Source organism: Clostridium sartagoforme, assembly GCF_004794105.1.
GTDB classification, from domain to species: Bacteria; Bacillota; Clostridia; order Clostridiales; family Clostridiaceae; genus Clostridium; species Clostridium sartagoforme_B.
This window is the reverse complement of record NZ_SRYR01000007.1, coordinates 1-57,671: the sequence shown is the minus strand read 5'-3', so window position 1 is coordinate 57,671 and position 57,671 is coordinate 1. Positions and strand designations below refer to the sequence as shown.

Below are 57,671 nucleotides of genomic sequence, written 5' to 3'. Positions count from 1 at the left end.
TTAAAGTAGTAAGTCCTTGAAGATTTTCTAAAAAACTTCCACCTAAGTCTGAATAACTTTTCCAATAATCCTTTAAAATTCTCTTTGCAATCTTCATTATTGCAATAATAGAAACAGGAATTAGAGGTACTGAAAGTATAAATACTAGAGCAGCTTTAAATGAAACAAAGCTCATAAAAACAAATAATGTAACTGGTACTAATAAAGAATAAAAGAATTGAGGTAAATACTTTCCAAAGTATATTTCTAATTGTTCTACTCCCTCTACCATAACTTGAACTATTGAAGATGTGCTTTCCACACTACTATAGCCTGTACCAAGTCTAAGCAATTTTTTATATACAAGTTCTCTTAGCGTCGATCTAGCCTCTGCTGAAGCTAAATTAGAAAACTTAGCATATAGAATATTTGAAATAAATCTGATAGTTAAAAGAATAACTATAATAATTCCTGGTTTTAAAATTGACTCCATATTTATGGAAGTTAATCCACCCATGTAAACTTTATTAATAAACTGTCCAACAAGAAAAATTATTATTATATTGCAAATGATTGCAAGCCAGTTTACTAGTATAGTTAGACCGATGTACTTTTTTGATTGGCTACATAAATTTATTAGCCTTTTATTAATCATCATAATATCTTCTCCTAACATAATTGATATTGATACTCATTTATATATGATAAACACAGTTGATAGTATACCTTAAATGATATGCATTTTCAATAGCAAATTAAAACTTTAACATAATTTTTCGATTACCTTAAATAATTCACTAATAAACACCTAATATTCCACATAAAAAATAGGCTGTCGCACAAACAGCCCAAATCAAGAATTAATTTTTCATTCTTAATTCTTTATTCTCCAACAACCCCCTTCCTATCCTTCCATATTTGAATTCTTCTTAATGTAGATTTTTAAAGCTTTTATTACTAGTATTAATGCATAAATCTATAACCCAACTAAAACTATTTGTATTAATATTTATCCATAATTAAATAGAAGAAATATATTAGCAATACTACTAATAACCCTTCCCCCTCTAAACCTCTATAAATGATAATTTAATAAAAATATTAGTTTCATTTTCATCTAATATCATATCCATATTAACTGAATCTATTTGAACTCCTAATACATTGCTTTGATTAGAATCACCACTAACTGCACGATAAATATAAATTTCACTTCCTAATGGAAGATCTATATCATCTCCAAACTAAAGCTGAGAACCTTTCCTTAAATCCTCTTTTATTTCATATTCAAAAGTTGCATAGGCTCCAACGCCTCCTATAATCCCTCTAAATTTATCTTCTTGATAGTTAAATCCTATAGTTTCTTCATTTTGAGCATCCTCTAGAGAATCCTGCCAAATCCCTGTAATTATTTCTTCCTTAACTTTTTCTTTCCCTTCATAAACTTCATAAGTAAATAAAATCTGATATGTCTTGTCCTTAGGTAAGTTCTTAAGCTTATATTTAAAAACCTTATTACCTGAAATACTCAATAAATAATCTTCTGTATCTGAAAGTTTCTCTGTTGTAAGTTTAGTTTCTTTACCTTGGATACTTCCAAAGCTAATTAAAACTATAGCAACTAATATAGTCCAAAGTAATAAAGATAATTTCTTCATTGCTTATCACCTTTCAATTATTATTCTCTATTCTCTTATTTTTTAGCTTTTCATAAATTAAACCTATAATCAAAGATGTACTCACTAATAGAATAAGTCCAACAAAACTAAAAGTAATACCATTTTCCCTAAATGTAATAAAGTTTAGTATATCTAAATCTAATAGGTAGCTTAATATATAATATCCAAATACCGTACTAAAAATAATAATATATACAACTCTTTTATCTTTCTTTGTTATATTATTTTTAAGTTCTTCATTTTTTCTTATATTATCTGACTTCTTATCTCTAACTATCATAAATAATCCAAATACTATAATTAATAACCAAGTTACATGAAATATTATATTAAACATAAATTAAACCACCTCGCTAAAGTAAATATTTCCCATTTGATTATATACTACTATACCTTTATTTACTATAAATTGTTATTAAGATACTTCTATTTAAGAAAATAACTTTATTATGTAAACTATGTTATAATTGCAATATAATGTATTTACGAGGTGTGAAATGGATACTATAATAATTTTAACTTTATTAATATTATCTATAATATATATAGCACGACTATATAAAATGAAATTTAAAGATGAAAAAAGAAAAGAAATTAAGATTTTGCAATTAGCTATTTTTAATATATCTGTAATTGCTGTAATAACTGGATTATGGGATTTATTTATAATAGTATTTATACTTATTTTAGCCTTGATTTTCTTACCTAAAAAATTTCGAGAATAAAAAAACTAAGAGAACCATCCCCCTATCAATGATACAGGATATAGTCCTCTTAGTTTTCTTCATAATTCTTTCATTACTTAATACTATAGTATTTTAATTGGATCAAAGTTTAAGTAATCACAAGAAGTAATTATATATTCAGTTCCTTCAAAATCTCCAGAAAAAGCTGTATTTAAAGATGGTCCGTGTAAATGTCCATAAATAACTTTTTCTACTCCATACTCCTTAAATAATTCAGTAAAAGCTGATGGCTCTCCCTTATCATTTAATGGTGGATAATGAATCATTACTATGAACTTTTCATATCCAGCTTCTTTTGCTTTATCTAAAGATAATCTTAATCTTATTAATTCTCTATCAAATATCTTCTTATCTTTTTCAGTAAATCTATCTGTTCCTTCAAGTATCCATCCTCTTGAGCCACAAATAGCATAATCTTCATATGTATAGAAGTTATTTTGTATAAACTTCATATCTTCATACATACTATTAAGCTTTGATATTCCACCCCACCAATAGTCATGGTTACCTTTTGATATAATTTTTTTGCCAGGTAATGAATTGATCCAATCTAAATCTGCCTTACTATCGCTTGATCTCATTGACCAAGATATATCTCCTGCAATTAATACCATATCATTTTCTGTAATTTTATTAGTCCAATTTTCCTTTATCTTTTCATCATGCTTAAGCCATTTTTCTCCAAAGATATCCATAGGCTTATCTGCTGCATTAGCAAGATGAAGATCTGAAATAGCGTATAAAGCCATTAATTCAACTCACCTTTCTAAAATTTAAAATTAAAAATGAAGAATTATTAATGTAACTCTTACTGAATTACTAAAATTAATTACTTTTCAAAACTCCTCCAGGAGTTTTTTCGTTAATTTTTAATTATTCATTCTTCATTGAGCTTTAGCTCTATTTTAAACTATCTAAATCTGTTATATATGCAATTATATGTGCTACTGCTTCATAAAGGTCTGCTGGTATATATTCTCCAACATCTACATTGCAAAGTAAATCTGTCAATTCCTTATTATACACTATAGGAACATCATTTTCTTCTGCTTTTTCAATAATTTTATCTGCAATATGTCCCATACCACTTGCAGTAACTATTGGAGCCACTATATTTTCTTCATATTTTAAGGCTGCTGCTTTTTTACTCCACTTCATTATTTCCCCCTATTTTATTCCATCGCTACCATTGCTAATACTCCCATCTTCTCAAAACGGGAGCTAAGCAATGCTACGCACCTGGATTAGTTCTTCCCTAGAATTAATCTTCAAAAATTAAACCATTCTATCTAGAGAAATGCCAGAATCAGGATTAAAGAAATCTCTACAAGTAGTTAATGAAACTTCTTCTTCCTTTTTACTTACTCTTACATCTACTAAAAATCCCATATTTTCTATATTGGATATTAACTTATTTTTAGTTATATCTATTATTTTAACAAATTTATCTTCACATTTTAAATCAATATCTATTTTTTTATCTAAAACCTTCATATATCCATCTACTATGCCTAAATTTTTAGTATCTATAGTTATAACCATTTTTATATTTGTGCTATCTATTTTCTTACTATCTTTTCTTTTATCCTTAACTATAAGCTTACATGGATATTCATTTTCTCTAATTTTAACTGGAATATCTGCATAATAGTATTCTGAACTTAACTTATTAAATAGTTTTATTTCATTTATATTATTTTTTATAACTTCAATAAGTTTCTCTGATATTATATTTTCACCTTTTAGAGAATTTAAAATATCTTTTATTATTTCCTTACTAGTTTCTCCTGCATTTTGAATAGATGCCTTCACTATATCTTTACTTAAAAGCTTTGAATTTAAATCATTAACTTCTGATTTTACATTGCTTAAATTCTTTATTGCTTCTTCAGTATTTTCACTTCCTATTGTCTTTATATCTTTAGCATCTATATTTGAATTATTTAATTGATTTTTTAGAGATTCTTCACTTTCAGCTATTTCTTGATACTTTAAGTTTATCCCATCTTGAAGCTTAGTAAACTCCTCTTCTGTTAGGGTTATTCCTTTTCCCATAAGATTAGATAATACAGCTTCTGCTTCCCCTTTAGTAAATTCTAAAGAATTACTAATTCCTAAAGCTTCATTATTAGATTTATTAATATAACTATTAAAATCATCTATTAAGTTATTTTCTCCAATAGAATTATATTCAGCAATAACTGACTTAAGGCTATTTATAAACTCCTCTGGGTCTAAGTTATTAATTAAATTTGATAATCTATCAAACTCAGCACTTGTAAAGGAAGATCTTCTATTTAATAATATATCCCTTAAGCTTAAGTTTAAATAATCCTCTGTTTGTCCAGAAATCGATTTTAAAATAGATAACAAACTTACCTTTGAATTTTGTGTTTCTGACTTTTGATATAAAGTATTTAAGGCTTTATTGATTATTGAACCATCACTTGAATTTTCCTTGCTGGCCTTATTTACTAATTCACTAACTTCAGCCATATCTTTTACACTATTATCTAATGTACTTACTTTTTCAATATTTTCTGTATTTTTTCCTATTGAATTATTATCCTTTCCTAATTGTGTCCCTTCATAATCTCCTTGTAAATCAGAAGATGATTGTGATAATAATTCATTAACTTCTTCCATGTTTAGACCCATATTATTCATTAAAGCTTCCTTTAAAGATGCAACGTCTCCTTGGATATTACTTAAAATCTTAAGGATACTCTTATCACCTTTAAAAAGATTATTATAGGCTGTTATGTTTTCCTTTGTGATATCTATATTATTTTCAAAGATTAATAATAAATCTTCTTTGCTTAAAGTCTTAAAAGCATTTAAAAACTCCTTAAGCTCATTAATAACCTTATTTCCTTCTGCACTTTCAGGGGATATACCCTTTGTCTCTAGGTATTTAGAAATAAACTCATCTATTTCACCCTCATTAAGATTAATTTTATCTAGAAACTTACCTAAAGCTTGAATTTCTTTAATATTTTCCTTAGTTAAAGGTATATTAAACTTAACCATAGCTCTTAATAAATCTATATTTTCCTTACTAAGCCCTTCTTTTGTAATTATATTTTCAAAATCTCCAGGACTTAAATCTTCTACATCAATATTTTTAGCAACTATTTTAAGTTTAAGCTTTCCTCCTTCAAAGCCATCAACTTCAAATCTATGAAAGCCCTTACTTAAAGAGTCAATGTCCCCCTCTATCTCTGCTTGAAATTCCCAACCATCAACTAACTTTATAACTGCTTCTTTTCCTTCTTTCTTTACTACTTTTCCAGAAAATTTCTCTCCAGTATCAAAAGTCATCTTACTAGTTATTCTTTTATTATTTATATTATAGGCATTACCAACATTAAAAATCCCTGGCATAATTCCACCTCTTATCATCCTAATATATAAGTTTCAATTAATAATCTACATCTATAATCTTATAACAGTATAGATTTAAACCTTCTTTAGTAAAATAACAAAATTGAAAGCATCGATCTTTTAATTTTTATATAAGTTGTTAAAATAACTTCATGTCCTAAATATTTTTAATACGACACATAACATAATAAATATTAGACTCTTTCTGCAACTTATATATTACTTATATTATCGAGTAATTAATAAAAAATCTTAACTTTGAATTTGGAAACATCTTGGAAATATTATTATTATCTTTAGAAAATATTGCCTTATATAATAAAATCAAAGATACAATAAAAGGAGGTTATATTGTGAAAAGAAAAAAATTAATAAAGCTTTTAATATCAACTGTTATTCTAGTTCCTCTACTATTTATCTCTTGTAATAATTCTAGTAAAAAAATAACTATATCGGATGATACACAAAGTGAAGTTGCTTTGGAAGAAAGCGAGGTCCTAGCTGCAATAACTGATGGTGAAAAACTTATAGATGAAGGTAAATTTGAGGAAGCAAAAGAAGAATTCATTAAAGCAATTACTTTAGATAAGACTAATAAAGAAATGTACCTAAGAATAAAAGATAAATACTTATCTGTAGATAAAACAGATGAAGCATATTACTTTATTAAAACTGCTGTTACAAATAATGTAGATGTTGATAATATGAAATCTGTATTAAAAGATATATCTAATAAATTTGAAAAAATAAATATTCAAACTTCAGTATATCAAAATGGCAATTACTCATTGCCTCAGCAAGTTACCACTATGATTTCAGGTGAACAAGTTAATATTCCAGTATCTTGGGAAAACCAAGTAGTAGATACAGCAAATGTAGGAACTTCTACTTTCCAAGGATATAACGAGGAGTATGGTAGGAGTATAACTGTAGAACTTACTGTTTTAGAAAATGTTTATGATAAGCAAATAGGCTCTATAAATAAAATATATACTTCTAATGGAAAAACTTATATAGATGTGGATTTGGTTGAATTTTATACAGGTACGGAGGCAGTAACAAAAGCCTTAGAAGACAATGCTCCTTTAGATTATACCGAAGATAATATAGCTTATCTAGCGCCTGGATATTATATACGAAATAAATTTAGTACTATAACTACTTATGAGGTTTCTAATAGTAGTAGCTTCAAATTATTAAAACATGATCTTCAAAGGCTTGGATATGATATAGATACTTCTGGAAATTCTGCTATAACAATAGATTCTTCATTAGATGACTTTAAATCATATATAGAACTTGCTAATAAAGACTATGAAATTTCCTTCACAGACTTTGGCACTCCATATCCTCATAAGGAGACTTTATGCTGGATTGAACTTAAAAACAATTCTGCATACTCTATTTATAGAAAATTCACACCTTAACAAAATAATATTTAATAAATAGAAAGGAGAATTAATATGTTTAAGAAAGTAAAAAAATACGGAATAATTTTTATCATTTTATCTTTATCAATTTTTCTATACTCTTGTACAGATAGTACAAAAAAAGTTACACTTTCTGAAAACACTGGAGAAGATATATTAGTTGAAGAAGATGAAGTAGCTGAATCTATGAATACTGCAAAAAAACTTCTTTCTGATAATCAATTTAGTGAAGCTAATGATTTATATAATAAAGCACTTTCCTTAGATAATACAAATAAGGACTTATATATAGAAGTTAAAGATACTCTCCTTAATTCAAATAGATACGAGGATGCTTATACTGTAATTAAAAAAGCCATTGATAATAATGTAGATGTAGATAATATGAAGAATATTGCTAAGGATATTGCTTCAAATTTTCAAACTATACAAATTAACTATTCAACTTATGAAGGATCAAGCTTTATCTTACCATCTATTATTACTACTACATTAGATAATAAGGAAGTTACTCTAAAGGTAGCTTGGGATAATTCAAATGTAAATACAAAAAAGATTGGTGAATATTCTTATAAAGGATTTAGTGAAGAGCATTTTAGAAATATTGAAGCTAAAGTTACTATTTTAAATAGAAAGGAAACTGTTATTGGTTCCATAAAGAAAATATATACTTCTAATGGAAAAACTTATGTTGATGTAGATTTAGTTGAGTTTTACTTTGGTAAAGAAATTGCTTTAAAAGAAGCTATGAAGGATAATGAAAAGATTGCTTACGATGAAGAAAAAGGTCCATATGTTCCAGATGGTTATTATATAAGAAATAACTATACAACTATAACTACCTACCAGGTTTCAGATAATTGTAGTTATAAATTATTAGAACATGATTTAGAAGAAAGATTAGGTTATGAAATTGATAATAAAGGAACATCCGATATTAATTTTGATTGTTCAGCTAAAGATTTTAAGGAAGTTATTAAATTATATAATGAATTTGAAAAAGAAGAATTTGATGATAAGGGCAGGCCAATTACTAATAGAGCAACATTATGCTGGATTGAATTAGATGGTGGAATAGCTCAATCTATATATAGACAGTACACACCTTAGGTGCTATCGCACAGTGAATTATGAAAAAATGAAGGAATGAAAAATTAATGATAAAACTTCTAGATAATTTTTTAATAAAAATGTATTTTCAGTAATTCCTAAGGAATTACCTAAATAAATTAGTTCCCCCAAATACCTATAGTAGTTTTTCGTTCTATAATTTTTAGGGACTGTCTTTATGGCAGCCCCGATTATTTTTCCTTTTTCAACCCCCTCTTATTTCTGCAAAGTATTTATTAATCTGTAAAAATTGTTATAATTTACTTATAACAATCTATAAAGGAGGCTAATATGAATAATGAAATACTCATTGTTGAAGATGATAAATCTATAAATGATATATTATTTCACACTTTAAAATCAGAAGGCTATGCACCTTATAGTGCCTTTTCTTTAAAAGATGCTAGAAATTATATAAATATTAATTTGCCTGACTTAATTTTATTAGATTTAAACTTACCTGATGGAGATGGATTTCAGTTATGCAAAGAAATAAACTTAAATAATTCTATTCCGATTATAATACTTACTGCTAAAAGTGATATTGTGGACAAGGTCTTAGGTCTTGAACTTGGTGCAGATGACTATATTACTAAACCCTTTCATATTAAAGAAGTAATAAGCAGAATCAGAGCTATTTTTCGAAGAATCGAGAAAACTACTAATGGTTCAAATTCAAATTTCACCAATATAAATGACAGCATAAAAATTAACTTTAAAAATAGAACAGTATTAAAAAATAATGATCTTATACAACTTAAGCCAAAAGAATATGAACTTTTAGAATTCTTTGTTCAAAATAGAAATAAAGTATTTTCTAGAGAACAGCTTATTGATAATGTTTGGGAGTTTTCTTATGATGGTGATTTAAGAACAGTAGATATTCATATTAGAAGGCTTAGAAGTAAATTAGATACTAAGGGCACCCCATCTATAATTGAAACAGTATTTTCCGTTGGATATATTATGAGGTAGATTATGAAAATTAAATATAAATTCACCTTAATTATTACAAGTATCCTTATTGTTTTAGGGTTATCCCTAAATATTTCTGTAAGAAAAATACTTAAAGATAATATGGAAAGTTCAATTACTTCTTCAATGAAAGAGGTTATGAAAAGCACTAGAGAATCTATAAAATATACCTTATCTCAAAGAAACTACTTATATAAAGATAAAGCTTTAAAAGAAGAAGCAAATTATTTATTAGATTACATATCACAAAATTTTGATAGTACACTACAAATTTGTGATATTAGTGGTAATGTATTAGCTTCAAATCTATCTTTTAAGCCAATAGAAATAAGTCAAAACCTTAGTGAAGTTAAGGAAGGTAAAACTATAGTTAATATTAAATATCAAAATAATGAATTAATTGGGGTATTATCTTATCCAATTATAATAAATGAAAGTTATATTGGAATTATAAATTTAAATAAGGACTATACACCACTATATGAGGAATATTATAAAGCCACAAATATTTTAACCTTAATTGAAATAATATTAATAGTCTTTATATTTCTATTATCAACTAGGCTAACTAATAAAATAGCAAAGCCTATTACTAATCTAACTATAGCGGCAAAAAGCCTTGGAGAAGGTAATTATGATGTATTGTTAAACACTGAAGGTACTGATGAAATATCAATTTTATCTAGAGAATTTCTTAATATGAAAAATAAAATTAAAGAGCAAATATTAGATATAGAAAATGAAAAAGAAAAGGTAGAAAAATTAGCACTAAGTAGAAAAATATTTTTCGATACAGTAACTCATGAACTTAAAACTCCACTTACTTCAATAATTGGATATTCAGAAATGATATTGGAAAATGTAGTAGATGATGAAGATTTTAAAAAAAGAGCTGTAAGTAGAATATATTCAGAAAGCCAAAGGTTAAATACCCTTGTATTGGAAATTATAAAAATATCTAAAGGACTTTCTTCAATAAAAGAAGAATATATAGAATTTAATATAAAAGAATTACTTGAACAAGTGATTGCTGATATGTCTATAAAAGCTGAAAAATATAATTTAAACATAATCTATAATTTAGAAGATAGCATATTAAAGATTAAAGCTAATAAAATAAAAGAAGTTTTTATTAACTTAATAGATAACGCTATTAAATACTCTATTAATACTAATGATAATAATATTAAAATCAATGGATATATAGAGGACAACTTATACAAAGTTGCAATTATAAACGAAGCTAATCCAATTCCCGAAGAAATATATAACCATGTTTTTGAACCCTTTATAAAAATAAATTCAGATGAGGACAACTATAGTTCTGGCCTAGGACTATATCTTTGTAGTGAAATAATAAAAGATCATAATGGAAGCATTACTTTATCAAATGGAAATAAAGTCGAAGCAACTGTATCCCTCCCCTTTTAAATTGCAAATATAACTGCAAATATAAATATAATATGCTCCATAAGACAAATGGCTACAAAAAGAAGTTCTAAGGTTCGTAAAAACTACTAAGCCAAGAGTTTTGGTAGAACTCGCATGCGCTCAAACAAACCAACAACTCTAAGGCCTAGCAGCTTTTACTTCACCAAGAGCTTCTAATTTTTCACCATATTCTTATTTCACATATTATATTTATATTTGCTAGTAATTCGAGATTTAAGATGAAAGAATGAAATAATTAAGTATGTTTTGCATTAAAAAACTTAAAATTTAATTTGTGCAAAGCACTTTTTAAAAACTCTGTAGGAGTTTCCTCCCTAATTGTTAATTGAAAAAAGGGTTGCCTCAGCAACCCATTTTTATTCCACTACTATTTTGTTGTAGTTTTTCTTACCTCTTTTTAATAAAGCAGTTCCATCTTCAAGGTCTGACTCTTCAAGAGTTCTAGTAACTTCAGTTACTTTTTCACCATTTAAAGAAAGTCCTCCTTGCTGAATTAATCTTCTTCCTTCAGCCTTTGATGGTACTATTTTATTTTCAGCCATTATATCTAAGATTGTTGATCCAAGCTTTTCTTTAGATATAGTAACTGTTGGAACGTTACTCATATCTACTCCACCTGAGAATAAAGCTTCAGCAGCAGTCTTAGCTTTAAGAGCTTCCTCTTCTCCGTGAACTAACTTAGTTACTTCAAAAGCAAGTCTCTTCTTAGCTTCATTAATTGCTGCACCTTCAACTGCACAAATACTTCTTACTTCATCCATAGGTACGAAAGTTAATAATGCTAAACATTTTTCTACATCTGCATCATCAACATTTCTCCAATATTGATAGAAATCAAATGGAGATACTTTATTAGGATCAAGCCATAAAGCTCCTCCTACAGTTTTACCCATCTTTTGTCCTTGGCTGTTAGTTAAAAGTGTACAAGTCATAGCCATTGATTGACCTTGAGCTTTTCTTCTAACTAATTCAACACCTGCAATCATGTTTGACCATTGGTCGTCTCCACCTAATTGCATCTTACATCCATATTTTTGGTTTAATACATAGAAATCATATCCTTGCATTAACATATAATTAAACTCTAAGAAAGAAAGTCCCTTTTCTAATCTTTGCTTAAAACATTCAGCTGTAAGCATTCTATTTACTGAGAAATGAACTCCTACTTCTCTTAGGAAATCTACATAATTTAAATTTAATAACCAATCAGCGTTATTAACTAATATAGCCTTATCATCAGAAAAGTCTATAAACTTTTCCATTTGCTTTTTAATAGAATCAACATTATGTTGAATTTGTTCCTTAGTTAACATTGATCTCATATCAGTTTTTCCTGATGGATCTCCAACCATAGCTGTTCCACCACCAACAAGAGCTATTGGTCTGTGACCAGCCCTTTGCATATGAGCCATAAACATTAACGCAATAAAATGTCCAACATGTAAACTATCAGCAGTTGGATCAAATCCTATATAAAAAGTTATCTTTTCCTTTTCTAAAAGTTCTCTAGTTTCATCTTCATGAGTAAATTGCTTTATGTATCCACGATCTAATAATTCATCTAAAACATTAGCCATTCCACGTAACCTCCTATTTATTACTTATTATAGTATATCTTTTTATAGACATAATATCAATGTTGAATTAATAGAAATTCTACCTACTTTTTATTCAGTCATAACTTCAATTCTCCTAAATAAATATCATTAATATTTAATTAAATAAGAGTAAAAGCTTAAATTCAAGAAAGCTAAATTTCTAATTTTATTTCCCTTCAATAACTTTATTATTTAATTTACTACTAACATTATTTAAATTTATTCATTCTTAAACTCTACTTTATCTATAAGTAGTATTTATATCATTATAAAAATTCAAACAATCTAAATTCATTTTCATTTATTGCTTCAATCTTTTTATCTTTCAATTATACTAAGTAAAAAAATATTGAAATATATTTGTTTTCTATAGTAAAATAATTGCAACTCTAATATTAAAGGAAATTGAAAAACTTATAAATTTACATAAGATAATTTAAATTGTACCATATAATTCCTATATGTCTAATATTATCTAATCAACTAAGTTTTCTATAAAAAATTTATATAATATTTCTCTATCTTTTAATATATTTTCTAAAACAACAAAAAATATATATAAATCTCAAGATGAAATTATCAATATTATATTAAGTGCATTTATTATAATAAGGAGGCACAATACTATGCTAAATAATATTTTTATGAACAAAAGTAAATTAAATAAAATAATACATATTATTCTATTTATTATTACAGGCTTATATCTATTAGAATCTATATTTCTTGCTGGACTATTTACTAATCCTATATTAGCTTGTATTAATATTATATTAAGTATTATTTCTCTTATAATAGCAATCATAAAGAAAGAAAATAAATTAGCTATTATTGATTTATCTATTCTTTTAGGAACTTTAGCAATATTTATATATCTAATTAATTTATAAAAATTATTTTTTAAGTTACGAATATAAAGTGATTCTAATCCAGGCGCGTAGCAGTGCTTAGCTCCCACTTGTAGAAGAAGAAGTTTTAGCAATGGTAGCGATCGGATAAAATTAAATGTAGATAAATGCTGATACCGTACTATTCAATAATGAATATACGGTATTTTTTTATTTGAAGTTGCATACTTTTTCTAATATAAAATTCTTACAAGTAATTAAAAATTATAGCATTCATAAACCCTCTAATATACTTCTTGGTAAAATATGTTATAATTAAGGATAACATTATTTAGTTTTCATAAAATATTTAAATAAAGTTATATGTAAGGAGAGAAATATATGAGTCAAATAACTACTGCTAAAAAATTGGGGATAGGAAGTCTTTCTTTATTTCTTTCTATAATTGGAGCAATGTTTTCATTTACTTTCTGGAATTGAAAAGAGTTAGGAAAACACTTTTTAAACTCAATTGGAGTATCATTCCCTGCTCTGATAATTTCTCTAATTTTATTATTTATATCTCTATTTATAGGATACAAATATAAGAATGATTACCTTGCAAAATCAGGAAAAGCAATATCTATAGTATTTATTTCAATAATATTTGTTTTAACAATAACAAATACATTATTATAAATTACTGCTAGTAAATGAGATTTGAAAATCCAATACTATGGAATCAGATAAATATTGTATTTTTGAATTATATTTATTTTAAATTTCTATAGATAGATTAGAATTTATAGGAGGATTCTGTATGAAAAAAGTATTGACTGCTTTATTATCCCTGTTAATAGTAATAGTGCTTTGTGGTTGTACAAGTAAAGTTATGAAAGATAATAAAGGATATGAAATGTATATTAAAGTTGCACAGTTAACTGAGGAAGAACAAAGTATTGCTGATTTGTTGGGAGCAAATACTGAACAACACATTTTTGATTTTGTTTTAGATGATACTGTGCAGAGTATGCAGATTAACACTTATGAGTTAGTAGATGGTGATTGGAAACTTGTAAGAGGTGAAGGGGGGCAAGTATCTACAGATATAGAGGGGCGAATCGCACTTGCTTTTGTCAAAATTACAGATGAGTTAAGAGTTGCTATTCAAAGTGACCATACTGTTTCTGCTACTTCGTACAAGGAAGAATTTGATTATGAGTTTCCTGATATGGGATATGCAACTTCAACGCTATCTGATAAAACAGAAATTACTTATGAAGAAGAAATTCCTTTAGTTATTCAAATAATTACTTCAAAAAACGAAATTTCTACATATAATGTAGAATATTTTGAGAATCCAGAGGAATATGAAAAACTTGGTTATGAGCATGTGTATGCTATAACTGTGCGATTTAGCCAGAATCAACTTTCATAAACTTTATGACAATTTCCAATTTATTTAGTAAATAGATTGAATATTTCACTCTACCAATAGATAAAACTTAATAACATAATTCGGTAAATTATATTCTACTATATTCAAGATAGTAACTTTGATGTAATAGATAATGACAAAAATCATTACTATAAAAAGTAAAAAATTCTACATTATTCAGAAAAAATTTATTTATACCTATAATATAAATCTAAATAACTATACGATTCTAAATTCAAATAATACGCTATTTTTTAGTCTTAAAATCATAATCAAGTCAATTTATATACTATAAAAATGTCTTTACCAATTAAAGAATATTACTTAGCAAAAATCTTTCAACGAAGTCACAACTTTACTTTTCCAAGAATTATAAGGAGGTATTTTATGAAAAATCAACTCAAATACTTTTTATCAGGTATTATAATAATATTATTTAGTTCACCTATAGGCTACTTTATGATTAATGCACTCTATTCTAATAAAAATCTATCAGGTGAGTACACTACTCTATTAAATGGTTTTATACATTCAGTTATGACAATTGGTATTCTAGTATTTACTATAGGACTAATAAATATAATTATTGAGAAAAAGCATAAATAGACTATATAAATTATTAGTATTAGGAGGGGTAACATGGATATAACTATTGATATTACAAAAACTACTTTAGAAACTGAAAGGTTGATTTTAAGGCCATGGAAAGAAACTGATCTAAAGGACTTTTACCAGTATGCATCAACTCCTGGTGTTGGTGAAATGGCAGGTTGGAAACATCATGACTCAATTGAAGTTTCAGAAAATATATTACAGTCATTTATTTCAGGGAAAAACGTCTTTGCAATCGTCTATAAAGAGAATAATAAGGTAATTGGTTCATTAGGATTACATAAATCATGGGCTAATGATGAAAATTCTTATTCACATCTTAAACTTAAGGAAGTGGGATACGTTTTATCTAAAGAATATTGGGGAAATGGATTAATGCCTGAAGCACTTACAGAAGTAATTAAATTTTGTTTTAATACATGCAAGCTAGATGCATTGACAATATTCCACTTTTCCTCTAACACGCAATCCAAAAGAGTTATAGAAAAATGCGGATTTAAATTTGTAAAGCAAAGTAAGTATTTTGCTAAGCAACTTAATTTAACTTTTGATGATATGAAATATGTATTGTTAAATAAAGCAAGCTTATAGCTACTATATTCTTATTATATAAACAAGGGGGTAAAAATTTGAAAAAGATATTTAAGGGGAAAATCAAAAGAAAACACTTATTGGTTTTATTACTGTTAATTTCGGTGTTATCTTTAATAGGTTATAAAAGTATAAATATCTTTAAAAGCACTCTTACTCAAGAGGAAAAGGTTGAAGATTTTCTATATATGTATGATGTAATTGAAAAAAGTTATCCATATCTTGAAGTGAATAAAAGAGTTAACAATGTTGATTGGCTTGCTAATAAGGAGAATTATTTAGCAAGAATAAAAAAAACCAAAAATGATGCTAATTTTATTAAAGAATTAAATAACATTTTAGCAGATCTAAACAATAATCATACTCACGTTATTAGTGATTCTAGTTTTTTTGAAATTGTTACTAATGCTTATGATAGATTGGGCTGGTATGATTTTTTTGATGATGAGATTGTAAAAAAAAGATATGAAAGTATAGGCAAAATAGAATTTAATAAAAAAACATTTTCTACGGAAGATTTAATATTAAAGGATATAGTAGAAGAAAAAGTTGGATATATATTTCTACCAGAAATGACTCCCAGAGGTGAATCTATTGAAGAAAATATAAGTATAACTTCTGAATATATTAAGACATTGGAAAATCATGAATCAATAGTAATTGATATAAGAGGTAATTCTGGAGGGAATGATGCATATTGGGAAGAAGTAATCTCCAGAATCATTCCAAAGTCATATAATACTTCAGGTTATATTTTATTTAGAGATAGTGCTATAATAAATAACTATGTTAAATCAAGGGATATTAATACAAAAGATATTAAAGATTTACCAAAAGAAATAGTAAATAATGGCCCTGTTGAAATAACTAGTAAATTTAAATCTTTTACTAAAAGCGATTGGATTGTAGAATCAAAAGATAGTATAAATTTTAAAGGAGATATTTATTTGCTAGTTGATAAGGTTGTATTTTCAGCAGCTGAATCATTTTCAATATTTTGCAAGGAAAATGGTATTGCTACTTTAATTGGAGAAACTACAGCTGGTGATGGTGGTGGATATGATCCTGTATTATTTAAGCTTAAAAATAGTGGATTAATTGTTAGAATGGCTAGCGATATGTATTTAACTAATTCCGGGATATGTAATGAAGAATTTAAAACTACTCCAGATTATATAATTGAAAATCCAAAAAGAACAAAGAATTTTAGTGACGATAAGTGTATAAATAAAGTATTAGAGTTAGTTGAATAATTATTTGTTAGCAGATATTCTTCTAACACTAATCTCTCAAAGTCTCATTGAGATGCTAACATAGATATCTTAAATATATAATTATATTCAAAATTGTTTAAAGTAAAAAAGTTAATAATTATATTTTGATTTTAAATTATGGGACTATCACATAGATAAATATACTGTAAAATAGGTATATATTAAAATCAAAAAGTTCTTGATAAAGCAAAAACTACTTGGCCTTAGAGTTGTTGCTTGGTCTGAACTTGGCTTAGTTTTTTTTTAACTCTTTTCTTAGCAGTTTTCTAATTTCTAATAGATTCATCTACTTCAGTTAAGCTTTAGTAGATGGACTTTCACACTAAGTTCAGTTATTCTTTCATTCAACTTCACTAAGTATTCAGTGGCTCTTTTTGCAGCTATAAGCTTATGGAACTATCTATTTATCCTTGACTTTATATTCACACTTATGACAATCGTAAAAATTCAGCTCGTCTGAATTTTTCCTGTAGTTTACTTAGATATATAAGATTAAAATATTCAAGGAGTCTTTAACATATTGTGTGTAAGCCGACTTATAGTTTACGAGATTAGACCAGCATAATAATGGTAAAGACTCCTACAGAATTTACTACAATTAAGCTGCGTAGGATTTTATGAAGTCTGGAAGCTCTTCTAGACATTCACAATTTAAATTGATAAATAGATTCACATTAAATCTTTGAGAGAATTCCTTTATTTTTTTGAACAGAGTAATTGATTCAGCTATATTTTTATTTATTATATTCGATAAAGCATCAATATAAATATTTTCAACATCATAATTTTGGGATACTACACCACAGAGTAAGCCATAAAAGCTATCACAATCAACTATGTCTAATTCCTCAGTGTCAACAAACCTTATTTTTTTATTTAGTTGCATCATACGTCTTGAATCGTCATCGATATAAACTGTATCACCTTTAGAATTTATTGAGACCTCATTTGCCATCTCAATTAACTTTTTAGATTTTCCTGAACCTCTCTTTGCACAAAAAACTTGAATCATTGGAATCCACTCCTTTAATAAATTTTTTTATTCTCTTACTTTTAGTATATTCTTTATTACTGAAAATATTTACAATATATTCTATAATAAAGCAAAAAGATAGAGATACTATTAGTTTCCCTATCTTTACTAATCTACATACATATATTTATGTGAACCTAAAACTTTATTTTTTCCTGCGTCTTTTGCCTTGTATAAATACTGATCGGCAGTTTTTATAACTGCTTCTATAGTATCACCATCATAGGGATAAAATCCTAGTCCAAAACTAGCTGTTATGCTTTTTCTTATATTACCATCTTGAATAAAATTCTTACTTATGGCTTCTCTAATACTGTCAATTTTATTAAAGATTTCATTAACTGGACAATTACAATCTATATATAAGATTAACTCTTCTCCACCATATCGTGCTAATATATCTTTTGGTCCTAATTTTTCTCTTATAAGCTTAGTAGTTTCTATTAAAACTTTATCTCCAAATAGATGTCCTAATGTATCATTAATTTTCTTAAAATCATCTAAGTCTACCATAACTATTGCATACTTTTTAATATCCTCTTCAGTCAACCTCTCATTTATAATTTCATAAAAGGTTCTTCTATGATATATTCCAAGCAATGAATCAGTCTTTGCAGCTTTTTCTATTTTCTTATAGAGTATAGCATTTTCTAAAGCAATTGCTATTTGATTAGCTATAGTATTTAAAAATAGCTCATGGAACTCATTTAAGAAATTAAAATGTGTATGATCAACTACAATGTAACCTATACACTCTTCTCCAACCTTTATAGGCACACCCATCCTTGAGTGAATACATATTTTGTTGACCTCATCTTTTGTAATTGGTATCTTAGAATTTAAAATAAAAGTTTTATGCTGATCTATATATTTAATGCATTCGCCAGTTAACTTAATACTTTCCTTTGTACCATTAGTAGCACTTATTACAAAAATCTCTTCTTCTTTTAAATAAACAGTAGATTGGGTAACACCAATAATCCCAATTATCATATCATTAATAATTGGTATTATATTTTTACTGCTTAAGTTAGAGTTTACATAATTACTAATAAAGAGCACATTAGAAAGCATATCTAAGTTTTTTTCATACTGAACATTAATTGTGCTTAATTCCTGCAGCTTACTTTCAGTGATTCTTTGATAACTTTCATACTCAGACTTTGTTTGCTCATATTTTAACTTATAATCGTCCATACTCCCTCCCTATTTTCTTTCAAATAGTATGAATCGAATTATTTTTCCCTATAAATTAATATTACTTTATTTCTTACTTAATATCAATATCTTTTACCTATATTTCCTTAAAAAACCACAATTGTGAATAATTTTTAAAGACTGTCCTTCACAATTCCTGTTCCCTCCATGATTATATTAACATTTGCCTCTAGTTCTGTTATGCTTAATGGGTCTTCTATCTCTATATTTGAATACTTTACATCTAATAATCTTTGTATTTCAAATATATCTAATCCTTCATTTTTATAAGTATCAAATATATTTTTTAAATAACTTTGTACTTCCATTTCTTTAGCTGCTTTTATATATGTTAAAGTTTCTTTATCTACTATAAAACTATCTTGAGCTTCTGCTATTGAAACTTTCATTTCTAAATCTTTCACAAGTTTAATTTTATTATCTTCATATATTATATCACTTCTAGTAGAGTTAGATAGTATTTCTAGAGTTATAAAACTTCCATCTGATTGTGGATTAGCAATTTCTAATGTTCCTTTTGCTACATTATCCATTAATAAATTATAACTTAAAGCATCTTTTGCTTCTAATCTATTAATTAATTTGCTATCTTTTATAACTGCGCCTCCACCAATTTGAATTTTTTTATCTAAAGCATCATCTCTTATTTCTATTGCTCCAACTATATAAGTTTTATCGTCCTCTATAGACTTGCTTAAATACTCATTAATATTAGCTCTTATTGCTCTAGGATTCCTTTTATTTCTATGTACTAACTCTTCTAAATATAAACCTAAATATTCCTCATCATTAGATGTTATCTTAAGTAAATCCTTCACCTCTCCAAAATAGACAAAGATATCAGGCTTTATTTGAAACTCTTGATTATTATTAATTAAATCTAAATAACCTTTTAATCCATCTCTAGCTGCTTTTTCTGTAAATATATAAGCTCTATTTTGCGAGTAATTTAATTCATAACTTGAAGCTAAATTAACATCCTTCAAAGCCTCAAGAGCAGTTTTTCCTATACCTTTATATATCATCCTTCTGCCCTTATCTGAACTTTCGTTTGTACTTCTATAGGGCTTAATACAATCTACATATACTACCGATCTTCCAAAATCATCAGTATCAAATATAATACTAGTTGCAAAGGTTACCTTATTTATATCTCTATAATTAAAACATCCTACTAAAAGGATTGGAAATAATAAGGCTGTTATTAATCTTATAAATCTTTTAGCTCTCATCTTCTTCTCCTTCTTTTACAAAATCTTTTGATATCTTACTTAATGATCCCCTTAATACCACATCTTTAAATCTATACTCATTTGTACTTCCAACAGGGAATAAAAATTGATATCCAACTGAATCTAATTCAGCAAGCTGAATTAAAAATATTAGTGCACCTGCTAAAAATCCTGGTATTCCAAAAGCTGCTGAAAAACATACTAGTACTATTGCCCAAAAGGATAGTGCTCCATACAGTTTAGGAATTAAGAAATATGATAATGTACTTAATGCCACTACTATTATTGTTATTCTAGATGCTATTCCTGCATTTACAGCTGCATCTCCTAATATTAAAGCTGAAACTATACTCATAGCGCCACCTATTGGCTGTGGAAGCCTAAGTCCAGCTTCCTTTATAAATTGAAAGGCTAGCATCATGAGTATTACCTCAATAAATGTAGGAAATGGTACTCCTGCCCTAGATACTGCAAGCCTAAACATAAATAAAGATGGAATCATAGCGAAATGATAAGTCATTACTGCTACATAAAGACCTGGAGCTAATGCTGCCACAAAAAAAGCAATCCATCTTAATATTCTATTAAAGTTTGTATAATACCTATTTAAATAATAGTCATCTGGCATTTGAAAGTTTTCTAAGAAGAAATATGGGGCTGTTATTACAAAAGGTGTTCCATCTACTATAACTCCAACTCTTCCTTCTAAAAGCTTTGCACATACTTCATCTGGTTTTTCAGTATATCCAACCGTATCAAAAAAGCTATTTTGCTTCTTTAATGCATCCTCAATATAATTAGTATCTAAAATAAATCTTAGGTCTAAGTTCTTCACTTTATTTCTTATTTTATTAACCAATTCTACTGGAGCTATTCCATCTAAGTAGCAAATTGCTACAGATGTTTGAGATTTTTCTCCAACTACAGTAGCTTCAAATTTTAAAGCTGGATTTTTAATACGCCTTCTAATTAAAGCTACATTATTTACAATTAGCTCATTAAAACCTTCTCTAGGTCCCTTTAATACAGATTCAGTTTCAGGGGTTCCTACTCCTCTTACAGGGAATCCTTTAGCTTCTACATACATTATTTCCTTATAATCTTCGAAAATAACTGCTGGATCACCTGATAAAATATGCATTATAGCGTCATCAATATCTTTTGCTATTCCAGCTGCATTTATATCTAAAGTATTTTCTATTACCTCTTGCAGAGAAGTGAACTTGCCGCCTTTAGGTGATAAATCTCCAAAACCTCGCAGTGGAGATACCACATATTCACTTATCATTTCACCATTACACAAGTCATCTATAAATATAATGGTTGCCTTACCTAATACTGTTTGAACCGGCCTATATTTTACATCAAAGGAATTCTTTAATTTTTCCTTTATATAATCTAAATTCTTCATATACATCACCTGATTGTATTATTTGTTTGAAATCTGTTTAATATTCATTTTTTTGCTAATACTAAGATAATGAAGAATGGATAATGCAGAATGAAGAATTGGGAAGTAATTTATTCCAAATTACTGAAATTTAGTTTTTAAGAATTCAGATTTGCTGAACTTCATCATAAATTGTTACTTGTTAATTGCTAATTATTAATTGATTTTAGATTTTACTTTTTAATTAAATAAATCTATTATAAGAAACTCAGCTCCGCTGCAGTTTCCTCAGCAATTGTTAATTATTAATTGCTAATTATTAATTATTATTAATTGTTAATTGAAAGAAAGGGTTTTTTTATGAACAAAATTTCTACTAAGCATTTTATATTATTTATATTAGGAACAGCTATTATATCTTGTAAAACATATTTATCTATTTTTGTAGATGTTGGGGGGAGAGCCACTTGGCTTGCTTCAATTATATCCTCTCTTATTTTTACTGGATTACTTTTATTTATAATGAATATTTGTAAAAAAACTAATAACTTTAATATTGTAGATATTTATAAGGAATCTACCCCTAAATTTGTTAGTAGTATATTTTTAATAATATTTGTCTTGGCATTATTTTTAAATTCAATTGAAGCAGCAGCTGTAGAAGCTAATGTACTTCATTCAACATTGTTTATTGATACTCCTATTTGGTATGCATTAATATTTTTTATAGTTCCTTCATTATTTATATTTAGTAAAAAGCTACGTACCCTTCTTATTTTTGTAATAATAAGTGTTTTTGTTTTAATAGTAAATGGAGTTCTATTCTTCTTACTAACACAAAGTTATAAGGATATTAATAACTTACTACCTATATTAGGAGATAAATCACTTTCAAGTTTTATATATTCTGCTGTAATGATATTAGGGAGTTTATCTAGCTTTATGATAGCTATGCCTTTCTTAAAATACATAGATAAAACAGAACATCTTAGGATACATAGTTTATATTCTGGAGTAATATCATCAGCCTTTATTATTTTATCTTTTATAGGGGTTATAACTGCCTTTGGTCCATTAAGAGCTGCTAATATCTTTTATCCTGAGTTTGTGTTAAGTCAAAGAATTGAAGTTGCAGGATTTTTAGAGTTTGGAGAATTATTTTTTATAATTCAAACTGTAGTAGGTCTGTTTGTTAAGTACGTTTTGGCAACATATAGCATATTATTAATATGTGATAAGCTTATAAAGAACAAAGCTATTTTCATTGGAATTTATACTTTTCTAGTGTTTGTCCTATCTTATTTCTTAGGATTAAATAACTATATTTTGTATGAAATGCTTAAATATATTCAAGGCATAAATGTAGTAGCTTTTGTGATAATACCACTAATAACTTTTGTATTGTATTACTTTAAGTTTACCCCTAAAAAGGTAAGTAAAATGTAGATTAATAGCTAATTTTTTAACACAATATTTCTTGAATTATATTGATATTGTGATATAATTAGTTTGAATATTTAAATGATTAGGAAAAATTTCGATAGGTTCTGTCCCTTAAAGTTCATAATCGCCTTAAGGAAGAAATATATCAAGTTTGTTCTTATGAATTTTAAGGAGGATTTATAAATGGAAGATAAGAAAATAATTTGCAAAGATTGCGGAAATGAATTTGTTTTCACTGTTGGAGAACAAGAATTCTACAAAGAAAAGGGATTTGATAACGATCCAGTTAGATGCCCTGACTGTAGAAGAGCTAGAAAAGCTCAAAACAATAGAAGATAATTTCTTCTACCGAGTTAACCTTTCCTGGTTAACTCTATTTTTTTGTTTAAAAACGTAGTAAAATATATATCTTATATACCCCCTTGTAGCTTAATGCATAATCATCTAGCATTTCTTAAAACTCACCATATTAAGCTAGCCATACTCCTTCCACTAAACATCCTAAGAATCCAGAATTTCTTAAAACTTACCAAGTATTATTATCGTTAAATTGCACAAGCTATAATTAGTATGGATATAGGAGGTAATAATTTTGAGTTTTTTAAAATCAATGTTTACTATTTTTGTATTAATAGTACTTGTATCATTGCTTTTCAAATATTCTTTTTGGGCAGTTAATTCTATACTAATTCTGGCAACTTTATTATTTTTAGCAGATGTTTTTTATTTTAATAAAGTTATAACTAAATAAACTTCAGTGTTATCTAAGATTAGATTTTTAATACTAAGGGGCCATTGAAGAATGAAGAATGAAATATTAATGAAAAAACTCCCGAAGGAGTTTTAAAAAGAAATTAATTTTAGTAATTCTTTAAGAATTACTAAAATAATTCTTCGTTTTTAATTTTTAATTTGGGCTGTTTGTACGGCATCCACTTTAATAAATGCACTTTTTAAGTAATTTATTATAAGTTATTTTATTTATTATAAATTTTCAATTCATAATTATCACTTTATGTGACAGCCCCTTATATTTTGATGCAATCGCCACTTATACTATTTTAAATCTTTAACTAAGGAAGTTGCATCATATAATCTTTTTATTTCTCCCTCTCGATGCATCCACTCTTGGCATAGATTAAAATCTTCTTTTCTATAATCACCATTGATTTCAAAGTTAAAGTTTTTAAAGCTCTCTGCTACTTCTTTTGGAAACCCACAGTACTCCATAAAGTAATTAACTTTCTCTTCACTAGATGAGTTATTGATAAGTTCTGCTGCTTCATTTAATGCTTTATGAAAGTTTTTAACTGCCTCTTTATTGTTATTATAAAAATCTTCATCAAAGCACCACATAACTAGATTTTTATCACTATTTCTTGAATCCCAAATAATACTTCCCCCATTATTAACTACTTTAGATACAAAGGGCTCAATTGCAACTAAGGCATCTATTTCTCCACTTTCTAGTGCCTGAATCCTATCATAAGTATTATTAATCCAAACTATTTTAGGATTCTTTATAATATCTTTTAAATCATTTTCTAAAAATAATCTAAACAATCCACTTCTATTAACTCCTACCCTAATTCCATTTAAATCCTTAGGCAAATCTTCGCCACCAACTAGATTTATAGTTCTTGTTAGATTAGAAGTTATGACTGCCTTCTTTCCCTTTTCAAGCATGTAGAAGAAAAATGTTGTATCTCCCATCATCGCATCTGATCTACCTTCTAAGAATTCAACATTTCCTTTAAAGAAAAAGTCTTCATCTAAATATAAGTTCATATCTATATTATACTTTTTAAATATCCCTTGCTTATCTGCCAATATTGAAGTTAAGCTTAGTGGATTCTTCTTTATTAAATTTAAGTTTATCTTTACCATAACTTCCTCCCTTGTAATAAAATGCGAATATAACTGCAAAGATAAATTGACTGCTCGTAAGACAAATTGCTACAAAAATAAGTTCTAAGGCTCGTAAAAACTACTAAGCCAAGAGTTTTGGTAAAACTCGCATGCGCTCAGACAAACCAACAACTCTAAGTCCTAGTAGCTTTTACTTCACCAAGAACTTCTAATTTTTCGCCATATGCTCACTTCACCATCAATTTATCTTTGCTAGTAATTCAGCATTTAAATATTTTAGGTGATTACACTAACTTTTATTGAAATTTAGCTCATCTGAATTTCTTCTTTTAGTAGGCTAGCATCCCCAAGTTTAAATTATTTAAGACGTTTCTAACATTAATGATATGTATTAAATTGGAGATTTTATTATAATGAGAAACTACAATTCTTATTTAAGATAGCTAAGATGGCGTTAAGAATTTTTATTGTTTGAGCAAAGCGAGTTATAAAAATTTAGCCAGCTTAGATAGCTTAAATTTAGAATTGTATTCGAAATTATTTAAAAATCGGAAAGTTAATACATATCATTATGTTTTATTCGCATTTTATAACAATATTGTATATATTAAAAATTCTAGTGACATTATGAAGTGAAAGCTATATATAAGAAGCAGAGGTCTTGGTCCCCATTCTTTTCCCATTTCTTTATATACTTCTTGTATTTTATAATAATCCTTATACCATTTAACATATCCATAATAATAGAATATCAATAGTCCTGATATAAATATTATTAAGCTTATTTTTGACATTAAAAATAGGGCTATCCAAGCTAATATCATAATTATAGCTTCTGGTATTATTATCTTAATTGAGTTTCTAAAACCAATAACGTGAGGTAGAGTTACTCTAACTCCTTTGTCTTTTTCATAGTCAGATGTATTGTTTGTGGACATTAAGAATACAGTCATTATCATTGATATAAGTGCATATAAAATTATTTCTATGCTTACTTTTCCTTGCTGTATATATGAAGATACAAAGCTACTTATACCTCCTGCAAATATTCCTGATACTAATTCACCAATAGGATAAATTATATATGGTTTTGGTCCTAAGGAATAAGTTATTGCTGCTAAGGCACTTAATATACCTATAATTAATATGCTTATATCCTTAGTTATTAAAACCACTAAAAGTCCACTTCCTCCACCTAAGGCTAACATAAAACCTAGAGCTATTATTGCATCTAAAAACTTAGCGTCTCCTCTAACTAAACCTTCACTACCTAAATGCCCTGTAAATGTATCTTCATTTTCTTCATTCTTTAAAAATGCTCTTATTTCATTTGCTATATTAGCTACTATATTTAAGCTAAAACCTGAAATAAACATTAATACTAATGGAAGTATTTTTATATCCCTTGCTAAATACGCTCCGAAGAGTCCTCCACTTAAAGCTGGAAGTCCTGTTGCAAAGCCTGTTCTAAGTTCCATTACTGTATAAATTCGTTTTAAAAAATTATTTTTCTTCATTTGTCCAATACTCCCTGAAGCTTTTCTTTTTCATTCATCTTATGTTCTTAAGTTTCTATTCTTAATTATTAACTTCTTTTGAAATAATATTTCTCTCTATCTAATACTTCCTGATGTTATTCCTTGATAAATATGCTTTTGTAAAAATACGAAAAATAAAATCATTGGTATCATGCTTATTACAATTCCTGCACATATAACCTGCCATTCTGTAGAGGCTGGTCCTATAAAGTTAAATAAAGTTGTTGAGACAGTATTTAGCCCTTCCCCTGGCATATATAAAAATGGCACATAAAAATCATTATATATTGAAATTATTTTAAGCATAATTGCAGTTGCAGTTGCAGGTTTTAGTAAAGGAAATATTACCTTTCTATATATTTGAAAATATCCTGCTCCTTCTAACATTGCTGCTTTATCTAAATCCCTTGGAACTTTTTCTAATGCTTGCATATAAATATAAACCATTAATACATCTGCACCTAAATATATTATTATTGGTGCAAGCCTAGTATTGTATATACCTAATGCATCAACTATCTTAAAGGTTGCAACTTGAGACATTTCCATAGGTACTATTGATACAAGCAAATACATAAATAAAATTAACTTTTTAAACTTAAACTCAAATCTACTTATAACAAAAGCCACCATAGAACCTATAATTACACTACCTGTAGCTCCAAAGAGTATTAATATAAATGTATTAATAAATCCCATAAGCATTTTACCATCTACAAAGGCCTTTATATAATTTTCAAAGTAAGCAAAGCTATTTGGAGGAGTAATTCCACTTGTCCTAGTGAATTCATCATAAGTTTTAAAGGAGCCAAAAATAACAGTTATTATAGGTAAAAACACTACTATTGTCCAACCTATTAAAGTAGAATATTTTAATATTTTTGCTATTATAGATTTAATATTCACCTTCATCATTACTATATACCTTCTTTTGAATAGTTGTAGCTAATATAATTACTATTGAAATTATTACAGCCATACTAGCTGCAAGTCCTATTTTCTTTTGCTCAAAGGCAGTTTTAATAGTTTGTAATAAGAATGTGCTAGTACCATTAGATCCATTAGTCATTATCATAGGTATTTCAAATACTGAGATAGACCCAATAATAAGTAAAATAAAATTTATCTTAATTATTGTGTGGATATTAGGTAATATTACATACCTAACCTTTTGCATTATAGAAGCTCCTTCTATTTCTGCAGCCTTTAAATATTCCCTCGGTATAGATTGAATTGCTCCAAAATACATAATAAAGCTTCTCCCTGTAAATCTCCAAAGGGATATGCTAGCTAATGTGTAATTAACTATTCTCGGATCTCCAAGCCAATAATGTACAAACTCTCCAAGTCCTAAACTTCCAAGGGCTGCATCAAAGGTTCCTCCTGGTTCAAAAAACACTCTAAACATCATTGATATTGCAACTCCACTTATAAGAGTTGGAAAAACAAAGCTTGCCTTAAAAAAGCCTTTAAATTTAACTTTAAAAGATAGCATAATAGCAAAAAGCATAGCTATTATAATTTGAAGTATTCCAGATAAAAAGTAATATAAACTATTTTTAAAAACCTGAAAATAAGTTGGGTCCGTTAAAACTTTTATATAATTATCAAAGCCAATAAACTCCTTAACCTTTGATATACCATTCCAAGATGTAAAACTATATATAACTATTTCAATTATAGGTAAAAATCCAAATAAGAATAATAATAAAATAGGAAAAAAAAGAAAGAGAAAAATAATTTGTCTTTCTTTTTTTATTAAGTTTACATTATTCATTTGCCTTTGCAGCAGCTTCCCACTTAGATTCTAATGAGTTTACATAGTCAATATAACTTTCATTTTCATTTGGATATAAACCTATATTAATAACCTTTTGAAGTACATCTGTTAATCTTCCTACACCTACTTCATTAGTAATTGCAGCATACTTACTATCAATTTCTGGAGTTTCTGTAGATGATGTTAATACTATATTATTATTTTCAAACATTTCTTTTTGTTCTGCAGTTAAGTCTTCTTTACTTGGTGACATTCCACCTAAATCATCTGCATATCCACTTTGAGCTGAAATAAAGAACTCTAAAAATGCCTTAGCAGTTGCTTTATTTTCACTATTCTTATTCATTACAATTACTGATGGTGCTCCAAAAGCAATACTTGTTTGGCCATTAAATTTAACTGGTAATGGAGCTATATTAATTTTGCTTCCATTTGTACTAAGTTCTTGAATCATCTTTGCATCTTGAGAACCCTTCATTATCATGGCAACTTCTCCATCTGCAAGCATTTGAAGAGACTTAGCAAAATCACCTGTTATAGGGTCTGCTTCTGTTAATCCATTTGAAGCTAATCCATAAAATAAATCCATTATTTCACGTATTGGTTGACCTTCTTTAAATCCAGTTCCAGCTTCAAGCATTGCAGATCTATATTGCTCTCCACCATAAGAAGTTAATGTTCCACCCCAAGTTCCTAAAGTCTTGTTGTAGTTTGTATAGAAAGGTATAGCATCAGTATTTTCTTTTATCTTTTTGCAAGCTTCTATAAATTCTTCAGTAGAAGTTGGCATTTCTTCTACTCCAGCCTTCTTTAAAACTTCTTCATTATAAATAATTCCTAAGCTATTTAAAGCAACTGGTAGTCCATATGCAACATCATTGTAATCCGCTTCTGTAACATCAATATACTTTTCTTTAAGCTCATCAACTGTTCCTAATGGCTCAAAGTAATTTTCATATTCTTCAGGAGTTCCATTCATACTAAAAGGTAGGAATAAAACATCACCATAATCCTTAGTATTCATTCTAGTCATTATGTATTTATCATAGTCAGCAGATGATTCCCATACTATATCTTCAACATTTGGATATAGCTTTTTAAAATCCTCTTCTATTTTTTCAAATAATTTATCAGCATCTGTTCTAGAGGTAACAACCTTAATAGTACCTCCGATTTCTTCACTTTGCTTTTCTCCAGCCTTAGTACATCCCACCATAAGCATTGGTAACATCAATAAAGTTGCTATTATCTTTTTTGCTTTCATTTTAATTACTCCTTATATTTTGTCTTGTTAATATATCAAAAATATTAGCCTTATTAAAATTAAAACTAATATTAATTTTATCCCCTATTTTTATATTATTTACTCCATAATCTTTAAAAGTAAATTTCATTTCATTATAAATAATATAAAAAATTGTTTCACTTCCAAGATACTCAATCTTTTCTACAATACCTTCAATATATTCTTCATTAGAATTATCTACCTTAATAGTATCTTCTGATCTTAGTCCAATTATATATTTTCCTTTATTTAAATCATTAAATTCTTTAGGCTTATTAAACTTAATAGACTCACCTAAAAGAATATAATCATCATCTATAAATAAATCAAATAAATTTATTTGAGGCCTTCCAATAAAAGTAGCTACAAAAACATTACTTGGATTATTATATATTTCAAAAGGACTTCCTATTTGCTGAATTTCTCCATTATTAAGTATTACTATTTTATCAGCCATAGACAAAGCTTCAACTTGATCATGAGTAACATATATAGTTGTAGCATTTAATTCATTGTGTAAATTCCTAATTTCATTTGAAGTTGAATTCCTTAATTTAGCATCTAAATTCGATAAAGGTTCATCCATTAAAAAGCACTTAGGATTTCTAACCATAGCTCTAGCTAAAGCTATTCTTTGTCTTTGCCCACCTGATAAATTCTTAGGCTTAGACTTTAAGCACTCTTCTAATTTAAGTATTTTAGCTGCCCATTTTACTTTCTCGTCTATTTCCTTTTTATTAGCTTTTCTTATCTTCATTCCAAAAGCAATATTTTCATAAGCTGTTAAATGAGGATACAAGGCATAGCTTTGAAAAACCATAGAAACATCTCTACTCTTAGGCTCTATATCATTAATAACCTTATTATCTACCTTAATTTTTCCTTCAGTAATATCCTCAAATCCACAAATTAAATCTAAAAGAGTAGATTTTCCACTTCCACTAGGACCTAATATAACTATAAATTCACCCTTCTCAATATTAAAATTTATATTCTTCAAGGCATATCTATCAGCATTCTTATACTTTTTTGATAAATTATCAAACTCTATATAACTAATTTAAATCACCTCCATAAAAATTAGTAAATCTAAATCAATAAATCTAAATAATATAATTGCCTTAATAGTATATAACTATTTTGATTGATAAATCAATAACAATCGTAAAAAAATACGAATATAACCACAAAGATAAATTGACGGCTCGTAAGACAAATGGCTACAAAAATAAGTTCTAAGGCTCGTAAAACTACTAAGCCAAGAGTTTTGGTAAAACTCGCATACGCTCAGACAAACCAACAACTCTAAGGCCTAGTAGTTTTTACTTCACCAAGAACTTCTAATTTTTCGCCATATGCTTACTTCACCGTCAATTTATCTTTGCTAGTAATTCAGCATTTAAAATATTTTAGGCTATTACACTAATTTTTATTGAAATTCAGCTCGCCTGAATTTCTTCCTTCAGTAGGCTTTCATCCGTAAATTTAAATTATTCAAGGAGTCTTTAACATATTTTGCGTAAGCCGACTTGGAGCGTGCGACGGAGGCTGAGCATAATATGTTAAATACTCCTATACAATTTAATTCATTTATTGACATGGTGATTTAGCATACCTATAATTAATTATATAGTTAAACGTTATATAGTAATGGATTTGCACAAATGAAAGGAGTGCTTTAATTGGAAAATAATACAGAGAAGAAGAAGGTTATCTTTAGTGGTATTCAACCTTCTGGGCAATTAACCTTAGGAAATTATCTTGGTGCTATAAAAAATTGGGTAAAGCTACAAGATGAATTTGATTGTTATTTTTGTGTAGTTGACTTACATGCAATAACTGTAAAACAAGAGCCAAAAGATTTAAGACAAAGAACACTTGAAGTTCTTGCAATATATATAGCTTCAGGAATAGTACCTGAAAAAAATACATTGTTTATTCAATCCCATGTTCCAGCTCATAGTGAAGCTGCTTGGTTATTAACTTGCAATACTTATATGGGTGAACTAGGAAGAATGACACAATATAAAGATAAGTCTCAAAAATATGGTGATTCTATAGGGGCAGGGCTATTTACTTATCCAGTATTAATGGCTGCTGATATCCTTTTATATAATACAGATTTAGTTCCTGTTGGTCAGGATCAAAAACAACACCTTGAGTTAGCTAGAGATGTTGCAAATAGATTTAACAATGCTTATAGTCCAACATTTAAAGTACCAGACCCATATATCCCTAAAATAGGGGCAAAGATTATGAGCTTACAAGAACCTACAAAGAAGATGTCTAAATCAGATGATAATCCAAATAGTTATATCCTAATTATGGACCCACCTGAAGTAATTAAAAAGAAGGTTTCTAGAGCAGTTACAGATAGTCTTGGTGTTATTAATTACACTGATGAACAACCAGGAGTTAAGAATCTTTTAGATATATTAATAGCTATTAATGGTTCTACATCTGAAGAGTTAGTAGCTTACTATAAAGATAAAGGATATGCTGATTTAAAGAAGGATGTTGCTGATGCAATAGTTTCTGAATTAGAGCCAGTCCAAAATAAAGTAAATGAAATTCTTAAGGACAAAAAAGCCCTTGAAGAAATTTATAAGCTAGGTGCTGAAAAGGCTAGCTATGTTTCAATGAAAACATTAAGAAAAATGCAAAAGAAGATTGGATTTATTCCAAGATAGTTAACTAATACATATTAATTTATTTAAAATTAAATAAATTAATATGTATTCTTCTATAAATATATTTTTCACAAAAACTTTTCACTTTAAAATTTTATAAGAGGTATATTATGAATTTATATAAAAAGCTTTTAAATATTTCTACTATTTTATACGTAACATTATATCCTATACTTCCTAGCTACGGAATTTTAAGTTCAGACTTAGTTCTATACTCACTATTTGCAATCCAATTCCTAGGCTTTATTATACTTAAGAAAGAAAGATTAAAAACACTTAAAAGTATACCAATACTATTAAAAGACAAAATATTCATTACTCTTTTTCTACTTAATCTATTAATGTATTTTTCAGTTCTTTTTGCTGAAGATAAACGATTATCTATCGTTAATAGTATAAGGTTTACTATGTATATCTTTGTATATTATTCAATTGCTTATAAAGTAGAAATAAAGAAAGATTCAAGAATGTTAATTTATTCATTTTTAAGTATTTCCGTTATCTCTAGTCTTATAAGTATATTCCAAGTAATTAAACTTAACTTTTCAAGCTTACATTTAGATGAAGAGAATAGAATAGTTTCCTTCTTAGAAAACTCTAATAATTTAGGTGCCTATAGCGTAATGGCATTATTTATTCTATTACTTTTATTTTTAAATGAAAAAAATAAAAAAGTTAAATATATATTATTTGTCTCTTCACTATTACTTGTAGCTAATATAATTTTATCTCAATCTCGAAATGCTTTATTAGCATTAATTATCGGCTGTGTTTTAATAGCTATAATATATGATAAGAGATTTTTAATTGCATCCGTAGCTATACCTATTGCCTTAATAATTATTCCTCAAAGTCGTGCTAGGTTATTAGATATTTTGAGCCCAGATCAAAATAGTAGTAGAATAAAAATATGGAAAGCTACTGAATTAATGATAAAAGATAATCCTTACTTTGGAATAGGATATGAGAACTATTCAGTAAAATACCCAAACTATATTTATCATAATAAAGACTTAATGGTACATGGAAGCTATAAAGCTTTACATCCCCATAATATATTTTTAAAAATTCAAGTTGAGCTTGGTATTGTTGGTAGTATAGTATTTCTATTGTTTTTATTATTAACAATATATACATTATATAAATATATTACTAATGCTAATAATTCTTTCAATAAATCAGTATTAATAGGGATAACAGTTTCCTTTATTTCTTTTCAAGCTATGAATCTAATTGATTGTTATTATTCATCCTTAAAAATAATAACCACGATGGTTATTATATTAGGAATATCAACTCAAATTAATAGTATTAAAATTAAATCATGAATTTAAATACTAAAAACATTAAAATTAATTTAAAATAAGATTGCATTTATTCTAGGATAGCAAAAAAAGGTTGGACGATATAATTTTCATCCAACCTTTTATCCGATCGCTATCATTGCTAACACTCCCCCTTCTATAAGTGGGAGTTAAGCACTGCTACGCTCCTGGATTAGTTCTTCTAAGATTCAGATAGAGTAAGGTATTCCTATTAAGAAAACTCCATCTGAAGCTAAGAATCACTCTATATTATTTATTCCAATCTTTACTATTTAAGTATTCAATAAATGGTTCTCTAAGCTCTTCTTTCTTTAAAGCAAATTCTACTGTTGCTTGTAAGAATCCTAGCTTATCTCCAACATCATATCTTCTTCCCTCGAAGTTATATGCATACATTGCTTCATTTTCTATTAAAGTTTCAAGAGCGTCTGTTAATTGAATTTCTCCACCTTTACCAGGCTGAGTGTTAGCTAACACATCAAATATTTGAGGAGTAATAATATATCTACCTAATATAGCTACATTACTTGGTGCCTCTTCTACTGCTGGTTTTTCAACTAGCTTTTTAACCTTATATACTCTATCTTCAATATGGATTCCATCTACGATTCCATACTTATTTACATCTTCTTTTGCTACTGTTTGAACTCCTAGTATTGAAGTTTTATATTCTTTGTAGCAATCCATTAATTGTTTTAAACATGGAACTTCTGAATCAACTACATCATCACCTAGAAGTACTGCAAAAGGTTCATTTCCTACAAAAGCCTTTGCACATAAAATAGCATGACCTAAACCTTTAGGTTCCTTTTGTCTTATATAATGAATATCAGCTATATCTGATATTCCTCTAACTAACTCTAAAAGCTCTTCTTTATGATTCTTTTCAAGCTCCATTTCAAGTTCTACAGACTTATCAAAATGGTCCTCAATGCATTTTTTATTTCTACCAGTAATTATTAGAATTTCTTCAATTCCTGATGCTACTGCTTCTTCAATAATATATTGAATAGTAGGCTTGTCAACTATAGGAAGCATTTCCTTTGGTTGAGCTTTAGTTGCAGGTAAGAATCTTGTTCCAAGTCCTGCAGCTGGTATAATAGCTTTTCTTACTTTCATTATTATCCCTCACAATCAATTATCTTTACATAATTATCATATTTAATTTTATCATAATAAAATGTATAAAACAATCGATAATTGTTAATATTTAACTTACTAAGCTCTTATCTAATTTTCTTTATAAAATCTATATACTTATCATGATTAATAGCAAAATTACCAGAAACCTTTTCTCCATCTTTTAAATTTGTAGTAACTACTGATCCTAAACTTATACTTACCTTACTTCCTAATACTAGTCCATTAGATATTATAGCTCCAAGTCCAACCCATGAGTCACTACCTATTACAGTTCTTCCTCCAAAAGTACTTCTTGATGCAATCAAACACCTTTCTCCAACCTTAACACCATGCTCTATATGAACTAAATCATCAAGCTTAGAATAATCTCCAATTATTGTATTATCCCATGTATACAATGCTTTATCTATGCATGAGTTATATTGCACTTCAACATTTTTTCCAATTATAACTCCACCACAGTGATTAACATTCATAATTATTCCATCAGTTCTCTTATACTCATACCCTTCACCACCAAGGATAACTCCTGCTCTTATAATACTATTATCACCTATAACAGTATTTTCTCTTATAACTACAAATTCTTCTATAATTACATTATTTCCAATTACAACATTTTTATTGCTAATAGAAGATAGCTTACTTATTTTGCAACCATCTCCTATAGTTGTATCAAAACTTTCTCTTCTATATCCATCTTTTAAAGAAAGTATATTATGTAACTTAAAATAATCATTCCTAGGTCTTTCTGTAACTATTATTCCATATTTATATTTTAACTTTTCTCCTATTTCTCTCGTTGTAATAAGAGCTGTAATTTTATCACTTAAACCACTTATATACTTTTCACTTTCTATAAAAGTAAGTATCTTTTCATCACATTCAGATATTGCTAAACCTAATGACGTAAACTCCCCATCTTTTAATAATTCTAAGCCTTCTTTTAAATTAATAACTTCGCTTAATAACATAAGGTCCTCCTAATTTAATTTTTATATAAGTTGCTGAAAGAATTCCTCACTTAAATATTGTAAATATCAAATATATATTAATAAAATATAGAATATTCATTACAACTTATATACATTATACCAATTTTTCGCTAACTTTATAATCCAATTATTTATTGAATAATATTTAATAATATGATAATATCAATAAGTATTATTTAATATTTATATAGAAATATTAAATTTTTAATAATTTTAAATGAAAATTTTGTAGAAATTTATATTAACTTATTTGGAGGATACTAATGAAAAAAACCACGAAAGATTCTATCATAGTTGGATTTGCATTGTTTTCAATGTTTTTTGGTGCTGGTAATTTAATATTTCCTGGCTTCTTAGGAAACACAATTGGAGATCAATATATACTTGGAATTATTGGATTTACCATAACAGGAGTTGGACTACCTCTTCTTGCAATAATTGCTTGTTCTAAAGGGGATGGTACTTTTAAGACCTTATCTAGTAAAATTGGTAATAAATTTTCAATAATATTTACTGCTATTTTATTTATAACAATAGGGCCTATGCTTGCAATACCTAGAACAGCTGCAACTACTTTTGAGTTAACTGTTAATCCTTTTTTCCCAAAGGTTACACCTTTTATAGCAATGGCTATATATTTTGCAATTAACTTATTTTTCGTATTAAGAAAAACTTCAATAATAGATACTATAGGTAAATTCCTAACCCCAGCTCTTATAGCTCTTTTAGTAATCTTAATAGTAAAAGGCTTAGTTATGCCAATAGGTGCTATTACAGAAACTAATGCTATAAATGTTTTTTCTACTTCATTATTAGAAGGTTATCAAACTATGGATGCTATAGCTGCATTACTATTTGCTGGAGTAATAACTACTTCATTAAAAACTAAGGGATATAAAGACAAAGAAATGCCTAAAATGATATTGAAATCAAGCTTAGTAGCTGTTATTGGACTAGCTTTTGTATATGGTGGATTAACTTATATAGGAGCTCAAACTACTGAACTAGCTACTGGTGAAATAGGTAAGACTGGATTATTATTATTAATATCTAGAAATATCCTAGGTTCTGTTGGACCTGCTTTAATAGGAATTGCCATGTGCCTTGCATGCTTAACTACATCTATAGGCTTATTATCTGCTGGTTCTTCCTTCTTCGAAAAAATTTCTAATGGAGGGTTACCTTTTAAGATAAATGCAGTTGTAATATCTATAGTAAGCTTATTACTTGCAACCTTAGGTGTAGATAAGATAGTTGTACTATCAGCACCAGTATTAAATATTTTATATCCTGTTTGTATAACATTAATATTAACTACACTAATGTCAAAGTTCTTAACTAACATAAAAGCTATAAGACTTGGAGTTTATACTTCATTAATCTTTGGGATATTATTTGCTATTCCTGGTATAAACTTAAACTTTATTCCACTTGCTGAACTAGGCTTTGGATGGTTAATTCCAACTATAATTTCTATTGTATTGGGACATGTTATATTTAGAGAAATAAAAGATGAAAATGTTGTGGCAAATTAATCAAGCTTAGTTTGCAATGAAAAATGAAGAATTAAGAATGGAAAATTAAGAAAAAAACTCCTTTCGGAGTGTTAAATGTTAAGCTAAAAAAAGGTTGTCTTTCCGACAACCTTTTTTATTATTAGTAACTAGTAATAATTAATTGAAATTTATATAGATAGCCTAGTAAAAATCAATAAGTATTTTCATATTATTATTTCTTTCATTACTAAGATTATTTAATTTCAGAAACTCAGATCCGCTACAGTTTCCTCTACAATTCTTAATTTTTAATTATTACTTCTCCACTCTTACCTTCTCACTATTACCTCTTGTCTCTTCACTCTTACTTCTTAACCCTTACTTCCACTAAAGTCTATATATTTCCTTAGGCTTTATGGTAATTTTCTTTAATATAAAATGTGAAATAATACTTACTACTATTATTATTCCCAGTCTTATAATAGATAATTTATATGTCCCTAAAGAATACATAAAATACATAGAGTCAATCATTTCTGATATAACTAATGCTAATAGCATCCCTGGAAAAGTAATAATCATAAATCTTGCAATTTTTTTTGGTAAATTAAATATTATCCCTTCATTCATATCTTCAAGTAGCATTTTATTAGTTAATTTCTTTGATATAAATATAAGTACAATACCCACTAATAAAAGAATCATAGATATCATTATTACTTGAAAATTAGTCATAGGATTCCCTATACTGGAATAACCAATATACTCCATGGTACCATTAATAATATAGTCTAATCCATATATATAACTATTTTTATAGTAACTTAATGATTGTCCAAAATTGATGTATAAAAAAACTAAATATATAAAACTAAATACTATAGTTCCAAATAAATAATAAATATTTGAAAAAATAGAATCTAATAGAGCTAGAACTCCTATTATTAAAACTGCTATACATATTAATTTTAAAGTATCTAGAAGTACTAACTCATAGAAACCTCCAATATAACTTAATATTTCACTTTCACTAGACCAACCCCTTAATATAGCGTATAAAAAAGCAATTATATATACTAAAGAGGACATGCTAATTATAAGAAATTCTCTTTTTCTTATATCCATCCTAGAAAATGGCCCTGCAAGCAATGTAGACCACTTTTTCCTTTTAAAAACCCCAACAGTAATTACATATATAACTACCATATATAAGCCAAATAAAAAAATATGAGGAATAGTTAAAATATTTTCTTTATTGCTATGATTATACAATTGAGTTCTAATATACCAACTAAAATAAGTAGATGTAGCTAATAAATTTATTATAAAAGCTGAAATATAAGTAACTAGTAAGGGAACTAGAATGCTTCCATCACCTTGATAAAATATAGCCTTATTAAAGTATTTCTTCATCAATGCACTTCCCCTCTATTCTATTAATAAATACCTCCTCAAGACTTAAATCTATTTCTTCTAAAAATAAAGGTTTAAATCTCTTAAGCCATTCTTTAAACTCCTCACAATTTTCTTCAACTATTATAGTAAATACCCTTCCAACTTGAGAAATTCTAAAAATACCTTTAAAAGTTAAGTCCTCAACATATACAGGCATATCGAAAGCAACTTGTATCTTCTTAAAGTTACGTCTAATCTTATCTAAAGAATTATGATAATCTATACTACCATTATGCAAAATAATAACTTCATCACAAATTTTTTCAAGCTCAATAAGATTATGAGTACTTATTATTATAGATTTATTATTTTTAGCCCCTTCTTTTACTATAAGCTTTAAAAGCTTTTCTTTTAATATAGGATCTAACCCTGAAAGTGGCTCATCTAAAATAAGAAGTTCAGAATTTAATGAAAAAGCAATCATTAGATTTACTCTCATCTTCATACCTTTTGATAACTGAAGAAATCTTTTATTTAATGGAATTTTAAATATTTTATTGATTTCATAAAACTTTTCTTCATCAAAACTCTTATAAATTGATTTATAATAATTAATAATTTCAGATATCTTAATTAAATAAAAGCTACTATGTTCATCAGGTACAAAAGCTATCTTATTTTTCACTTTAGGATTATCATATACTTCTTCTCCTTTTAGCAAAATCGATCCTTCACCTTTATATAAGCCAACTATTCCTCTAATTAATGAAGTCTTACCAACTCCACTTGGTCCTACTAGTCCTAATATTTTTCCACTTTCCAAGGTAAAACTTATGTTATCTAATATTTTATTGTCTCCATGCTTAAAAGAATAATTCTTAACCTCTAACATATCTATTTAACCTTCCACTACATTATTTACATAGTAATAATCAACTACGTATCCTTCACCTTCATCAACAACCACTAGATACAAAATCATCTCAGCTTCTTCAATATCAAATTCATTATTAAAAGTACCATCCTCATTAGGATGTCTATCATCATTATACTTCATATTACTTGCATTTCCATTTAAAGAATAAAACCTTTTGTCTATAGGCTTTATATAATTGGGTATTTGTTCTAAAGAGCCCTCATAATAATCCCTTATGAAATCCAAATCATTTTCTGTAATCTCTTTTAAATCATAACTAGAAAATTGTGGTATTTGACTATTTATATAGCTCCACCTATCATCCCCTATATATAATCTATATCTTCTTGAAATGCTTTCTAGAAACTTCCTTGAAATCTTCTCATAATATCCATTTTCAGCTTTTATAGTTTCACTAATATTGGCATATCCAATAAAGTTAACTATAGCTTCTTCAGGTGTCTTAAAATTTTCTTGTTTTTCATAAAAATCTTTCTTATTCCCTAAGGCTCCCACTATAAGAAAAGCTATTATAACACCTATACAGGCTAATACTGTAGACTTTTTCATCTTTCCTTCTCCTAATATGATAAATTGTAAAAAAAATACTAAGTGTAAAAAACTCCTACACTTAGTATTATATTTTTAATCTTCTTTATTAACAATAAATATTTTCTTAATAAAACTTTTGTAATCTTAAAATTTTCTTAAGCTGAAAGGCCCCTCTTATTTTTCCTTCATATCTGAGCTTGAGAAGTTAGTAAATGGGAAATTTACTGGCATTCCAGTTTTTCTTGATTTATATGCAGCTAAAATAATTGATAGAGGAACTATTGCATCTTCTCCACTTACATATGGCTTTCTATCCTCATTTATAGCATCTACTACATCTCTAAATAAAGGTGTATGTCCTTTTCCATAAACGCTATCTATTTCAACTTGTAAGTCCTTCTTAACTCTTTCTTCATCTTCACCTTCGAATCTCCAAGTTTTTAGCTCATTTACAGCAAGACCACCTATAACTACTGTACCTTCAGTACCAAATATACTTAATGTTTCTTCTAGGTTCTTAGGATATACAACAGCACTTCCCTCAACTATTCCTATAGCACCATTTTTAAATCTAATTACTATAGCACCGAAATCTTCAGCTTCTATTGGATTTCTATACGTATCACACTCTGCATATACTCTTTCAACTTCAGATCCAACCATCCATTGTAATAAATCTATGTTATGAATACATTGATTCATCAGAGTACCACCATCTAAGTCCCAAGTTCCTCTCCATGGAGCTTGCTTATAATAGTTGTCATCTCTTCTCCAAAGAATTCTTGCAGTACCATTCATTATTCTACCAAGCTTTTCATCTTCTATAGCTTCTCTAAGCTTTTGGATAGGTTTGTTAAATCTATTTTGATGAGCCACTGATAATTTGACATTATTCTTTTTAGCAACTTCAATCATTTCATTAGCATCATCAATTGACATAGCCATTGGCTTTTCAACTATAACATGCTTACCTTTATTCATACAGTAAATTGCAATTTCTGCATGATATCCACTTTCTGTAGCTATAGTAACTACATCAATATCTTCCTTTTCAAGCATTTCCTTATAGTCTTCATATACTCCAACATTTAAAGAATTATCATTCATCTTTTCTTTATATTCTTTTGCTTTAGCTTCTGCAAGTTCCACCTTAACATCACATGTTGCTACTAAATTTGCTACATCCTTATTTTCATGCAATCCTTCTACATGCTTATATGAGATTCTCCCACATCCTATAATTGCAAAATTTAAATTCTTCATATTCATCACCTTTACAAATTAATTTAAACACTTTAATATGGTTTTAAATATAATCCCTATATCAATAAATATATTATTGTTATTTATATATTTTAAGTTTAATTTAAGCTTATGCTTCATAATGACATCAATATAATATTCTTCAGGATTTTCTACAGTACCTAGTAATTCATTTTCATCTCTATATTCAATCGAAGCAAAATCTGTTATTCCTGGTTTTACATTAAGTACTTCTCTCTCTTTATCATTATAAAGCTCAACATATTTAGGAACTTCAGGTCTTGGTCCAACTAAACTCATATCTCCCTTTAAAACATTAAATAATTGAGGTAATTCATCTAACTTGTACTTTCTTAATATATGACCAATCTTAGTTATTCTGGAATCCTTACCGACTGTAATTTGCTTACCAATTTTTTCAGCATCTACCACCATAGTCCTATACTTTAAAATTTCAAACTCTTTTCCAAACTGCCCAACCCTTTTTTGCTTAAAAAACACTGGTCCCTTTGAATCTAGTTTTATTAGTAAAGCAATTACTATGTAAATTGGAGATATTATAATACATCCTACAAAAGATGCAACAAAGTCGAATATTCTTTTTATAATTTTATTAAACATATTAATCTTCCTCTAATAATATATAATAAGTAGTTACGTTAATCTATTAAAAATATCTACTAACTGTTTAGTTAAATTTCTTCTATCAAATTGTGCACATCTACTAATACTATTAGTATTTATATTTTCCCCTGACTTAAACTTTTCATATTCTGAAAGAATAAATTCCTCAATCTTACTAATATCACCATGATTAACTGCTAATCCAATACCATTTTCATTAATTAACTTTGCTGCCACACCTTCTACTGGCATTATACCTAAAACAGGCCTTTCTGCTAATATATAATCAAATATTTTACCAGTAAACACTCCCTTACTTTCACTAATATCAGGTAAAATAATAAGGTTAATATTTGAATTTCCCATAATATTTAATATTTCTTTATGTTCTACATAAGAATTAACTTTGATATTATTAGATATTTCTGAGCAATTTATCATATTTATTAAATCATTTGCTACATATCCTGTAAAATTAACTTCCAAACAATTAACTATTTCAGGTTTATATTTTGCTATATTCTCTAGTGCTTTTATTAAACTTTTTGGTGTTCTTGATGAATCTAGTAAACCAGCATAATTAATTGTAAATTTGCTACTTTCTATTTTCTTTATACCTTCTTTATCTCCACCATCAAATCCATTAGTAATTGTAATAAATTTATTCTTATATTTAGGATATCTTTTCTTATACATATCCGTAATAGGCTCTGTAACATTTATAACGACATCTGCTAAGGCAATAACCTCTGCTTCCATATTTTTTTCTATTTCTATTCTTTTGCCACTATACCTATTCATTATAGTATCATTTCCTATCCAAGGATCTCTAAAGTCAGCTACCCATGGTTTATTAGTTTTTTTCTTTATTTCCATTGCAATTAAATGGTCTGTATATGGAGCAGATGTAGAATAAATAATATCTATATCATTTTCTTTTAATATTCTCTTTTCTATATCCTTAACTGCATGTTTATACCATCTAATCTTTGTATCTGGTATATAATAATTATATTCTAAATACCTAAATATTTTATCTTTAATAGTATCTCTTTCTTCAGAAATTGTAATACTATCACTTACTTCTTCTTTGCCACTTGATCCTCTTATTTTGCTCAAGACTGAATTAACTTTTTCTATTTTTTCTCTTAACCAAAGCATTTCCCCAGAATTAGATCTATAAATTTTAGCTTCTTCTGGAATTTCCTTTAACATCCCATAATCATAAGCAAAATTATGTCCATCTTTCACAGTTGAAACTATAGGATTATATCCATTACCAGGTAAATACTTTACATATTTTAAGCTTCTTTGAACACCACTTCCTCCTATAGGCGGAAAATGATACGCAATGAATAACACATTTTTATTCATACAAATACCTCACAATTTTTATAAAATCAATTTTTATAATATAAAAACTAAATTTAATTATACTATAAATATTTCTTTATTGCTATAATATAGTGTACTATTCTATATTATCATTAATTATGCTAATATAATATTATATTCAAACTAATATTTTAGGAGGATTAAAATGAAGATTATAACAGTAATTGGTGCACGACCACAGTTTATAAAAGCTGCCGCTGTATCAAATAAACTTAGACAAAATCACGAAGAAATACTGATACATACTGGGCAGCATTATGACTCAAATATGTCTGATATATTTTTTGAGGAGTTAGAAATTCCTAAGCCAAATTACAATTTAAAAATAGGTTCTGGAAATCATGGTTACCAAACTGGTAATATGTTAATTTCATTAGAAGAAATATATCTTAAAGAAAAACCTGATATGGTATTAGTCTACGGAGATACTAATTCAACATTAGCTGGCGCCTTAGTTGCTAGTAAATTATTAATTCCAGTTTCCCATGTAGAGGCAGGGCTAAGAAGCTTTAATAAAAACATGCCTGAAGAACAAAATAGAATATTAACAGATCACCTTTCTAAATATCTTTTTGTGCCATCAGAAACAGCTGTTAACAACTTAAAAGCTGAAGGAATATCTGAAGGTGTCTATAATACAGGTGATGTTATGTTTGATGCTATTAACTTATTTAAAAATAAAGCTGAAACCAAGTCTTCAATTCTTGACTTACTAAATATCGATAAAAAACACTATATATTATCAACTATCCATAGAGCTGAAAATACTAACGATATTAATAGACTTTCAAATATAATAGAAGCTTTAAATAGTTCAGATGAAAATATAATACTTCCACTTCATCCAAGAACTAAAAAATTTATAAAGGACTATAATTTACACCTATCAGATAGAATTAAAATCATTGATCCTGTTGGATATTTAGATATGATAAAATTAATGAACAATTCAAAAAAAATAGTTACAGATAGTGGTGGTATCCAAAAAGAAGCGTATTTCCTAGAAGTACCTTGCATTACTATGAGGGATGAAACTGAATGGGTAGAAACCGTTAATAATGGATGGAATACTCTTGTTGGTTGTGATAAAGAGAAAATTAAAAACTCTATTCTAAATTTTAATCCTACTACTGAACCTATAAATGTATTTGGAAATGGTAATGCTGCTGATATAATTTCTGAAATAATAAGTTAATATTAAAGCTGCAATTAATTTATATAATTGCAGCTTTTCTAATTTTATAAATTTCTATATGCATCTAATACAATCTGCATATTATCTTCCCATATAGCCCTTTCTTTAATAATTTCTCTATTAGTATCCTGTGCTTTTCTCACAAGACTCTTATCTTCAATAGTTCTTATCATAAGTTCACTTAATTCTTTAGAGTTAAACCCCTTTAAAATAAGACCATTTACCTCATCTTCAATCCATTCTCTATTAGCAGGTAAATCAGAAACTATCGGAAAACTTCCACTAATCATACTCTCCAATAATGTAACTGAAGTAGAATCCGATGTAGGTATTGATATAAAGCTTAACCCTTTATTAAGTAAATCAAATAACTCTTCTCTATTTATAAATCCTCTGAAATCAACATTATTTTCTATTCCTAACTCATTTATATAATTTAAAATAGACTTCTCACTACTGCCTGAATTAGTAATTATTAATTTTGAGTCACTATATTTTTCTAAAACTATTTTAAAAGCATCTAATATACATTCTACATTTGAGTTTTCACATAATGTTCTCATACTTAAAAACATATTGTCTCTGCTTTCACTTACATTCTTATAATCAATATCTGATAAACTTACCCCCATTGGTACAGTAAGTACTTTATTTTTATCTGCTTTTAAATTAACTATTTCTTCACTCATATAATCTGAATCAGAAGTAACTAAATCACATTTTTTTAACACATATTCAGTTAGTAATTTATAAGCTTTATTCTTTTTAGGAGTTACTAATATATCGGTTCCCCAAGTGGAAACTACTAATGGTATTTTACCTTTAACTAAACTTCCTATAAATCCATAACTAGTTAGATAATGTGCATTTATTAAATCCGGATTAATTTCTTTAATAATACTTCTTATCTTAGGAACCTTTTTTAAATATGCTTTATTCCCACCATCACTATCAATATTTATTGAATCTCCCATATAATAGAACTTTATCCCTGAAATATCAGCATTTCTAAAAGAAATAAGATGTACTTCATTTCCAGTATCTCTAAAATATTCTATCCATCTTCTTGTATGAATGCTTCCTGCGTCTCCTAGAAAACAAATTTTCATAATTTACACCTCTATATAAATTCCTTAATATAATCCATATAAAACAAACCAAATAACATCATGAAAGTACTAGAAAAACTATATATTTCTCCTGTAAAATTAAATGCTATTCCCGTTAAATTTCCATAAGCAAAGAATATTGATATTAGTACACCTAATGATAAATATGTTAATTTTTCTTTTCCCTTAGTTTTAAAGTAAGCAATTAGAGCATCTATACCAATTTTAATTATTAAAATTAGTGAAATAATCATAAATGGTAATCCCATTTCTGCTGAGAAGTTTAACAATAAATTATGTGCATCAATATATGACTTAGTAGTTCCAGAATACTCATTAAAGAAATACTTGAAATTTCCTAATCCAACTCCTATATATGGATAATCTTCTGATATTTCTACTGCTGAACTCCAAATAATTTGTCTTGTTCTGCTTTGAGAATCTATGACTTTTTTTATAACTTGTGTCATCTTATTGCTCTTAGTAGTACTTGGCTTATCTATTATGGTCTGAATTTCATTTATTGTATCTTCATCATTTACGTCAGCCCTAGACATAACATTTCCTGATACCATTACACCAACTATTAAAAATACAACACCATATTTTTTCCAATTTCTGATATTGAAAATTAGATATAATATAAAAGTTAAAAAAATTGCAATTAAGGCACCCCTTGATCTTTGAATACCTATTGATAAACTATATAAAATCACATAAATAGTCCATCTATTTTTTATTCCATCTTGTTTAGCCCACTTTGCTAGTACAATTATAAACATCAATAATGAATATGCTAAAATAGCATTAGAGCCTAAAGGTCCATATAGCTTTTCAGTACTCCCTTTTAATAAAGATAGCATATAATAAAGAAAATCTGGTGCTATAGAAATTAATGAGCCCAAAACTGTAGCTTCTAAAATTTTATTATAAAACATCTTATTATCACCAAAGTCCGATGTTCTAACAACATAAAACAAGAATATAAATGGAATAAATGATAATAATATAATCATAATTGCTACTTGTTTATTAAATGCAAAAAATGCATTTATTATTATCATGATAAATAATAATATTCTTATGTACTTATTACTCATCTTATTTTTATTAATATTGATTCTTTTTAAAAGGCCATTTTTAAAAAGGAAAAATAAAATTATTAAATAAAATGCAGTATAAAAAATCCATTGTTCATCTAATAAGTTTAATCTTAAAAAAATATATCCACCTAGTGGTAATAAGAAAATACTAAAAAATGCAGCCAAAATAGTATTTTCATAGGATTTATCCATATACCAAAAAACAAAGAATATAAAGGGAATTCCTAATATAGCAGCTAAGAAAGTTAATTTTGCTTCTGTTCCCCACAACGTAACAATTGTCAATATTTCAAGTATTGAACATAAAATAATATAATAATAATTCTTATTTAATTTCTTCATTTAAGTTGATTCAACTCCCTCTATAGATTAACCGTTTTTATTTATATAACTCAATTATTTTTTCACCAGAAATGGCTAATGCATTCTTATCTATAGAATACTTTATTATTTCTTCATAAACTGTTATCCAATCACTCCACACTGAATTTTTATCTAAACTTGAATTATGCCACAATAAAGAAAACACACCATTAACCTCTATAATTCTATCAATAACTTGTTTTACATATTCAATAGCTTCATTTGGACTTAAACCCATATATTGAGCTTCAGATATTGTTCCATCCATAACTATTAGTGGTATTTCATATATATCAATAACTTCTCTATTCAATATATCAAAAGGTTTATATGGTGTGCATACGCCACCCCTAAATCCTGCATATTTAGCATATCCTAATGTTGTATCATATTTCAATCCACACTTAGCTTGTATATTCCATGTGTCAGGAACTTTAAATCTTAAATAATGTTGACGAATACCTACTAAGTTAGTAAATTCATTAATTTTTTCAGCCTCTTTATTTAGCAAATTAAAATTATTATAACTATTATAACTTCCATGAACACCAATTTCACTAGAATTATCTTTTATTCTTTTAAAAACATTCTTTAAGTTTTTATTATTTATATTATAATAATTATCTTTCCCAGTTTCACCACCACACATAAAATAGTAGGAAGCATTTATACTGTACTTTTCTTCTAATGTAGCTAGATAATCAAAGGTCCAAAAAGGATCCTTTTTTTTATTTAACAAAACCTTAAGTGAATTTGACATCAATTTAATTGAATCTTTTATATTTTTTTCTCTTAAGATTTTTATTCCAATAGTTTTAATTATCTTGTCCTTATACTTAAATATTGAATCAATATCATGACTTAAGAAGAATACAAACTCTTTATTTAACCATCTATTTTTCTTTTCAATTTTTTCATCTAACTTTCTTAATATAGATAAAAATAACTCAATTTGCTCATTTACAATTGGTCTATTTAAAAAATTAAACTTATATGCTATTGATTCTTCTAATTGAAATCTCTCATGAGAATCTTTTTCCTTACATATAATTTCTTCATATCTTGTTACCATAAAAAATATATCAGATATTATATCCACCAACATTTTGAATCCATTATCTTCCTGAAGGTATGTTATATTTTCCTGAGAAAATATAGATATTATATCCTTGATTGACTTAATACTCTCTTCTAACTCTATTTTTTTAACACTATAATTTGGTTGTAACTTTAAATAATTATCATTAAATAAGTTTAAACTTTCTTTAATCCAAATATAATTATTTGAATATTTCTTTTTAAGTTCAGGAGAATAATAAATAATTAAATCATCATTTTCTATTTTACTATCTATATCTAAAAATCTATGTTCAATTCCTATAGACGAAAAAATCAAGTCAAATGTATACTTCTTTTCAAGTATATATTCATCATTTCTAATATCTATCCAGATCATAAAATACCTCTCTACTATTATTTAATAACCTTTTTAATAATTCCTTTTAGCTTAGGAGCACCTAAAATAAAAGTTTCCATTGATTTTCTTAAATCAAACTTAAAATCTTTTGTTATAGTGAAGTATTGCTTTTGAATTCCCCCAAATGAGCTGAAAAACTTTTCAATATCTTTATTCATAGAACCCTCAAAATCAAATTTAAGTTTCATGCTACTGGCTAATTTTATGGCTTCTAATAATAATAATGATGTAGCATTAGAACCTTTAAATTCTGGGTTTATTCCTCCTAATAAATAATACATACTTTCTTTATCCCAAACTAAATAAATTGCAGCATGAATATTATTTTCTTCATCAATAGCATAAATTGTTTCTCTACAATTTCTAGTACTACACTCATTTTCTATTCTTTTTAATAATTCAATGTTATATGGTATTTTCATACCCTTCCTTTCAAAGGTCATATTGTTAATCTTATAGAATTCTTCAATGCTTATTCCCTTTTCTACCCTAACAATCTTTTCTGCTTTTCTAATAAGATTTCTAGTAGTGGCATCAATTTCATTATATAATTTTTCAAAATCTGATGTATCTTCTATTACATAAGTATATCTTGTAGTTTGATTATACCCTTTCCAATAAAATGGTAACCAATTAGTAAAAGAATAATCAAAATTTTGGGAGTAACTTCTAATTTCCTTCTTTTCTAACTCTTCTATTAATGAATTTATTGTTTTTCTTTCAAAAGATAATTTAGAAGTATATTTCTGATTTTTAGGATAATCTATATATATACCACTCTTTTGAGTTAGCTTCCCCTCTTTTATAATTATTCCTTTATTTGTTTTTTCAAATGAATATGGTAATGCACCTATAACTTTTCCACCTTTATCATTTAAAACAACATCCCAGTTTTCGCTACCTACGATAGCATCTAGCCACCATGGCTGCGCAAAAATATTTATATTTACTTGCTCACAAAATTTAATATATTTATCTTTGTTACACATACAAACTCCTTTAGTAAGAATTAATTACACTCTTGATTCTATCTCCAACTAATCCATCTATTTTATAAAAATTTCTTTTTATATAATCTCTATCTATTTCCCAGTTAATATTATATAATAATTCTAATACTTCTTCAGTATTTTTTGCCCCTTTAGAAATATTGTTCTTAACGAAATTCCCATGGTCCCAATATTTACTTAATAATAAACATATTGATGGTTTATTAAGAATAGCTGCTTCTAGATTAACTGTTGAATGAACACTTATAACAACATCTGCCCAAATAATTGCTTCATAAATATCCATATCTTTAGTTATATTATAATTACCTATATTATATTTTTTAATTAAATCATGGTACATTTCAATAAATGTATCATTAGGATGTAATTTTATAACTATCTCATATTCTTTATTATACTTGCATAAGCTACTAAACAGAAGTTCCGTAGCTTCTTTAGATAGGTCTTTAACATATTGAGTAGCGAATAATATTTTCACCTTATTGTCACTTTTATTATTTTTTTCTCCATCATTTATCTTCTTAAAAAGATAATCTGTTCTAGGCTGTCCCGAAACAACGACATTATCAAAATTATAAACTCTTGTTCCATTTAATAGCTTATCCCTATATTCCTCTCCCCATACAAATGTCTTCTTAGGAATATAAATATAGTTTTCTGTAGGAATAAAATACGATACTGATGCTTCAGTAATTATTCCATGTTGAATCGCAAAGGTTGACTTATTCAATTTATTTCCTGAATAAATCAAACATCTAGCTCTATCAGCTTCATCTGTACATATTATTTTATCTATTTTTAAAAATTTTATTAGTTTTTCTGCTGAATATATCTCATAAATATAGCTATTCAAAATTTCTTCCATTTTAATAAATATCATTTCATTAAGTAAATCGTATAAATTATAATTATGAAAATTAAAATTAAAATTTTTAAGTATAGATAAATTATTCTTCAACTTTTTATTATCAAATTTCATTTTAAAAATAGTCTTTTTTAAAATTATAAAATCTTCAAAAGGGAAAAAGTCCCTTCCTATTTTATTAGACTTGTCTAATACTAAATCATTATTTAAGAATTGCATTCTAAATATATTCTTTTCTTCTTTAAAGGAATTTATTAATTCTCCAAATTGACAATCATAATTAATTACTTCATCCTTTATCTTTATTGTATTAATATCACTTGCATGTGTCATAAATAAAATATTTTCTTTTTTATTCTTACTTATTTTATATTTAATAAGATATCTATATCCTCTTATTATCCTAAAAATTTTTTTTAATTTATTTTTATTAAATTTACTCTCTGACTTACTATTTTCAATATTATCTTTTATATCCTCACATATTAAATTAAACATAGATTTACAAATATATTTATAAACTAAATCATTAGTATATACCTTTAACTTATTACCCTTATATTTCTTTACTAAAGCCTCAATTAATAAAAACTTATTTAATATGCTTTTTATATTATTACATATAGTTCCTCTTGCGAAGTTGTATACTTCTATTTCATCATATACATATATATCTTTAATACCTATGTTAGATACCTTCTGTTCCTCTATGGAACTTATAAAATTATCTATCTCATAATTATAATTATATTCTATTAACTTTTTCTCTATAGGAGTTTTCTCTCCGTTTTCTAAGATGTATATATTATTATCATCAATCAAAAACTCTATCATATTTCCTCCATTTTCTCTAATTAATTTATAAGGAACTATATTACTATAGTTCCTTATAAATTAACAATTACTTATTTATCTTTATCGATAGCAACTTCACTTTTATCTACCCTATGATATGTTGGGACTATATTTTCCATCATATCTTTAATTTTTTCATTACTATCCTCTTTTAATAATTCTTTAAGCATATTTAATTTTATTATTAATTTATCCATACTCTCAAAAGTAGGTTTTCCAATATATATCTTATTATGAGAAGTATCTCCTAAGCCTTCTTCACTCATTAAAAGTTCTTCATACAATTTTTCACCTGGTCTTAATCCTGTAAATTTAATTTTTATATCTTTATTAGGTTCAAACCCAGATAATCTTATTAAATCACAAGCTAAATCATATATCTTTACAGGCTTTCCCATATCTAATACAAATATTTCTCCACCTTTTGCAAATGCTCCTGCTTGAAGAACTAATTGGGAAGCTTCCGGTATTAACATAAAGTACCTAGTTATATTCTGATGCGTTACTGTAACTGGACCACCTTCAGCAATTTGCCTCTTAAATAAAGGAACTACAGATCCATTACTACCAAGAACATTTCCAAACCTAACTGATACAAAATCGGTTTTACTTTCCTTATTCATTGCTTGAACTATCATTTCACACAACCTCTTTGTAGCTCCCATTATATTAGTTGGGTTTACTGCCTTATCTGTTGATATCATAACAAATTTATCAATATTATGATTGTGGGCCTGCCTAGCTAAGTTTAATGTACCAAAAACGTTATTTTTTATTGCTTCCTTTGGACTATCTTCCATTAATGGAACATGCTTATGAGCAGCTGCATGGAAAACCACATCAATTTTATACTCATCAAATATCTCTTCTAATCTTTTTTCATCTCTTATAGACCCTATTAGCGTCTTAACATATATATTAGGATACTTAGACCATAACTCATTTTGTATATCGTAAGCATTGTTCTCATATATATCAAAAATTATCAATTTACTTGGCTTAAAGGTTACAATTTGTCTACATAACTCGGAACCTATTGACCCTCCTCCACCAGTTACTAAAACTGTTTTTCCTGTTATATAATCAGATATGCCATCATTATCTAATAGTATAGGATCTCTTCCTAATAAATCCTCTAATTCTACGTCCTTAATCTTGCTTACACTTGCTTTACCTGAAATTATTTCATATATTCCAGGTATTATTTGCAATTTACATTTTGTTTGCTTACAGATATCTATCAACTTCATTTTCTCTTCATTCTTTAATGAAGGTATTGCAATTATTATTAAGTCTATTCTCTTTTCTTCAGCTATCATAGGAATATCCTTAGTTGTTCCTTGTACTTTAACACCTGAAATTCTTTTTCTTTTCTTATAAGGATTATCATCAATAAGAACAACAGGATTTAATTTCAAATCCCTTCTAGATAATATTTCATTAATAATCATAGTTCCAGCTGAACCAGCCCCAACTATCATTACCCTTTTTTGATCTGGCGAATATTTATAAGGCATATATATTAACATTCTTCTATATACTCTATATGCAATTCTTATTCCAAGCACAAAACATATTACTAATATTACTGATAATACACTTACATTTAAAGGTATAACACTCCCTATAAACCTAGTATAAATAATAGATACAACTCCTGCTAATACGCTACCTCCAACCCCAAGAAGAAATTCATCTGTCCCAGTTAAATGCCAAAGAGAGTTATACATTCTGAAAATGAAAAAGCTAATTAAATAAATTAAACTAACTATTATAAAATCATCCTTATATATTGTAACTATCTTTCTAAATTCATCTGAATACGTCATATTTATTACAATTAAATATGCCATATTTACTAGAAATACATCAACACATGCTAATATCAGCATTCTCCATTTTTTCATTTGGATAACCTCCATACTGTAACCATTTATCTAATTCAATTTTATCTACTTCTAATTTCCTAATAATTATACTACTTATTATCTACATTGTCTATAAATCTTAAGCTTAGGATATTCTTATAATTATCTATTCTTTATACTACCTTTAATTAAAATGATATATTTTTTAAATTCATTTCTATAAATAATCATCAAAATCAATAAAATTACCAACACTATTCCTGATTTGATAAGAACAGATTTCCAAAAGCTAAATCCAATTATTACGAAAGAAAGCATAGATACAATTAAAAATACTCCTGAAATTAAAAACAGCTTTACTATACTTAGTTTTATAGGCTCAATCTTTTTAGAAATAAAATATACTAATAAACAGGATATTATCATTGATATTAAACTTGCTAATGAAGCTCCCATCATTGAGTACTTAGGGATGAATAGCATATTTAATAAAGAATTTAATATTGCCCCAGTAAAGGTTCCTAAAGCAATAAATTTAACACCCTTTTTATTATAAAATAAAGGATTCACATAAAAATAATATATTCCATTAAAAACAAATGAGAAACTTAACATAGGGATTACTTTCCAACCCTCATAATAAGCTTCACTGGCCATTATTTTAAATATTTCTGGGCCAAATAAAGACATTCCCATAGCTAAAAAACAATAAATAACTACAATATACTCTGCTGTTTTTACTATTTCTTCTTCATTTTTTTCCTTATCCTTCATTTTATTGAAAAACCAAGGTACATAAGCTTGATTCACTGCTACGGTGATAACATTAATTATATTTGCAAATTGAGATCCCGTAGAATATATGGCTGGTGACGATAAGCCTTCATATCCATTTAAGAATAAACGGTCTATCATTGAGACAGCCCACCCAGATAAGGTATGAGGTAGTAATGGTAATGAATATTTCATTGCCTGAACTAAATAGCTCTTTTTTATTTTTAGAGTAATTGATGGAATAAATTTTATCATTGTATAAATGAAAAAAATAGTATCAGTTATAGCTAAAGCTAAAAGTACTCCTAGTGCTCCTATTCTTAATCCAACAACAAATAATATGTTCAATCCTAAATTAGTTATGAAATATAATAAATTATTCAATCCATAGGTAGTACTTTGTTCTCTTGCTTGTAATGTACTTTGGAATATTGTATATATGGGATTAAATGTAATAGATATTAATCCTAAAATTATATAAGGATAAAAGTTAACCCCCTTAGCTAATGGTAATAATATTATATCTTTAAATATAATTAGTAAAATAGTTAATACTAAGCTATTTAATATAATAAAGGATATACAAGTCCCCCAAAATTCTTTTAATTTCTTATCATTTTCCTTATAATCAACATAAAACCTTACTATAGCTGAGTTTAATGAAAGTGTATAAAATATTGATAGAAAAGCTACCAAAGGTTGCACTACATCTGTTATTCCTTTATCATTGGGAGATAATAAATTAGTATATACAGGTAATAAAAATAATCCTATGGCCTTTTGTAAAATTTGTACTATACTATATATTCCTGAATTTTTCAGCAAGTTTCTTTTACTACTCATTATTGATTCTCCTACTTATTATCATCTTTTAATAATTCACTTATTATTACTTCTGCTATTTTAAAGTCAAGTTCAGTATCTATATCTACTGAATGATATGGATCCATTACATATCCAGTCAAATTACTTGGTTGAAACGATCTTTCTTCTAAAAATAATTTTGTTTCTATCAAATAGATTGCTCCATTTATTCTATAAACCTCAGGTAAATCCTGTCTTCTTGTAAAATTTATTCCATCTTTGATAAATGGTATTAAATTATCTCCCTCAAAAACATTTGTCCAATATGGGTTCACTTCGCTTTCACACACTGATATTATTGCTTTTTTTCCAGTATCTGTTAATTTTTCTACTGCCTCATTAATATGTTGGTAGTTTCTAAGTGGCGATGTGCACTGTAGTAACATTATATAATCTGGCAAATATCCTTCACTTTTTTTCAAATAATCTATCATATGTATTACAGCATCTACTGTAGGCGATACATCTCCAGCTAGTGTTTTAGGCCTAAAACATGGTATTTCAGCTCCATATTTTTTAGAAATTTCTGCTATTTCACTATCATCAGTAGAAACCACTACCCTATTTATATACTTACTTTTTTTCGCTGCTTCAATTGTATAACTAATTAATGGTTTGCCATTAATGTTCTTTATATTTTTTCTAGGAACACCTTTAGATCCTCCTCTTGCTGGTATTATAGCCAATATATCAATATTCATAATTATTCTCCTTTTTATTTCATGCATACTATTACTAATTATATCATATATATTTTATAATAAAAAAAATAAAAGAGTAATAGAATACTATTACTCTTTTATTAATATTTTCTTAAAATTGTTTTTGTATTTGATCCGCTAATATCTTAGCAAACTTTAATTGATTATTTGGATCTGCTAATTTCTTAGCTTCACTTGGATTTGAAATAAATCCACACTCAACTAATACAGAAGGCATAAGCGTATTTTTAACTACATAAAAATCCTCATCCTTAGCCCCTCTATTAGTATAACCTAGTTGTGATGCTATATTATTAACCATATCTGTTGCAAGTTTCTTACTTGCAGATATTTTGTTGTTAGTAGCCTTAATTTCTAAATTACCTTTTGGGAATAGACCAATGTCTTTCCCTGAATCTGTTACTGCAATACCAGCAATTGGTGCAGCTGTGCTATAATAAACTTCAGTTCCATTTGCTGTTGGGGCATCAGGAGCTGTATTGTGATGAATGCTAACAAATAAATCCGCATTCAAATCATTTGCAAGTTTAACCCTCTTAGCTAAACTTTCTCTCATAGGTAATGTATCCCTATCATTTTCTTCTCTTGTCATTACTACTTCATAACCTCTTGAAACTAGTTCCCTCTTAAGCTTCGAAGCTACTTCCATATTTAAAATAGTTTCATTATAAGTAACACCATTATGCTTATATTCTGCTCCTGCATCTCCACCATAATTATGCCCTGGATCTATTACTATTAATGTTTTATCTGGTTTAACTAATATATCCTTAGCAATATAATCATCTTTTTCCGCTTTACTATTCTTATGTTTAACATGAACTACAACACTATAAGTCCCTGAAGTTTTAGGTGTAAAACTAGCAGTTTTATTAGTACTCCAATCACTTAACAACGTCCATGTTTCTGTAACCCTATCACATACCCATATCTTATATAAAGCATTATTTTGAGGTTCTGCTAAAGCATTAATTGAAATTTTATTGTTAACCTTATAATTACCCGTAACATCTAGTGAAATAGCTGTAGCCTTATCCTTTTCATGAGCGAAAATATCCTTAGACATATAGTCTTCTTGAACATTTGAAGTTGAATACTTATTCTTAACATGAACTACAAATGAATAATTTCCCTTCTTTTTAGGAGTAAATGTAGCTGTATTTTTTGTACTCCAATCACTTAATACCGTCCATGTATCTGTGCTTCTATCTGCTACCCATAACTTATATAAAGTACTATCTGAAGGATCTGCTGTTGCAGTCATAGTAATAGGTTGTCCTATTTCATTTCCCCCTGATAAAGTCAAACTTTTTACAGTCGATTTTTTATACTGAACATTTACATCTACTGACTTATATGAATCTTGAGTTTTGGTATCACTATTTTTATGTTTTACATGTACTACAAAACTATAATTTCCTGCTTTCTTAGGTACAAATGTTGCTGTATTTTTTGTACTCCAATCACTTAATACTGTCCATGTATCTGTACTTCTATCCGCTACCCATAACTTATATAATGTCTTATCTGCTGGATCTGCTGTTGCTGACATAGTTAATGTGGATCCAACATATTTACCTCCAGTAACACTTAATGACTTAGCATTAGATTTAGCACTACCAACTTTCACATCTACTGACTTATATGAGTCTTGTGTTGTTGTTCCACTGTTTTTATGTTTTACATGAACTACAAAACTATAGTTTCCAGCTTTCTTAGGTACAAATGTTGCTGTATTCTTTGTACTCCAATCACTTAATACTGTCCATGTATCTGTACTTCTATC

At 27.3% G+C, this 57,671-nt stretch carries 51 protein-coding genes (1 of these 51 running past the window's edge); 17 read left to right on the top strand and 34 right to left on the bottom strand.

Annotated elements, in window-relative coordinates; translation table 11 throughout:
• From E5347_RS12345 to E5347_RS12335, 3 genes are all read right to left on the bottom strand, one after another.
• Positions 1 to 637: the 5' portion of an ABC transporter ATP-binding protein/permease gene (locus E5347_RS12345; protein ID WP_136007534.1), read on the bottom strand. It extends 1,118 nt beyond the left edge of the window; only the first 637 of its 1,755 coding nucleotides appear in the window; the start codon lies at positions 635 to 637; the stop codon falls past the left edge of the window.
• Positions 638 to 1,223: 586 nt separating this feature from the next.
• A complete protein-coding gene (locus E5347_RS12340; protein ID WP_136007533.1) occupies positions 1,224 to 1,637 on the bottom strand; it encodes a hypothetical protein in 414 nt (137 codons plus the stop codon).
• 13 nt (positions 1,638 to 1,650) lie between these two features.
• Complete coding sequence (locus E5347_RS12335) at positions 1,651 to 1,995, bottom strand: hypothetical protein (protein WP_136007532.1); 345 nt, start codon at positions 1,993 to 1,995, stop codon at positions 1,651 to 1,653.
• A gap of 160 nt (positions 1,996 to 2,155) precedes the next feature.
• Between E5347_RS12335 and E5347_RS12330 the strand changes: the two genes are divergently transcribed.
• Positions 2,156 to 2,383: a hypothetical protein gene (locus E5347_RS12330; protein WP_136007531.1), complete on the top strand. Its 228-nt coding sequence runs from the start codon at positions 2,156 to 2,158 to the stop codon at positions 2,381 to 2,383.
• 83 nt (positions 2,384 to 2,466) lie between these two features.
• Here the strand turns inward: E5347_RS12330 and E5347_RS12325 are convergent, their stop codons facing one another.
• The 3 genes from E5347_RS12325 to E5347_RS12315 all read right to left on the bottom strand — a co-directional run bounded on the left by E5347_RS12325 (position 2,467) and on the right by E5347_RS12315 (position 5,788).
• Positions 2,467 to 3,153, bottom strand: a complete 687-nt coding sequence (locus tag E5347_RS12325; protein WP_136007530.1) for a metallophosphoesterase — start codon at positions 3,151 to 3,153, stop codon at positions 2,467 to 2,469.
• Between the two features lie 151 nt (positions 3,154 to 3,304).
• Positions 3,305 to 3,562, bottom strand: a complete 258-nt coding sequence (locus E5347_RS12320; RefSeq protein WP_136007529.1) for an EscU/YscU/HrcU family type III secretion system export apparatus switch protein — start codon at positions 3,560 to 3,562, stop codon at positions 3,305 to 3,307.
• A 117-nt stretch (positions 3,563 to 3,679) separates the two neighbouring features.
• Positions 3,680 to 5,788: a hypothetical protein gene (locus E5347_RS12315; RefSeq protein WP_136007528.1), complete on the bottom strand. Its 2,109-nt coding sequence runs from the start codon at positions 5,786 to 5,788 to the stop codon at positions 3,680 to 3,682.
• Between the two features lie 353 nt (positions 5,789 to 6,141).
• On the opposite strand from E5347_RS12315, the gene E5347_RS12310 reads away from it, so the two are divergent.
• The 4 genes from E5347_RS12310 (at position 6,142) to E5347_RS12295 (ending at position 10,734) form a co-directional block, all read left to right on the top strand.
• The gene (locus E5347_RS12310) at positions 6,142 to 7,215 is read left to right on the top strand and encodes an Ig-like domain-containing protein (protein WP_136007527.1); all 1,074 of its coding nucleotides are present in this window, start codon (positions 6,142 to 6,144) and stop codon (positions 7,213 to 7,215) included.
• Between the two features lie 36 nt (positions 7,216 to 7,251).
• A complete protein-coding gene (locus E5347_RS12305; RefSeq protein ID WP_136007526.1) occupies positions 7,252 to 8,328 on the top strand; it encodes a tetratricopeptide repeat protein in 1,077 nt (358 codons plus the stop codon).
• Positions 8,329 to 8,619: 291 nt separating this feature from the next.
• A complete protein-coding gene (locus E5347_RS12300) occupies positions 8,620 to 9,303 on the top strand; it encodes a response regulator transcription factor (protein ID WP_136007525.1) in 684 nt (227 codons plus the stop codon).
• A 3-nt stretch (positions 9,304 to 9,306) separates the two neighbouring features.
• Positions 9,307 to 10,734, top strand: coding sequence for a HAMP domain-containing sensor histidine kinase (locus E5347_RS12295; protein ID WP_136007524.1), 1,428 nt, complete (start codon positions 9,307 to 9,309; stop codon positions 10,732 to 10,734).
• A gap of 377 nt (positions 10,735 to 11,111) precedes the next feature.
• Here E5347_RS12295 and tyrS read toward each other — a convergent pair whose 3' ends face one another.
• Positions 11,112 to 12,332 (bottom strand): tyrosine--tRNA ligase, encoded by a 1,221-nt coding sequence (tyrS, locus tag E5347_RS12290; RefSeq protein WP_136007523.1) that lies wholly within the window; start codon positions 12,330 to 12,332, stop codon positions 11,112 to 11,114.
• Between the two features lie 647 nt (positions 12,333 to 12,979).
• Here tyrS and E5347_RS12285 point away from each other — a divergent pair.
• The 5 genes from E5347_RS12285 to E5347_RS12260 all read left to right on the top strand — a co-directional run bounded on the left by E5347_RS12285 (position 12,980) and on the right by E5347_RS12260 (position 17,074).
• On the top strand, positions 12,980 to 13,243 hold the full coding sequence (locus tag E5347_RS12285; RefSeq protein WP_136007522.1) for a hypothetical protein: 264 nt from the start codon (positions 12,980 to 12,982) through the stop codon (positions 13,241 to 13,243).
• Between the two features lie 757 nt (positions 13,244 to 14,000).
• Positions 14,001 to 14,618: a hypothetical protein gene (locus E5347_RS12275; protein ID WP_136007521.1), complete on the top strand. Its 618-nt coding sequence runs from the start codon at positions 14,001 to 14,003 to the stop codon at positions 14,616 to 14,618.
• Positions 14,619 to 15,005: 387 nt separating this feature from the next.
• Positions 15,006 to 15,224, top strand: a complete 219-nt coding sequence (locus E5347_RS12270) for a glycosyl transferase (protein ID WP_136007520.1) — start codon at positions 15,006 to 15,008, stop codon at positions 15,222 to 15,224.
• 33 nt (positions 15,225 to 15,257) lie between these two features.
• Entirely contained in the window at positions 15,258 to 15,821 is a 564-nt protein-coding gene (locus E5347_RS12265) for a GNAT family N-acetyltransferase (protein ID WP_136007519.1), read from the top strand.
• Positions 15,822 to 15,859: 38 nt separating this feature from the next.
• Positions 15,860 to 17,074, top strand: coding sequence for a S41 family peptidase (locus E5347_RS12260; RefSeq protein ID WP_136007518.1), 1,215 nt, complete (start codon positions 15,860 to 15,862; stop codon positions 17,072 to 17,074).
• Between the two features lie 619 nt (positions 17,075 to 17,693).
• Here the strand turns inward: E5347_RS12260 and E5347_RS12255 are convergent.
• From E5347_RS12255 to E5347_RS12240, 4 genes are all read right to left on the bottom strand, one after another.
• Complete coding sequence (locus tag E5347_RS12255; RefSeq protein WP_136007517.1) at positions 17,694 to 18,107, bottom strand: hypothetical protein; 414 nt, start codon at positions 18,105 to 18,107, stop codon at positions 17,694 to 17,696.
• A 129-nt stretch (positions 18,108 to 18,236) separates the two neighbouring features.
• On the bottom strand, positions 18,237 to 19,325 hold the full coding sequence (locus tag E5347_RS12250; protein ID WP_136007516.1) for a GGDEF domain-containing protein: 1,089 nt from the start codon (positions 19,323 to 19,325) through the stop codon (positions 18,237 to 18,239).
• A 134-nt stretch (positions 19,326 to 19,459) separates the two neighbouring features.
• Complete coding sequence (locus tag E5347_RS12245) at positions 19,460 to 20,578, bottom strand: Ger(x)C family spore germination protein (protein ID WP_136007515.1); 1,119 nt, start codon at positions 20,576 to 20,578, stop codon at positions 19,460 to 19,462.
• Positions 20,568 to 21,989, bottom strand: a complete 1,422-nt coding sequence (locus E5347_RS12240; protein ID WP_136007514.1) for a spore germination protein — start codon at positions 21,987 to 21,989, stop codon at positions 20,568 to 20,570. Before E5347_RS12240 ends, E5347_RS12245 begins: the two co-directional genes overlap by 11 nt.
• 339 nt (positions 21,990 to 22,328) lie before the next feature.
• On the opposite strand from E5347_RS12240, the gene E5347_RS12235 reads away from it, so the two are divergent.
• The 3 genes from E5347_RS12235 (at position 22,329) to E5347_RS16920 (ending at position 24,162) form a co-directional block, all read left to right on the top strand.
• Positions 22,329 to 23,414: a GerAB/ArcD/ProY family transporter gene (locus E5347_RS12235; RefSeq protein WP_136007513.1), complete on the top strand. Its 1,086-nt coding sequence runs from the start codon at positions 22,329 to 22,331 to the stop codon at positions 23,412 to 23,414.
• Between the two features lie 180 nt (positions 23,415 to 23,594).
• Positions 23,595 to 23,750: a zinc-ribbon domain-containing protein gene (locus E5347_RS12230; protein WP_136007512.1), complete on the top strand. Its 156-nt coding sequence runs from the start codon at positions 23,595 to 23,597 to the stop codon at positions 23,748 to 23,750.
• Positions 23,751 to 24,003: 253 nt separating this feature from the next.
• Positions 24,004 to 24,162, top strand: coding sequence for a hypothetical protein (locus E5347_RS16920; RefSeq protein ID WP_168354963.1), 159 nt, complete (start codon positions 24,004 to 24,006; stop codon positions 24,160 to 24,162).
• A 305-nt stretch (positions 24,163 to 24,467) separates the two neighbouring features.
• On the opposite strand, the gene E5347_RS12225 is transcribed toward E5347_RS16920, so the two are convergent.
• The 6 genes from E5347_RS12225 to E5347_RS12200 form a co-directional block, all read right to left on the bottom strand.
• Positions 24,468 to 25,298, bottom strand: a complete 831-nt coding sequence (locus E5347_RS12225; protein ID WP_136007511.1) for an ABC transporter substrate-binding protein — start codon at positions 25,296 to 25,298, stop codon at positions 24,468 to 24,470.
• A 569-nt stretch (positions 25,299 to 25,867) separates the two neighbouring features.
• A complete protein-coding gene (locus tag E5347_RS12220; RefSeq protein ID WP_136007510.1) occupies positions 25,868 to 26,797 on the bottom strand; it encodes a prenyltransferase in 930 nt (309 codons plus the stop codon).
• A 96-nt stretch (positions 26,798 to 26,893) separates the two neighbouring features.
• Entirely contained in the window at positions 26,894 to 27,733 is an 840-nt protein-coding gene (locus tag E5347_RS12215) for a carbohydrate ABC transporter permease (RefSeq protein WP_207670485.1), read from the bottom strand.
• The gene (locus E5347_RS12210; protein WP_136007509.1) at positions 27,714 to 28,595 is read right to left on the bottom strand and encodes a carbohydrate ABC transporter permease; all 882 of its coding nucleotides are present in this window, start codon (positions 28,593 to 28,595) and stop codon (positions 27,714 to 27,716) included. The genes E5347_RS12215 and E5347_RS12210 overlap by 20 nt, the downstream gene beginning before the upstream one ends.
• The gene (locus tag E5347_RS12205; RefSeq protein ID WP_136007508.1) at positions 28,588 to 29,862 is read right to left on the bottom strand and encodes an ABC transporter substrate-binding protein; all 1,275 of its coding nucleotides are present in this window, start codon (positions 29,860 to 29,862) and stop codon (positions 28,588 to 28,590) included. The genes E5347_RS12210 and E5347_RS12205 overlap by 8 nt, the downstream gene beginning before the upstream one ends.
• 1 nt (position 29,863) lies before the next feature.
• A complete protein-coding gene (locus tag E5347_RS12200) occupies positions 29,864 to 30,883 on the bottom strand; it encodes an ABC transporter ATP-binding protein (protein ID WP_243109780.1) in 1,020 nt (339 codons plus the stop codon).
• 682 nt (positions 30,884 to 31,565) lie between these two features.
• Here E5347_RS12200 and trpS point away from each other — a divergent pair.
• Positions 31,566 to 32,573, top strand: a complete 1,008-nt coding sequence (gene trpS / locus E5347_RS12195) for a tryptophan--tRNA ligase (RefSeq protein WP_136007506.1) — start codon at positions 31,566 to 31,568, stop codon at positions 32,571 to 32,573.
• Positions 32,574 to 32,683: 110 nt separating this feature from the next.
• Positions 32,684 to 33,901: an O-antigen ligase family protein gene (locus E5347_RS12190; RefSeq protein ID WP_136007505.1), complete on the top strand. Its 1,218-nt coding sequence runs from the start codon at positions 32,684 to 32,686 to the stop codon at positions 33,899 to 33,901.
• A 246-nt stretch (positions 33,902 to 34,147) separates the two neighbouring features.
• Here the strand turns inward: E5347_RS12190 and galU are convergent, their stop codons facing one another.
• On the bottom strand, positions 34,148 to 35,017 hold the full coding sequence (gene galU / locus E5347_RS12185; RefSeq protein ID WP_136007504.1) for a UTP--glucose-1-phosphate uridylyltransferase GalU: 870 nt from the start codon (positions 35,015 to 35,017) through the stop codon (positions 34,148 to 34,150).
• 107 nt (positions 35,018 to 35,124) lie between these two features.
• Entirely contained in the window at positions 35,125 to 36,015 is an 891-nt protein-coding gene (locus tag E5347_RS12180) for a UDP-3-O-(3-hydroxymyristoyl)glucosamine N-acyltransferase (RefSeq protein ID WP_136007503.1), read from the bottom strand.
• Between the two features lie 284 nt (positions 36,016 to 36,299).
• Here E5347_RS12180 and brnQ point away from each other — a divergent pair, with 284 nt between their 5' ends.
• Positions 36,300 to 37,571 (top strand): branched-chain amino acid transport system II carrier protein, encoded by a 1,272-nt coding sequence (gene brnQ, locus E5347_RS12175; protein WP_136007502.1) that lies wholly within the window; start codon positions 36,300 to 36,302, stop codon positions 37,569 to 37,571.
• Between the two features lie 348 nt (positions 37,572 to 37,919).
• Here brnQ and E5347_RS12170 read toward each other — a convergent pair whose 3' ends face one another.
• From E5347_RS12170 to E5347_RS12145, 6 genes are all read right to left on the bottom strand, one after another.
• Entirely contained in the window at positions 37,920 to 38,945 is a 1,026-nt protein-coding gene (locus tag E5347_RS12170; protein ID WP_136007501.1) for a hypothetical protein, read from the bottom strand.
• Positions 38,929 to 39,819, bottom strand: a complete 891-nt coding sequence (locus E5347_RS12165; RefSeq protein ID WP_136007500.1) for an ATP-binding cassette domain-containing protein — start codon at positions 39,817 to 39,819, stop codon at positions 38,929 to 38,931. The genes E5347_RS12170 and E5347_RS12165 overlap by 17 nt, the downstream gene beginning before the upstream one ends.
• A gap of 6 nt (positions 39,820 to 39,825) precedes the next feature.
• Complete coding sequence (locus tag E5347_RS12160; RefSeq protein WP_136007499.1) at positions 39,826 to 40,413, bottom strand: hypothetical protein; 588 nt, start codon at positions 40,411 to 40,413, stop codon at positions 39,826 to 39,828.
• A 156-nt stretch (positions 40,414 to 40,569) separates the two neighbouring features.
• Positions 40,570 to 41,658 carry a Gfo/Idh/MocA family protein gene (locus E5347_RS12155; RefSeq protein ID WP_136007498.1) on the bottom strand — a complete coding sequence of 363 codons (1,089 nt, stop codon included), beginning with the start codon at positions 41,656 to 41,658 and terminating at the stop codon, positions 40,570 to 40,572.
• Positions 41,659 to 41,676: 18 nt separating this feature from the next.
• The gene (locus E5347_RS12150; RefSeq protein ID WP_136007497.1) at positions 41,677 to 42,285 is read right to left on the bottom strand and encodes a sugar transferase; all 609 of its coding nucleotides are present in this window, start codon (positions 42,283 to 42,285) and stop codon (positions 41,677 to 41,679) included.
• Positions 42,286 to 42,312: 27 nt separating this feature from the next.
• Positions 42,313 to 43,656 carry a glycosyltransferase family 4 protein gene (locus E5347_RS12145; protein WP_136007496.1) on the bottom strand — a complete coding sequence of 448 codons (1,344 nt, stop codon included), beginning with the start codon at positions 43,654 to 43,656 and terminating at the stop codon, positions 42,313 to 42,315.
• A 166-nt stretch (positions 43,657 to 43,822) separates the two neighbouring features.
• On the opposite strand from E5347_RS12145, the gene wecB reads away from it, so the two are divergent.
• Positions 43,823 to 44,872, top strand: coding sequence for a non-hydrolyzing UDP-N-acetylglucosamine 2-epimerase (gene wecB / locus E5347_RS12140; protein ID WP_136007495.1), 1,050 nt, complete (start codon positions 43,823 to 43,825; stop codon positions 44,870 to 44,872).
• A gap of 44 nt (positions 44,873 to 44,916) precedes the next feature.
• On the opposite strand, the gene E5347_RS12135 is transcribed toward wecB, so the two are convergent.
• From E5347_RS12135 to E5347_RS12095, 9 genes are all read right to left on the bottom strand, one after another.
• Positions 44,917 to 45,981 (bottom strand): glycosyltransferase family 4 protein, encoded by a 1,065-nt coding sequence (locus E5347_RS12135; protein ID WP_136007494.1) that lies wholly within the window; start codon positions 45,979 to 45,981, stop codon positions 44,917 to 44,919.
• An 11-nt stretch (positions 45,982 to 45,992) separates the two neighbouring features.
• Positions 45,993 to 47,426 carry an O-antigen ligase family protein gene (locus E5347_RS12130; RefSeq protein WP_136007493.1) on the bottom strand — a complete coding sequence of 478 codons (1,434 nt, stop codon included), beginning with the start codon at positions 47,424 to 47,426 and terminating at the stop codon, positions 45,993 to 45,995.
• A gap of 37 nt (positions 47,427 to 47,463) precedes the next feature.
• Positions 47,464 to 48,903, bottom strand: a complete 1,440-nt coding sequence (locus E5347_RS12125; RefSeq protein WP_136007492.1) for a polysaccharide deacetylase family protein — start codon at positions 48,901 to 48,903, stop codon at positions 47,464 to 47,466.
• 17 nt (positions 48,904 to 48,920) lie between these two features.
• A complete protein-coding gene (locus E5347_RS12120; protein WP_136007491.1) occupies positions 48,921 to 49,913 on the bottom strand; it encodes a GNAT family N-acetyltransferase in 993 nt (330 codons plus the stop codon).
• Positions 49,914 to 49,923: 10 nt separating this feature from the next.
• Positions 49,924 to 51,636, bottom strand: coding sequence for a hypothetical protein (locus E5347_RS12115; protein WP_136007490.1), 1,713 nt, complete (start codon positions 51,634 to 51,636; stop codon positions 49,924 to 49,926).
• A 71-nt stretch (positions 51,637 to 51,707) separates the two neighbouring features.
• The gene (locus tag E5347_RS12110) at positions 51,708 to 53,564 is read right to left on the bottom strand and encodes a polysaccharide biosynthesis protein (RefSeq protein WP_136007489.1); all 1,857 of its coding nucleotides are present in this window, start codon (positions 53,562 to 53,564) and stop codon (positions 51,708 to 51,710) included.
• 123 nt (positions 53,565 to 53,687) lie between these two features.
• Positions 53,688 to 55,142, bottom strand: a complete 1,455-nt coding sequence (locus tag E5347_RS12105) for a lipopolysaccharide biosynthesis protein (protein WP_136007488.1) — start codon at positions 55,140 to 55,142, stop codon at positions 53,688 to 53,690.
• An 11-nt stretch (positions 55,143 to 55,153) separates the two neighbouring features.
• Positions 55,154 to 55,864 (bottom strand): cytidylyltransferase domain-containing protein, encoded by a 711-nt coding sequence (locus E5347_RS12100; protein WP_136007487.1) that lies wholly within the window; start codon positions 55,862 to 55,864, stop codon positions 55,154 to 55,156.
• 112 nt (positions 55,865 to 55,976) lie between these two features.
• Positions 55,977 to 57,671: N-acetylmuramoyl-L-alanine amidase (locus E5347_RS12095; protein ID WP_207670484.1), on the bottom strand; the 1,695-nt coding region annotated here is incomplete at its 5' end.

What these genes read in the sequence shown, in the direction of transcription:
- E5347_RS12340 (WP_136007533.1), bottom strand. Translation starts at nt 1,637, where the DNA reads ATGAAGAAATTATCTTTATTACTTTGGACTATATTAGTTGCTATAGTT.
- E5347_RS12335 (WP_136007532.1), bottom strand. Translation starts at nt 1,995, where the DNA reads ATGTTTAATATAATATTTCATGTAACTTGGTTATTAATTATAGTATTT.
- E5347_RS12330 (WP_136007531.1), top strand. Translation starts at nt 2,156, where the DNA reads ATGGATACTATAATAATTTTAACTTTATTAATATTATCTATAATATAT.
- E5347_RS12325 (WP_136007530.1), bottom strand. Translation starts at nt 3,153, where the DNA reads ATGGCTTTATACGCTATTTCAGATCTTCATCTTGCTAATGCAGCAGAT.
- E5347_RS12320 (WP_136007529.1), bottom strand. Translation starts at nt 3,562, where the DNA reads ATGAAGTGGAGTAAAAAAGCAGCAGCCTTAAAATATGAAGAAAATATA.
- E5347_RS12315 (WP_136007528.1), bottom strand. Translation starts at nt 5,788, where the DNA reads ATGCCAGGGATTTTTAATGTTGGTAATGCCTATAATATAAATAATAAA.
- E5347_RS12305 (WP_136007526.1), top strand. Translation starts at nt 7,252, where the DNA reads ATGTTTAAGAAAGTAAAAAAATACGGAATAATTTTTATCATTTTATCT.
- E5347_RS12300 (WP_136007525.1), top strand. Translation starts at nt 8,620, where the DNA reads ATGAATAATGAAATACTCATTGTTGAAGATGATAAATCTATAAATGAT.
- E5347_RS12295 (WP_136007524.1), top strand. Translation starts at nt 9,307, where the DNA reads ATGAAAATTAAATATAAATTCACCTTAATTATTACAAGTATCCTTATT.
- tyrS (WP_136007523.1), bottom strand. Translation starts at nt 12,332, where the DNA reads ATGGCTAATGTTTTAGATGAATTATTAGATCGTGGATACATAAAGCAA.
- E5347_RS12285 (WP_136007522.1), top strand. Translation starts at nt 12,980, where the DNA reads ATGCTAAATAATATTTTTATGAACAAAAGTAAATTAAATAAAATAATA.
- E5347_RS12275 (WP_136007521.1), top strand. Translation starts at nt 14,001, where the DNA reads ATGAAAAAAGTATTGACTGCTTTATTATCCCTGTTAATAGTAATAGTG.
- E5347_RS12270 (WP_136007520.1), top strand. Translation starts at nt 15,006, where the DNA reads ATGAAAAATCAACTCAAATACTTTTTATCAGGTATTATAATAATATTA.
- E5347_RS12265 (WP_136007519.1), top strand. Translation starts at nt 15,258, where the DNA reads ATGGATATAACTATTGATATTACAAAAACTACTTTAGAAACTGAAAGG.
- E5347_RS12255 (WP_136007517.1), bottom strand. Translation starts at nt 18,107, where the DNA reads ATGATTCAAGTTTTTTGTGCAAAGAGAGGTTCAGGAAAATCTAAAAAG.
- E5347_RS12250 (WP_136007516.1), bottom strand. Translation starts at nt 19,325, where the DNA reads ATGGACGATTATAAGTTAAAATATGAGCAAACAAAGTCTGAGTATGAA.
- E5347_RS12245 (WP_136007515.1), bottom strand. Translation starts at nt 20,578, where the DNA reads ATGAGAGCTAAAAGATTTATAAGATTAATAACAGCCTTATTATTTCCA.
- E5347_RS12240 (WP_136007514.1), bottom strand. Translation starts at nt 21,989, where the DNA reads ATGAAGAATTTAGATTATATAAAGGAAAAATTAAAGAATTCCTTTGAT.
- E5347_RS12235 (WP_136007513.1), top strand. Translation starts at nt 22,329, where the DNA reads ATGAACAAAATTTCTACTAAGCATTTTATATTATTTATATTAGGAACA.
- E5347_RS12230 (WP_136007512.1), top strand. Translation starts at nt 23,595, where the DNA reads ATGGAAGATAAGAAAATAATTTGCAAAGATTGCGGAAATGAATTTGTT.
- E5347_RS12225 (WP_136007511.1), bottom strand. Translation starts at nt 25,298, where the DNA reads ATGGTAAAGATAAACTTAAATTTAATAAAGAAGAATCCACTAAGCTTA.
- E5347_RS12220 (WP_136007510.1), bottom strand. Translation starts at nt 26,797, where the DNA reads ATGAAGAAAAATAATTTTTTAAAACGAATTTATACAGTAATGGAACTT.
- E5347_RS12215 (WP_207670485.1), bottom strand. Translation starts at nt 27,733, where the DNA reads ATGATGAAGGTGAATATTAAATCTATAATAGCAAAAATATTAAAATAT.
- E5347_RS12210 (WP_136007509.1), bottom strand. Translation starts at nt 28,595, where the DNA reads ATGAATAATGTAAACTTAATAAAAAAAGAAAGACAAATTATTTTTCTC.
- E5347_RS12205 (WP_136007508.1), bottom strand. Translation starts at nt 29,862, where the DNA reads ATGAAAGCAAAAAAGATAATAGCAACTTTATTGATGTTACCAATGCTT.
- E5347_RS12190 (WP_136007505.1), top strand. Translation starts at nt 32,684, where the DNA reads ATGAATTTATATAAAAAGCTTTTAAATATTTCTACTATTTTATACGTA.
- galU (WP_136007504.1), bottom strand. Translation starts at nt 35,017, where the DNA reads ATGAAAGTAAGAAAAGCTATTATACCAGCTGCAGGACTTGGAACAAGA.
- E5347_RS12180 (WP_136007503.1), bottom strand. Translation starts at nt 36,015, where the DNA reads ATGTTATTAAGCGAAGTTATTAATTTAAAAGAAGGCTTAGAATTATTA.
- brnQ (WP_136007502.1), top strand. Translation starts at nt 36,300, where the DNA reads ATGAAAAAAACCACGAAAGATTCTATCATAGTTGGATTTGCATTGTTT.
- E5347_RS12170 (WP_136007501.1), bottom strand. Translation starts at nt 38,945, where the DNA reads ATGAAGAAATACTTTAATAAGGCTATATTTTATCAAGGTGATGGAAGC.
- E5347_RS12165 (WP_136007500.1), bottom strand. Translation starts at nt 39,819, where the DNA reads ATGTTAGAGGTTAAGAATTATTCTTTTAAGCATGGAGACAATAAAATA.
- E5347_RS12160 (WP_136007499.1), bottom strand. Translation starts at nt 40,413, where the DNA reads ATGAAAAAGTCTACAGTATTAGCCTGTATAGGTGTTATAATAGCTTTT.
- E5347_RS12155 (WP_136007498.1), bottom strand. Translation starts at nt 41,658, where the DNA reads ATGAAGAATTTAAATTTTGCAATTATAGGATGTGGGAGAATCTCATAT.
- E5347_RS12145 (WP_136007496.1), bottom strand. Translation starts at nt 43,656, where the DNA reads ATGAATAAAAATGTGTTATTCATTGCGTATCATTTTCCGCCTATAGGA.
- wecB (WP_136007495.1), top strand. Translation starts at nt 43,823, where the DNA reads ATGAAGATTATAACAGTAATTGGTGCACGACCACAGTTTATAAAAGCT.
- E5347_RS12135 (WP_136007494.1), bottom strand. Translation starts at nt 45,981, where the DNA reads ATGAAAATTTGTTTTCTAGGAGACGCAGGAAGCATTCATACAAGAAGA.
- E5347_RS12130 (WP_136007493.1), bottom strand. Translation starts at nt 47,426, where the DNA reads ATGAAGAAATTAAATAAGAATTATTATTATATTATTTTATGTTCAATA.
- E5347_RS12125 (WP_136007492.1), bottom strand. Translation starts at nt 48,903, where the DNA reads ATGATCTGGATAGATATTAGAAATGATGAATATATACTTGAAAAGAAG.
- E5347_RS12120 (WP_136007491.1), bottom strand. Translation starts at nt 49,913, where the DNA reads ATGTGTAACAAAGATAAATATATTAAATTTTGTGAGCAAGTAAATATA.
- E5347_RS12115 (WP_136007490.1), bottom strand. Translation starts at nt 51,636, where the DNA reads ATGATAGAGTTTTTGATTGATGATAATAATATATACATCTTAGAAAAC.
- E5347_RS12110 (WP_136007489.1), bottom strand. Translation starts at nt 53,564, where the DNA reads ATGAAAAAATGGAGAATGCTGATATTAGCATGTGTTGATGTATTTCTA.
- E5347_RS12105 (WP_136007488.1), bottom strand. Translation starts at nt 55,142, where the DNA reads ATGAGTAGTAAAAGAAACTTGCTGAAAAATTCAGGAATATATAGTATA.
- E5347_RS12100 (WP_136007487.1), bottom strand. Translation starts at nt 55,864, where the DNA reads ATGAATATTGATATATTGGCTATAATACCAGCAAGAGGAGGATCTAAA.